General features: G+C 72.3%; 52 protein-coding genes (1 of these 52 running past the window's edge). 38 read left to right on the top strand and 14 right to left on the bottom strand.

Annotation, left to right across the window (positions count from 1 at the left end; genetic code table 11):
• The first annotated feature begins 93 nt into the window (after nucleotides 1–93).
• Nucleotides 94–1,542, top strand: coding sequence for a polysaccharide deacetylase family protein (locus KUM03_RS03205; RefSeq protein WP_308406243.1), 1,449 nt, complete (start codon nucleotides 94–96; stop codon nucleotides 1,540–1,542).
• Nucleotides 1,543–1,632: 90 nt separating this feature from the next.
• Here the strand turns inward: KUM03_RS03205 and KUM03_RS03200 are convergent, their stop codons facing one another.
• Both KUM03_RS03200 and KUM03_RS03195 read right to left on the bottom strand, forming a co-directional pair.
• Nucleotides 1,633–1,839 carry a hypothetical protein gene (locus KUM03_RS03200; protein WP_217245471.1) on the bottom strand — a complete coding sequence of 69 codons (207 nt, stop codon included), beginning with the start codon at nucleotides 1,837–1,839 and terminating at the stop codon, nucleotides 1,633–1,635.
• A 4-nt stretch (nucleotides 1,840–1,843) separates the two neighbouring features.
• On the bottom strand, nucleotides 1,844–2,926 hold the full coding sequence (locus tag KUM03_RS03195; RefSeq protein WP_217245470.1) for a glycosyltransferase family 2 protein: 1,083 nt from the start codon (nucleotides 2,924–2,926) through the stop codon (nucleotides 1,844–1,846).
• Nucleotides 2,927–3,431: 505 nt separating this feature from the next.
• On the opposite strand from KUM03_RS03195, the gene KUM03_RS03190 reads away from it, so the two are divergent.
• Nucleotides 3,432–4,802 carry a cellulose binding domain-containing protein gene (locus KUM03_RS03190; RefSeq protein WP_217245469.1) on the top strand — a complete coding sequence of 457 codons (1,371 nt, stop codon included), beginning with the start codon at nucleotides 3,432–3,434 and terminating at the stop codon, nucleotides 4,800–4,802.
• 28 nt (nucleotides 4,803–4,830) lie between these two features.
• Here the strand turns inward: KUM03_RS03190 and KUM03_RS03185 are convergent, their stop codons facing one another.
• A complete protein-coding gene (locus tag KUM03_RS03185; protein ID WP_217245468.1) occupies nucleotides 4,831–5,727 on the bottom strand; it encodes a hypothetical protein in 897 nt (298 codons plus the stop codon).
• 285 nt (nucleotides 5,728–6,012) lie between these two features.
• Between KUM03_RS03185 and KUM03_RS03180 the strand changes: the two genes are divergently transcribed.
• From KUM03_RS03180 to glmM, 4 genes are all read left to right on the top strand, one after another.
• The gene (locus tag KUM03_RS03180; RefSeq protein ID WP_217245467.1) at nucleotides 6,013–7,218 is read left to right on the top strand and encodes a glycosyltransferase family 87 protein; all 1,206 of its coding nucleotides are present in this window, start codon (nucleotides 6,013–6,015) and stop codon (nucleotides 7,216–7,218) included.
• A gap of 207 nt (nucleotides 7,219–7,425) precedes the next feature.
• Nucleotides 7,426–7,869 carry a 50S ribosomal protein L13 gene (gene rplM, locus KUM03_RS03175; protein WP_043380986.1) on the top strand — a complete coding sequence of 148 codons (444 nt, stop codon included), beginning with the start codon at nucleotides 7,426–7,428 and terminating at the stop codon, nucleotides 7,867–7,869.
• 42 nt (nucleotides 7,870–7,911) lie between these two features.
• The gene (rpsI, locus tag KUM03_RS03170; RefSeq protein ID WP_217245466.1) at nucleotides 7,912–8,424 is read left to right on the top strand and encodes a 30S ribosomal protein S9; all 513 of its coding nucleotides are present in this window, start codon (nucleotides 7,912–7,914) and stop codon (nucleotides 8,422–8,424) included.
• Between the two features lie 214 nt (nucleotides 8,425–8,638).
• Nucleotides 8,639–9,997: a phosphoglucosamine mutase gene (glmM, locus tag KUM03_RS03165; protein ID WP_217245465.1), complete on the top strand. Its 1,359-nt coding sequence runs from the start codon at nucleotides 8,639–8,641 to the stop codon at nucleotides 9,995–9,997.
• A gap of 85 nt (nucleotides 9,998–10,082) precedes the next feature.
• Here glmM and KUM03_RS03160 read toward each other — a convergent pair whose 3' ends face one another.
• A complete protein-coding gene (locus KUM03_RS03160; protein ID WP_217245464.1) occupies nucleotides 10,083–11,024 on the bottom strand; it encodes a DUF389 domain-containing protein in 942 nt (313 codons plus the stop codon).
• 29 nt (nucleotides 11,025–11,053) lie between these two features.
• Nucleotides 11,054–12,022: a type I pantothenate kinase gene (coaA, locus tag KUM03_RS03155; RefSeq protein WP_217245729.1), complete on the bottom strand. Its 969-nt coding sequence runs from the start codon at nucleotides 12,020–12,022 to the stop codon at nucleotides 11,054–11,056.
• Nucleotides 12,023–12,293: 271 nt separating this feature from the next.
• Here coaA and KUM03_RS03150 point away from each other — a divergent pair, with 271 nt between their 5' ends.
• From KUM03_RS03150 to KUM03_RS03140, 3 genes are all read left to right on the top strand, one after another.
• Nucleotides 12,294–13,106 (top strand): hypothetical protein, encoded by an 813-nt coding sequence (locus KUM03_RS03150; RefSeq protein ID WP_217245463.1) that lies wholly within the window; start codon nucleotides 12,294–12,296, stop codon nucleotides 13,104–13,106.
• A 99-nt stretch (nucleotides 13,107–13,205) separates the two neighbouring features.
• On the top strand, nucleotides 13,206–15,053 hold the full coding sequence (gene glmS, locus KUM03_RS03145; RefSeq protein ID WP_217245462.1) for a glutamine--fructose-6-phosphate transaminase (isomerizing): 1,848 nt from the start codon (nucleotides 13,206–13,208) through the stop codon (nucleotides 15,051–15,053).
• A 234-nt stretch (nucleotides 15,054–15,287) separates the two neighbouring features.
• Entirely contained in the window at nucleotides 15,288–16,424 is a 1,137-nt protein-coding gene (locus KUM03_RS03140; RefSeq protein WP_217245461.1) for an acyltransferase, read from the top strand.
• A gap of 46 nt (nucleotides 16,425–16,470) precedes the next feature.
• Here the strand turns inward: KUM03_RS03140 and KUM03_RS03135 are convergent, their stop codons facing one another.
• Nucleotides 16,471–17,931: an NAD(P)H-hydrate dehydratase gene (locus KUM03_RS03135; RefSeq protein WP_217245460.1), complete on the bottom strand. Its 1,461-nt coding sequence runs from the start codon at nucleotides 17,929–17,931 to the stop codon at nucleotides 16,471–16,473.
• Nucleotides 17,932–18,001: 70 nt separating this feature from the next.
• Between KUM03_RS03135 and KUM03_RS03130 the strand changes: the two genes are divergently transcribed.
• Nucleotides 18,002–18,631, top strand: a complete 630-nt coding sequence (locus KUM03_RS03130; protein WP_254398754.1) for a helix-turn-helix domain-containing protein — start codon at nucleotides 18,002–18,004, stop codon at nucleotides 18,629–18,631.
• A 30-nt stretch (nucleotides 18,632–18,661) separates the two neighbouring features.
• Here the strand turns inward: KUM03_RS03130 and KUM03_RS03125 are convergent, their stop codons facing one another.
• Nucleotides 18,662–19,033 (bottom strand): holo-ACP synthase, encoded by a 372-nt coding sequence (locus KUM03_RS03125; RefSeq protein ID WP_217245459.1) that lies wholly within the window; start codon nucleotides 19,031–19,033, stop codon nucleotides 18,662–18,664.
• An 82-nt stretch (nucleotides 19,034–19,115) separates the two neighbouring features.
• On the opposite strand from KUM03_RS03125, the gene alr reads away from it, so the two are divergent.
• The 4 genes from alr (at nucleotide 19,116) to KUM03_RS03105 (ending at nucleotide 22,484) form a co-directional block, all read left to right on the top strand.
• Nucleotides 19,116–20,282: an alanine racemase gene (alr, locus tag KUM03_RS03120; protein WP_217245458.1), complete on the top strand. Its 1,167-nt coding sequence runs from the start codon at nucleotides 19,116–19,118 to the stop codon at nucleotides 20,280–20,282.
• Nucleotides 20,283–20,369: 87 nt separating this feature from the next.
• A complete protein-coding gene (locus KUM03_RS03115) occupies nucleotides 20,370–21,629 on the top strand; it encodes an alpha/beta fold hydrolase (RefSeq protein ID WP_217245457.1) in 1,260 nt (419 codons plus the stop codon).
• Nucleotides 21,595–22,137 carry a tRNA (adenosine(37)-N6)-threonylcarbamoyltransferase complex ATPase subunit type 1 TsaE gene (gene tsaE, locus KUM03_RS03110; protein WP_217245456.1) on the top strand — a complete coding sequence of 181 codons (543 nt, stop codon included), beginning with the start codon at nucleotides 21,595–21,597 and terminating at the stop codon, nucleotides 22,135–22,137. Before KUM03_RS03115 ends, tsaE begins: the two co-directional genes overlap by 35 nt.
• 185 nt (nucleotides 22,138–22,322) lie before the next feature.
• Complete coding sequence (locus KUM03_RS03105) at nucleotides 22,323–22,484, top strand: hypothetical protein (RefSeq protein WP_217245455.1); 162 nt, start codon at nucleotides 22,323–22,325, stop codon at nucleotides 22,482–22,484.
• Nucleotides 22,485–22,550: 66 nt separating this feature from the next.
• Here KUM03_RS03105 and KUM03_RS03100 read toward each other — a convergent pair whose 3' ends face one another.
• Nucleotides 22,551–23,105: a hypothetical protein gene (locus KUM03_RS03100; RefSeq protein WP_217245454.1), complete on the bottom strand. Its 555-nt coding sequence runs from the start codon at nucleotides 23,103–23,105 to the stop codon at nucleotides 22,551–22,553.
• A 211-nt stretch (nucleotides 23,106–23,316) separates the two neighbouring features.
• Between KUM03_RS03100 and tsaB the strand changes: the two genes are divergently transcribed.
• The 8 genes from tsaB to KUM03_RS03060 all read left to right on the top strand — a co-directional run bounded on the left by tsaB (nucleotide 23,317) and on the right by KUM03_RS03060 (nucleotide 30,017).
• Nucleotides 23,317–23,970: a tRNA (adenosine(37)-N6)-threonylcarbamoyltransferase complex dimerization subunit type 1 TsaB gene (gene tsaB / locus KUM03_RS03095; RefSeq protein ID WP_217245453.1), complete on the top strand. Its 654-nt coding sequence runs from the start codon at nucleotides 23,317–23,319 to the stop codon at nucleotides 23,968–23,970.
• A 47-nt stretch (nucleotides 23,971–24,017) separates the two neighbouring features.
• Complete coding sequence (gene rimI, locus KUM03_RS03090) at nucleotides 24,018–24,503, top strand: ribosomal protein S18-alanine N-acetyltransferase (RefSeq protein ID WP_217245727.1); 486 nt, start codon at nucleotides 24,018–24,020, stop codon at nucleotides 24,501–24,503.
• Nucleotides 24,496–25,611, top strand: a complete 1,116-nt coding sequence (gene tsaD / locus KUM03_RS03085) for a tRNA (adenosine(37)-N6)-threonylcarbamoyltransferase complex transferase subunit TsaD (protein ID WP_217245452.1) — start codon at nucleotides 24,496–24,498, stop codon at nucleotides 25,609–25,611. Before rimI ends, tsaD begins: the two co-directional genes overlap by 8 nt.
• Entirely contained in the window at nucleotides 25,608–25,865 is a 258-nt protein-coding gene (locus tag KUM03_RS03080; protein WP_217245451.1) for a hypothetical protein, read from the top strand. Before tsaD ends, KUM03_RS03080 begins: the two co-directional genes overlap by 4 nt.
• 130 nt (nucleotides 25,866–25,995) lie before the next feature.
• Entirely contained in the window at nucleotides 25,996–27,048 is a 1,053-nt protein-coding gene (locus KUM03_RS03075) for a LacI family DNA-binding transcriptional regulator (protein WP_217245450.1), read from the top strand.
• Between the two features lie 129 nt (nucleotides 27,049–27,177).
• A complete protein-coding gene (locus KUM03_RS03070) occupies nucleotides 27,178–28,215 on the top strand; it encodes an LCP family protein (protein WP_217245449.1) in 1,038 nt (345 codons plus the stop codon).
• 141 nt (nucleotides 28,216–28,356) lie between these two features.
• Nucleotides 28,357–28,713 (top strand): YciI family protein, encoded by a 357-nt coding sequence (locus KUM03_RS03065; protein ID WP_217245448.1) that lies wholly within the window; start codon nucleotides 28,357–28,359, stop codon nucleotides 28,711–28,713.
• A gap of 44 nt (nucleotides 28,714–28,757) precedes the next feature.
• Nucleotides 28,758–30,017, top strand: a complete 1,260-nt coding sequence (locus KUM03_RS03060) for an RNA polymerase sigma factor (RefSeq protein WP_217245447.1) — start codon at nucleotides 28,758–28,760, stop codon at nucleotides 30,015–30,017.
• On the opposite strand, the gene KUM03_RS03055 is transcribed toward KUM03_RS03060, so the two are convergent.
• Nucleotides 30,014–31,192 (bottom strand): class I SAM-dependent methyltransferase, encoded by a 1,179-nt coding sequence (locus KUM03_RS03055; RefSeq protein WP_217245446.1) that lies wholly within the window; start codon nucleotides 31,190–31,192, stop codon nucleotides 30,014–30,016. The two genes, KUM03_RS03060 and KUM03_RS03055, sit on opposite strands and share 4 nt — an antisense overlap.
• A gap of 162 nt (nucleotides 31,193–31,354) precedes the next feature.
• Between KUM03_RS03055 and KUM03_RS03050 the strand changes: the two genes are divergently transcribed.
• The 6 genes from KUM03_RS03050 to KUM03_RS03025 all read left to right on the top strand — a co-directional run bounded on the left by KUM03_RS03050 (nucleotide 31,355) and on the right by KUM03_RS03025 (nucleotide 36,339).
• A complete protein-coding gene (locus KUM03_RS03050) occupies nucleotides 31,355–32,224 on the top strand; it encodes a polysaccharide deacetylase family protein (RefSeq protein ID WP_217245445.1) in 870 nt (289 codons plus the stop codon).
• Complete coding sequence (locus KUM03_RS03045) at nucleotides 32,221–32,961, top strand: polysaccharide deacetylase family protein (RefSeq protein ID WP_217245444.1); 741 nt, start codon at nucleotides 32,221–32,223, stop codon at nucleotides 32,959–32,961. The genes KUM03_RS03050 and KUM03_RS03045 overlap by 4 nt, the downstream gene beginning before the upstream one ends.
• 286 nt (nucleotides 32,962–33,247) lie before the next feature.
• On the top strand, nucleotides 33,248–33,556 hold the full coding sequence (gene groES / locus KUM03_RS03040) for a co-chaperone GroES (RefSeq protein ID WP_019329594.1): 309 nt from the start codon (nucleotides 33,248–33,250) through the stop codon (nucleotides 33,554–33,556).
• 119 nt (nucleotides 33,557–33,675) lie between these two features.
• Nucleotides 33,676–35,301, top strand: coding sequence for a chaperonin GroEL (groL, locus tag KUM03_RS03035; protein ID WP_073724986.1), 1,626 nt, complete (start codon nucleotides 33,676–33,678; stop codon nucleotides 35,299–35,301).
• 149 nt (nucleotides 35,302–35,450) lie between these two features.
• Nucleotides 35,451–35,762 (top strand): cold-shock protein, encoded by a 312-nt coding sequence (locus KUM03_RS03030; RefSeq protein WP_217245443.1) that lies wholly within the window; start codon nucleotides 35,451–35,453, stop codon nucleotides 35,760–35,762.
• Nucleotides 35,763–35,838: 76 nt separating this feature from the next.
• Entirely contained in the window at nucleotides 35,839–36,339 is a 501-nt protein-coding gene (locus KUM03_RS03025; RefSeq protein ID WP_217245442.1) for a hypothetical protein, read from the top strand.
• A gap of 95 nt (nucleotides 36,340–36,434) precedes the next feature.
• On the opposite strand, the gene KUM03_RS03020 is transcribed toward KUM03_RS03025, so the two are convergent.
• The 3 genes from KUM03_RS03020 to KUM03_RS03010 all read right to left on the bottom strand — a co-directional run bounded on the left by KUM03_RS03020 (nucleotide 36,435) and on the right by KUM03_RS03010 (nucleotide 39,512).
• Nucleotides 36,435–37,382 (bottom strand): hypothetical protein, encoded by a 948-nt coding sequence (locus KUM03_RS03020; protein WP_308406240.1) that lies wholly within the window; start codon nucleotides 37,380–37,382, stop codon nucleotides 36,435–36,437.
• Between the two features lie 590 nt (nucleotides 37,383–37,972).
• Nucleotides 37,973–38,746: an SDR family oxidoreductase gene (locus KUM03_RS03015; protein WP_217245440.1), complete on the bottom strand. Its 774-nt coding sequence runs from the start codon at nucleotides 38,744–38,746 to the stop codon at nucleotides 37,973–37,975.
• 97 nt (nucleotides 38,747–38,843) lie between these two features.
• A complete protein-coding gene (locus KUM03_RS03010) occupies nucleotides 38,844–39,512 on the bottom strand; it encodes an MOSC domain-containing protein (protein WP_217245439.1) in 669 nt (222 codons plus the stop codon).
• A gap of 81 nt (nucleotides 39,513–39,593) precedes the next feature.
• On the opposite strand from KUM03_RS03010, the gene KUM03_RS03005 reads away from it, so the two are divergent.
• Nucleotides 39,594–40,544 (top strand): LysR family transcriptional regulator, encoded by a 951-nt coding sequence (locus KUM03_RS03005; protein ID WP_217245438.1) that lies wholly within the window; start codon nucleotides 39,594–39,596, stop codon nucleotides 40,542–40,544.
• A 50-nt stretch (nucleotides 40,545–40,594) separates the two neighbouring features.
• On the opposite strand, the gene KUM03_RS03000 is transcribed toward KUM03_RS03005, so the two are convergent.
• Nucleotides 40,595–40,933, bottom strand: coding sequence for a WhiB family transcriptional regulator (locus KUM03_RS03000; protein ID WP_217245437.1), 339 nt, complete (start codon nucleotides 40,931–40,933; stop codon nucleotides 40,595–40,597).
• A 388-nt stretch (nucleotides 40,934–41,321) separates the two neighbouring features.
• On the opposite strand from KUM03_RS03000, the gene KUM03_RS02995 reads away from it, so the two are divergent.
• The 4 genes from KUM03_RS02995 to KUM03_RS02980 all read left to right on the top strand — a co-directional run bounded on the left by KUM03_RS02995 (nucleotide 41,322) and on the right by KUM03_RS02980 (nucleotide 45,680).
• Nucleotides 41,322–41,933: a response regulator transcription factor gene (locus KUM03_RS02995; protein ID WP_003948568.1), complete on the top strand. Its 612-nt coding sequence runs from the start codon at nucleotides 41,322–41,324 to the stop codon at nucleotides 41,931–41,933.
• A 275-nt stretch (nucleotides 41,934–42,208) separates the two neighbouring features.
• Complete coding sequence (locus tag KUM03_RS02990; protein ID WP_019329587.1) at nucleotides 42,209–42,796, top strand: sigma-70 family RNA polymerase sigma factor; 588 nt, start codon at nucleotides 42,209–42,211, stop codon at nucleotides 42,794–42,796.
• A 138-nt stretch (nucleotides 42,797–42,934) separates the two neighbouring features.
• Nucleotides 42,935–44,440, top strand: a complete 1,506-nt coding sequence (gene guaB / locus KUM03_RS02985; RefSeq protein WP_217245436.1) for an IMP dehydrogenase — start codon at nucleotides 42,935–42,937, stop codon at nucleotides 44,438–44,440.
• Between the two features lie 115 nt (nucleotides 44,441–44,555).
• The gene (locus KUM03_RS02980) at nucleotides 44,556–45,680 is read left to right on the top strand and encodes a GuaB3 family IMP dehydrogenase-related protein (RefSeq protein ID WP_073724972.1); all 1,125 of its coding nucleotides are present in this window, start codon (nucleotides 44,556–44,558) and stop codon (nucleotides 45,678–45,680) included.
• A 90-nt stretch (nucleotides 45,681–45,770) separates the two neighbouring features.
• Here KUM03_RS02980 and KUM03_RS02975 read toward each other — a convergent pair whose 3' ends face one another.
• Nucleotides 45,771–46,979: a nucleotide sugar dehydrogenase gene (locus KUM03_RS02975; protein ID WP_217245435.1), complete on the bottom strand. Its 1,209-nt coding sequence runs from the start codon at nucleotides 46,977–46,979 to the stop codon at nucleotides 45,771–45,773.
• 303 nt (nucleotides 46,980–47,282) lie between these two features.
• On the opposite strand from KUM03_RS02975, the gene KUM03_RS02970 reads away from it, so the two are divergent.
• From KUM03_RS02970 to KUM03_RS02950, 5 genes are all read left to right on the top strand, one after another.
• A complete protein-coding gene (locus tag KUM03_RS02970) occupies nucleotides 47,283–48,989 on the top strand; it encodes a glycerol-3-phosphate dehydrogenase/oxidase (protein ID WP_217245434.1) in 1,707 nt (568 codons plus the stop codon).
• Between the two features lie 148 nt (nucleotides 48,990–49,137).
• Nucleotides 49,138–51,309: a serine/threonine-protein kinase gene (locus KUM03_RS02965; RefSeq protein WP_217245433.1), complete on the top strand. Its 2,172-nt coding sequence runs from the start codon at nucleotides 49,138–49,140 to the stop codon at nucleotides 51,307–51,309.
• A gap of 152 nt (nucleotides 51,310–51,461) precedes the next feature.
• Nucleotides 51,462–54,221, top strand: coding sequence for a protein kinase (locus KUM03_RS02960; protein WP_217245432.1), 2,760 nt, complete (start codon nucleotides 51,462–51,464; stop codon nucleotides 54,219–54,221).
• 155 nt (nucleotides 54,222–54,376) lie between these two features.
• A complete protein-coding gene (locus KUM03_RS02955; RefSeq protein ID WP_217245726.1) occupies nucleotides 54,377–56,104 on the top strand; it encodes a serine/threonine-protein kinase in 1,728 nt (575 codons plus the stop codon).
• Between the two features lie 133 nt (nucleotides 56,105–56,237).
• Nucleotides 56,238–56,863: the 5' portion of a serine/threonine-protein kinase gene (locus KUM03_RS02950; RefSeq protein ID WP_374225250.1), read on the top strand. The gene runs 478 nt beyond the window's last position; 626 of the gene's 1,104 nt are visible here — the first part of the coding sequence; its start codon is at nucleotides 56,238–56,240; its stop codon lies off the right edge, out of view.

The raw sequence follows: 56,863 nt of genomic DNA, 5'->3' as shown, positions 1-56,863 counted from the left end.
TGTCGCGCGCGGCCGGGTCCGATCCGAGCTGGGGGCACTATGAGCAGAGCGAGAAAGCATTCGGCGACCGCCGACAGAGATTCCAGAGCGAAGGTGGGCCGGCGTTCGGCCCTCGGCCTGCTGGGGCTCGGCGGCCTGCTGACGGCCGGCGGCGTGGCCGCGGGCGTGGCGGGCAGGGACCTGATCCTGCCCGCGTCGGCGGAGAGCGCCACCGGGGCCGTCGATCTCGGTGTGGGCGGGAGTGTCAAGAATCTGACCCCGCCGACGTACGCCCCGACCGGGCGCCGCCCGCTGTACCGGCGGGCGACCTGGAGCGAGCAGTTCCAGGAAGGGCACGAGTGGTCGGCCGGCGGTGAGGGCACCGCGTCCTCCGACTCCGACGCCGAGGTCTTCACCCGGGGTGACCGCTCGTGCCGGGTCACCACGCGCGGCGACGGTGTCCAGTCCTTCGTACGCCGTACCGGCATGGAATCGTTGAGCCTCAAGGGGAAGATGCTCCGTCTCGTCTTCCAGGTGGAGGACGTGGCCCATCTGGAGCGGATGGAGTTCTACCTGGGCAGCCGGAACCTGGCGGACAACTTCAGCTGGGTCTTCCACTACCACGCGGCCAAGGGCACCAACTACGTCCAGTCGGGGGAGTGGGTCACCGTCCACCTGCAGTGGGCGGACGTCACCGGGGCGGCCGGCGACTACGAGCTGTCGTCGCGCGGTGAGCCGTCGGACCGGTCCGGCTTCACCGACATGTCGTTCGCTGTGTACGACGACGCGAAGGGGCCGGTCACCTACCGCCTCCAGGCCGTCGAGGTGGTGCCGGACACCACGGACGTCTTCCCCAAGGGCGTCGTGTCGATCACCTTCGACGACTCGCACGGGTCGGTGCACGATTTCGGCCGCCCGGTCATGGACCGGTACCAGATGCCCGGCACGCTCTACAACATCGCCGACGCGATCGACACCGAGCCTTTCATGAGCATCGGACAGATGCGCTCCCTGCAGGACTCGTCCGGCTGGGAGATGGCCGGACACGCCTACTCGCTCAAGGCCCATGAGGCGAGCTACCCGAAACTCTCCGCGGAGGAGGTCGACGACGACTTCCGCAAACTGCGCGAGTGGCTGGTCGGCCGAGGTTTCACCAGTGAGCACTTCGCCTATCCGCACGGGGCGTTCGGCAAGACCCGCGACGGTGTGCCCGTCGACCTGTTGGCCGCCCGGCACTTCACCACCGCGCGTTCCATCATCTCCGAGACGACCGAGAGCTTCGCCCCGGCGATGCCGTACCGGCTCAAGGCGCTGACCGGGATCAACGACGGGCAGAAGATCGGCGGTGAGACGCTCGCCGACGTGATCGAGAAGGGCGGCGCGCTGGACCGCTGTGCGCGCAGCGGCGACTGGCTGATCCTGTGTCTGCACCGGATCGTCCAGGGCGTTCCCACGCAGAACACGGAGCTGAGCACCGAGGGCCTCGAACGCCTGATGCGCGAGATCGACAAGCGGGGCATCGAGGTGCTGACGGTGCAGGAGGCGATGGCGCACTACACGTGACACGGCTCCGGGCCGTCCGCAGGACGACGCCGGGGGCGCCGCACAGGATCTGTGCGGCGCCCCCGGCGTTCGTACGTGTGCGGCGTGCGGTCAGGAGCGGCGCGCCCGCCTGCCGCCGCCGGCCGCCCGGCGGTCGTGCCGGCTCCGCTTGACGGAGAGTATCCAGCCCAGGATGGTGAGGGTGACGGCCAGGCACGTGAAGCCGAGGACGACGATCTCGACCTGGGTGACCTTCGTGACGGTGTAGGCGATGCCCGCGAGGACCGCGCAGGCCCCGAGGCCTCTGAGGGTGTTCATTCTTCTACTTCCAGGCGGACACACGCGTCACGTAGGACTTGAGGATGGATGACACGAGCCAGTAGGCCCGTACGACGGTGTAGACCAGCTCGGGGATGAGCAGGGCCTCGACGAGCATCGCCTTCCAGCCCAGAGTCCGTACCCGCAGCGCGGGATAGATGATCCAGAAGGCGAGCAGGGCCCACAGCAGCGGGTGCGTGCTCAGGCTGTACTGGGCCGCGGCGAGGAGCTGGCGGGCGCCCCAGATGAAGATGTACGAGAAGCCGAACAGGCCCAGGATCATCGTGATGATGGAGTGCCAGGTGAACTTGGTCCAGCCACGGCGGCGCAGTGCGTCCACGGTGCCCCGGCTCCACCGCTCGCGCTGCTGGATCAGCTCGCGCAGGGTGGGCATGAGGTCGGTGTAGGCGATGCACAGCTGATTGGCCGTGACCTTCCAGCCGGACTCCTTGAGCGCCAGCGTGGTCTCGTAGTCCTCGACGAGGTTGCGGTGGTCCTCCCAGAACACCTCGCCGCGCCAGTCGATCAGACCCTGCAGCGCCTCGGCGCGGTAGAAGGAGCCGGCGCCCGACATGGTGTGGACGTCCTTGCGGAAGCGCGAGTTGGCCGCCCGGCCGTACTCGATGATCTGCATGCCGAGCAGGAACCGCTGCCAGGGGCTCCGCCACAGGTCGGTACGGCCGAAGCAGGCCGCGCTGACGCCGCCGATCTCGGGATCGGACGAGATGACGTTGCGGGCGCGCTCGATGAACCGGGAGTGCAGTTCGGTGTCGGCGTCCATGACGAGGATGTGGCCCACGCGGCCGTTGAGGCGGCCACCGACGGCCTGCCTGAGCCAGCTCAGGCCGTAGTTGAGGGCGCCGGCCTTCTTGTGGGGGTTGTCCGGGAAGTTCAGCACGACGGTCGGCGGCGTGCTCTCGTCCTCGGCGAACTGGAGCGCGTAGTCCTCGGTGCGGTCGGTGGAGTTGTTGACCACCACGACGATCAGGTCGGGCCGGCGGGTCTGCTGGGACAGAGACTCAAGAGAGGTGAAGACTCCGACTTCCTCGTTCCTCGCGGGAACCAGGACGACGGTCTCGTAGACCATCGTGGTCGTGGTGGGGGCGGCGCGGACGTCCCCACCGCGGCCTCTTCGGTGACGGCTCCGGGCCGCCGACTGTGACTCAGTCCGGTCGTGGCCCGTGTCGATGACGGACAAGGCGATCCCCCCACCCTGTTTTCTTTTGAGGTGACACACCCACTCCGTGTGGGCAGTGCGAAGGCGCTTGTGAAGATACCGCAAGCATGTCCGACTCCTGAGTGGTTGAGCAGGTCACTACTTGTGGGGGTATCCGGCGCAAATTGGACACGGCGTTAGTCCCCCGTTATCCGTCATCGGTTTGTGAACCCAAGCAATTCAGGCAATCACGGCAGGGGTTGTGCTATTTCGGAGTGATGAAGGTCACTCGCGTGACGAGTTGGGGTTGGTTGTGAGGGCCGGGTGAGCATGTGCCTAAGATTCGCTGGACAGCCGCCCGTGGAATCTGGGGTATTCCGTGTCCCATCGCAGCAAATCATCTGGTAAAGGGCGCAACGCCCTTATCATTATGTTTGTGGTGGTCCTTCTGGCCGCCGCCGGTGCGGCCGCCTACCGGTGGTGGCCGTCGGACGAGAAGTCCACAGCTCTGACCGTCCGCTACCGCACCGAAGGTTCGGCGGTGACGGACGCCGCCACACCGTGGCTTGAAGTCATCAACACGTCCGGCAAGGCGGTCGACCTCGCCGACGTCACCGTCCGGTACCACTACACCGCCGACGACGGCGCCCAGTTCGCGGCCAACTGCGTGCAGACCTCCCTCGACTGCTCCAAGGTCACCCTGCACACGGCCGACGCGCAGAAGGCCGGTCCGAAGGCCAACCGCTATCTGGAGATCGGCTTCACGGGGGAGGCGGGCACCCTGAAGCCCGGTGGGACGACCCAGGCGATCGGGCTCCAGCTGTACCGCGTCGACGACAAGAAGCTGGACCAGTCGGACGACTACTCGTTCGACGCGGAGAAGACGTCGTACCAGGAGTCCGAGCGGGTCACGGCCTACCTGGACGGGGCCCAGGTGTGGGGCGAGGGACCGCGGGGGGAGACCACGGGGTCGGGGAAGCGCGCGAACGCGGGAGCCCCCGCCGAAGCGGTGCGGCCGCCCGATGGCCTCCTCTTCGACGACTTCGCCTACACGGGCCCCGAGGACCCGGCGCTCGCCGCCAACGGCTGGGAGGTGCGCGACGGCGCGGGCGGCCCGGGCGTCGAGGACTCGTGGTCGGCGAAGGGCGTCACGTTCCCCGCCGGCGAGAACGGTGACGGCGGGCAGGCGCTGCGGCTGGAGGCCCGTACCGACGGCACCGAGAAGGGCACGGTGCAGTCCGAATTCCACACCGCGCGCCCGGTGTTCCGCGAAGGCACGTTCGTCGCCCGCGTGTACTTCACCGACGAACCGGTGACCGGCGAGGACGGTGATCACGCTTCCCAGTCCGTCTTCGCCATCTCGCCGGACCACAGGTCGGAGAAGTACAGCGAACTCGACTTCGAGTACATGGCGAACGGCGGCTGGGGCCGCTACGGTCCGATCCTCGACACCACCAGCTGGCGCAGCAGCGACCTGGGCGACCGGGTCACCAAGCCCCACCAGCTGAAGCTCGGCGGCTGGCACACCCTGGCCATGACCGCGGCCGACGGCAAGGTCACCTACTCGGTGGACGGCGAAACGCTGTTCACGAGCGGGAAGAAGTACCTCCCGCGCGAGCCGATGAGCATCAACTTCAGCAACTGGTTCATCGACCTCCCCTTCAAGGGGGAGCGTTCCTGGGAGATGAAGGTCGACTGGGTCTACCTCATGTCCGGCCAGGTCGTGGCCCCGGACGACGCGGCGAAGGCCGCGGCCGACTACGCCGCCGCGGGCACGCGGCACGTGAACACGCTCGCGGGGGAGTGACCGGCAGGGGTGACCGGCAGGGCGGCGGTCAGCCCGCCTGGGCCGCCGCCGACGCCTGGGCCTCGCCGCGGCGGCGGATCTGGCGGAAGGCGAACTCGGCCAGGTCGTCGCCGGCCTTGAACACCTCGGTGGTCTTCTCCGTCACGTCCTTGCCGTCGGTGAAGCCGGCGACGGTGAAGTAGGCGTAGCGGCCGTAGGAGTTGGTGGTGGAGCGGCAGACGGCGCCGGTGCAGAAGGACTTCACGCCGCCGCCGGACAGGGAGCGGATGATGCTCTTCTGGTCGGCCTGACCCTTGGCCTTGAGGGCCTGCGCCTCGGTGTCGAAGACGGCCACGCCGACCGTCACCGCCACGTCGCCCTGGGTGTAGGTGACGCGCATCATGCGGGTGCAGTCGTTGTCGGTGAGGACCTTCGGCAGCGTCTTCTGGGCCGCGGAGCCGCAGGTGCGGGTGTCCGCCGTCGGGCCCTTCTTGTAGACCGTCCCGCTCATGGTGAGCTGGGTGCCGGGGAAGAGCGCGTCGGGGCTGAGCGGGGCCTTGTCCTTCTTGACGCTGGAGATGAAGTCCTTGGGGTCCAGCGGCGGCGGGGCGCTGGTCGGCGCGAACGAGGGGGCGGTGGCCGACGCGCTGGGTATGTCCGCCGTCGCGGGCAGCTGCGAGGAGGGGGCGTCCGACGCCTGCCCGGAGCCGTTCGCCGAGACCACGGCCACGGCGACGGCACTGGCGATCGCCACGGTGGCCAGGGCGCCGCCGCCGATGAAGAGCAGCCGGCGGCGCTTGGCGCGGGCCTCGGAGGCCTCGGCGAGGGCGGCCCAGTCAGGGGTGTTGTCGCCCTGGCCACTGTTCCAGGGCTGCTGGGACGGCTGCTGCGATTGCGGTTTCCAGGGATCCCACTGCGACTGAGGTCCCCCCTGCCCAAAGCTCATGGGCGGCATCTTAGGCCCTGTCGTCAGTCTCCCGTCGTCCGTCCGAAGGGCGGGCTCAGCGGTGTCTGGTGCGTGCAGCTGCAAGGCGGAGGAGGGAGTCGACGCGATGGGGGTCCCCCCGCTCGAGCGGAGTCGAGAGTGGGGGAGTCGGCGACTGACGACAACGCCGCAGATGTGCGTGCCAGGCACCGCTGAGCAGACGGGAGACTGACGACAGGGCCTGTGACGGGCCGTGCGGCGTGCTGGTGCGGCTGTGGAGGCCCCGCAGGACCTAGCGTTCCGTCCATGCGGACGGGCAAAAGCGACATCTCCGGGTGGTTGGTGCGACCGGCGGGCGGGCCGCTGTGGGCGGTGCTCCTGGCGGTGCTGGCGGCGTGCGCGGGGCACGCGGCGCGGGTGACCTCGGACGGGGGGATGGACAACGCGATCGTCGTGCGGGCCGCCCGCACCTGGCTGGCCGGCGGCTCCCCGTACGACGATCCGCACTTCCTCTACCTCCCGAGCGCGATCCTGGCCGCCGCACCGCAGGCGATGCTGCCCGGCGCGGTACTGCGGTGGCTGGTGCCGTGCGCGGTGACCGCCCTGCTGGCGGCGGGCTGGGCGTGCGCGCTGCGGCTGCACCGGGTGCCGCTCGGCAGCAGGCTCGCGGTGCTCGGGCTCACCGGGCTCGCGGCGGGCTTCGCGCCGTTCGGGCACCTGGTGCGGCTCGGCAACTGGACGGTGACGGCGGCCGTGGCCCTGCCGCTCGCACTGCTCCTGGCGAGCCGGGGGCGGTGGACGGCGGCGGGGGTGGTGATCGGGGTGGCGGTGGCGCTCAAGCCGCTGCTCGCGCCCGTCGTCCTGCTCTTCGTGTTCGCCGGGCGGTGGCGGGCGCTGGCGACGGCCGTGGCCCTGCCCGCGCTCGCCTCCGGCGCGGCGGCGCTGCTGATGCCCGACCCGGCCGGCTTCTTCACCCGCACCCTGCCCTTCCTCCTGCACGGCGACGACGGCTTCGTCCGGCTCTACGAGGCGTCCCCGGCGGCCGTGCTGCCCCGGCTCGGGGTGCCGGAGACGCTCGCCCAGGCGCTGGCGGTGGCGGCGGCCGGGACGGGGGTGCTGTGCGCGTACGTCCGCTGGCGCCGCGCCGATCCCGGGCCGCTGCGGCTCGCGGAGACCGGCGCGGGCCTGATGCTCGCGGCCTTCCTCGTCTCCCGGCCCTCCTACGACCACTACCTCCTGGTCGTCCTGCCGCTGCTGCTCGCCGGACTGCCGTACGCCGGCTCGGCGGCCCGCGTGGTCTGGTTCTGGATCTCCCTGGTGCCGCAGGTGCCCGGGGTGACCTGGCCCTGGCTGGAGTCGGAGAAGCGGCGGGCCTTCCGGGACGCGTTCACGCTGTGTGTGCTGGCGGTGACGGTCGCCCGGCAGGCGAACGCGGGGCGGGCGGCCGACGGCGACGAGGTACGCGCCGGGACCGGGGAGAGGAGCGCACCGGCCGCCGCGGCTCCGTTTTGACCAGGCTGTGCCACCCCGGGTACTCTGCACAGTCGTATGTGTATTGGCTTGCTCATTCTCACGTGAGGGGCCCTTACACCGGTCCACCGGGACCGATGACCAGCGACCAGCACGCGGTTTGCGTCACCGCGGTGCGGTCAGGGCTGTCGTGATCGTCTTCGGTGACCATGTCAGGACCACTCACTGAAGAAGCGAAGGCTACGAACCGTGCGTACGTACAGCCCCAAGCCCGGCGATGTGACGCGCCAGTGGCACGTCATCGACGCTCAGGACGTCGTCCTGGGCCGTCTCGCCACCACTGCCGCCACCCTGCTGCGCGGCAAGCACAAGCCGATCTACGCGCCGCACGTCGACGCTGGTGACTTCGTCATCATCATCAACGCCGACAAGGTGCACCTCTCCGGCAACAAGCGGACCCAGAAGATGGCGTACCGCCACTCCGGCTACCCGGGCGGTCTGCGCTCGGTGCGCTACGACGAGCTGCTGGACAAGAACCCGGAGAAGGCCGTCGAGAAGGCCATCAAGGGCATGCTCCCCAAGAACTCCCTGGGCCGTCAGATGCTCTCGAAGCTGAAGGTCTACAAGGGTGACCAGCACCCGCACGGCGCGCAGCAGCCGCAGCCGTTCGAGATCACCCAGGTCGCGCAGTAATTCCGGCCACCCCCTAAGACTGAAGAGAATCTGAGGAGCATCGTGGCCGAGACCACTGCCGAGCAGCCGCTCGAAGAGATCGACATCGACAGCTACACCACCGAGTCCGAGGTCCCCGTCGAGGGCGAGTACACCTCGGAGTCCATGGCCTCCGCCTTCGGCGAGCCCCAGTCGGCCGCCGGCCTGGGCCGTCGCAAGAACGCCATCGCCCGTGTCCGGATCGTCCCGGGCACCGGCAAGTGGAAGATCAACGGCCGCACCCTTGAGGACTACTTCCCCAACAAGGTGCACCAGCAGGAGGTCAACGAGCCCTTCAAGGTGCTCGAGCTGGACGACCGTTACGACGTCGTCGCCCGCATCGCCGGTGGCGGTGTCTCCGGTCAGGCCGGTGCGCTCCGTCTCGGTGTCGCCCGCGCCCTGAACGAGGCCGACGTCGACAACAACCGCGGCCCGCTGAAGAAGGCCGGCTTCCTCAAGCGCGACGACCGTGCGGTCGAGCGCAAGAAGGCCGGTCTGAAGAAGGCCCGCAAGGCCCCGCAGTACAGCAAGCGCTAAGCCGCGCCTGTCTGTACTCCGAACGCCCCGGCGGCACGCCACTGTGCTGCCGGGGCATTCGTTTATCCCTGCCGTTGGGCGTATAACGGCACAAGACGTTCTAAGGCTCATGTGATCGGATGCCCGGGCGGTGTGTGCGCCCGGGACGACGGGGGCCCGCTGCGTGGGCCGCACCGGCAGCGCTCCCGTCCGTGACGTTTCCTCAGGAGGACAAGTGGGACGACTCTTCGGCACGGACGGCGTGCGCGGCGTCGCCAACGCGGATCTGACGGCCGAGCTGGCGCTCGGTCTCTCCGTCGCCGCGGCGCACGTACTGGCCGAGGCGGGCACCTTCGCCGGACACCGGCCGACCGCCGTGGTCGGACGGGACCCGCGCGCCTCCGGGGAGTTCCTGGAGGCCGCCGTGGTCGCGGGCCTGGCCAGCGCCGGCGTGGACGTGCTGCGTGTCGGCGTGCTGCCGACGCCCGCGGTCGCCCACCTCACCGGCGCGCTCGGCGCCGACCTCGGCGTGATGCTCTCCGCGAGCCACAACGCCATGCCCGACAACGGCATCAAGTTCTTCGCCCGCGGCGGCCACAAGCTCGCCGACGAGCTGGAGGACCGTATCGAGTCCGTCTACGCCGACCACCGCACCGGCGCCCCCTGGGACCGCCCGACCGGCGCCGGCGTCGGCCGGGTGCGGGACTACGACCAGGGGCTCGACCAGTACGTCGCCCACCTCGTCGGCGTCCTGCCCAACCGCCTCGACGGGCTGAAGATCGTCCTTGACGAGGCGCACGGCGCCGCCCACCGGGTCTCGCCCGAGGCGTTCGCGCGGGCCGGTGCCGAGGTCGTCACCATCGGTGCCGTGCCGGACGGCCTCAACATCAACGACGGCTGCGGCTCCACCCACCTCGGCCTGCTCAAGGCCGCCGTCGTCGAGCACGGCGCCGACCTGGGCATCGCCCACGACGGCGACGCCGACCGCTGCCTGGCCGTGGACCACACCGGCGCGGAGGTGGACGGCGACCAGATCCTCGCCGTGCTGGCGCTGGCGATGCGGGAGCGGGACGCGCTGCGCTCCGACACCGTCGTCGCGACCGTCATGTCCAACCTGGGCTTCAAGCTGGCCATGGAGCGCGAGGGCATCCGGTTCGCGCAGACCGGCGTCGGCGACCGGTACGTCCTGGAGGAGATGAAGGAGCACGGCTACGCCCTCGGCGGCGAGCAGTCCGGACACGTCATCATCCTCGACCACGCCACGACGGGTGACGGCACGCTGACCGGCCTGATGCTGGCGGCGCGGGTGGCGCAGACCGGGCGTACGCTGCGGGACCTCGCGGCCGTCATGGAGCGGCTGCCGCAGGTGCTGATCAATGTGCCGGACGTGGACAAGTCGCGGGTGACGAGCTCTGCCGAGCTGGCCACGGCGGTTTCCGAGGCCGAGCGGGAGCTGGGGAGCACCGGGCGGGTGCTGCTGCGTCCCTCCGGGACCGAGCCGCTGGTGCGGGTGATGGTCGAGGCGGCGGACATCGAGCAGGCTCGGGCTGTGGCGGGGCGGCTGGCGGATTCTGTTAAGTCGGCGCTGGGGTAATTCTCCCGGACCGGGTTCGGGGTGGGGGTTCTGTGTGCTGCGGGCTGCGGCCGCGTCGTGGCTTGTCGCGCAGTTCCCCGCGCCCCTAGGTGGGTTTCGTCATCCGGCGTCGTTGGGTCGCCCACAGGGCCTTCTGGGCGAGGAGGGTCAGGGTGCCGGCCAGGATGATGGCGGCCAGGTTGAGCAGTAGCTGCTCGGTCGAGCGCCAGGCCTGGTGGGTGTCCTCGTAGAAGAGGGCTACGGCCGCGTTCGCGGCGGCCGGGACCGTGGTGACGGAGATGGCGACGCCCACTAGGGCGCCGGACTTCGCCGACGTCAGCGACAGCGTGCCCGCGATGCCGGCGAGGACCGCCACCACGAAGGAGAACCAGTCGGGGGCGTACACGAACCCGGTGTTGGGGCGCTCCGCGTCCAACTTGGCCTCGCTGAACAGGTCCACGGCGTCCATGAAGAGGCTGAAGCCCACCGTCACCGCCATCGCCACCGCGAACCCCACCAGCAGCGCGATCAGTGACCGCAGCGCCAGCCGCGGCGCGCGCTGCACGATCGCCGTGCAGATGCCGGCCAGCGGGCCGAACTCCGGGCCGACGGCCATCGCGCCCACGATCAGGATCGCGTTGTCGAGCACCACACCGCAGGCCGCGATCATCGTGGCGAGCGTGATGAAGGCGATGTAGGTGATGGAGAGGGTCGACTCCTCGTGCGTCGCCTCCTCCAACTGCTCCCACAGCACCGCGTCGGCGGGCTCGCCCGGCGCGTCCCGCTCCGCCCGCTCGGCACGCTCGGACAACGACAGGTCGATGTTCTCGGCGGTGATGGCGCCGCAGCTGTCGATGCCCAGGGAGCGGAGCCGGTTGATGAGCTCGTCGCCGGCCTCGCGGGCCACGTCGCACATGACCACGTCGCCCACCGGATCGCGGGCGGCGCCCGGCAGGACGACCAGGTGCGTGGTGCCGACCGTCCGGTCGATCAGGTGGACGACCTCGTCGGTGCGGTCGGCCGGGGTGATCAGGCGCAGATGCAGCATCCGGTATTTCTACCGTGGGACGGGCGCCGTCACAGTTTGCGCAGGCTCAGCCGCTGCACCTTGTGGTCGGGCCCCTTGCGCAGGATGAGGGTGGCCCGGCCGCGGGTGGGCGCCACGTTCTCCACCAGGTTGGGCTTGTTGATGGTGCGCCAGGTGGTGCGGGCGTAGTCGAGGGCCTCCTCCTCCGACACCTGGGTGTACTTGCGGAAGTACGAGGACGGGTTCTGGAAGGCGGTCTCGCGCAGCTTGCGGAAGCGGCTGAGGTACCAGCGCTCGATGTCCTCGGTGCGGGCGTCGACGTACACGCTGAAGTCGAAGTAGTCGGCCAGACCGACCCTGGTGCGGCCGTCCTTGCCGGGCAGCGCGGGCTGGAGGACGTTCAGGCCCTCGACGATCAGGATGTCCGGGCGGCGGACGGCGAGCTTCTGATCGGGGACGATGTCGTAGATGAGGTGGGAGTAGACGGGCGCGGTCACCTCCGCCTTGCCCGCCTTGATGTCCGCGACGAAACGGGTCAGGGCCCGGCGGTCGTAGGACTCGGGGAAACCTTTCCGCGACATCAGGCCCCGGGCCTCCAGCTCCTTGGTGGGCAGCAGGAAGCCGTCGGTGGTGACCAGCTCCACGCGCGGGTGCTCGGGCCAGCGGGAGAGCAGCGCCTGGAGCAGGCGGGCGACGGTGGACTTGCCCACCGCGACCGAGCCGGCGACCCCTATGACGAACGGGGTGCCGGACTGGGAGCCCTGTTCGCCGAGGAAGGTGTTCAGCGCGCCGCGCAGGCCGTCGGTGGCGCCGACGTAGAGGTTGAGGAGCCGGGACAGCGGGAGGTAGATGTCGCGGACCTCGTCGAGGTCGATGACGTCACCGAGGCCGCGCAGCTTCTCGACCTCCTCGGCGGTCAGCGGCAGCGGCGTCTTGTCGCGCAGCGCGCTCCACTCGGGGCGGGTGAGGTCGACGTAGGGAGTCGCCTCCGGGCGTTGCCGGTGGGCGCTCCGGGGCATCGAGGAGACCGGAGAGATCACAGTCCATTGTTAACGGAGTTCGAACAGGGCGGCAGGTGGGGTGTGTCACGTCGGCCGCTCCGCCGCCGATGGACTGCTCCGCCGAAGTTACGGGCGGGTACGGATGGCTGGTTATCGATCATAGGTGCGATTGCCGTGTGTATGGTGCACAACTTCGAGCGGAATCCGTCTGCCTGTCCCGGCAGACCTCGACGTAATCCGACACGATCCGACGCGTGATCCGACATCACCCCGATGAAAGAGTGCCGACGTGAGAACGACCGCTGTCCGCCGCACCGCCCTCGCGGCCTCGGCCGCCGCCCTTGCCCTGCTCGTCACCGCCTGCGGCGGGTCGTCCGACGAAGGTGGCGACGACGGCAAGGCCACGTCGGACCAGTCCGCTCCGGCGGGTGACGGCAAGGCGGAGTCGGAGCAGGCCGCCCCGGCGGGCGACGCGCTGAGCGCCGCGGAACTGGAGAAGATCGCTCTCGCCCAGGCCGATGTCAAGAGCGGCAAAGTCGCCACCGAGATCCCGGCCGACGACGATGTCGCCAGGGACAAGGTCTCCACGGACGACAAGGCCTGTCTGCCGCTCGCCCTCGCCGTCGCCGCCGTGGCCCAGGGGGAGCCGGGTGCCGAGGTGAAGCGCTCCTGGGAGGGGCAGACGGACACGCTCTCCGAGGGCTCGGGCCCGGACGGTCAGGACATGACCGAGATCCAGGTGAACATGATCAGGCTGAACGTCGCCTCCTACGCGGGCGGCGACGCCGAGCAGGCGCTGACGGAGCTGAAGGCGGCCACCGAGAAGTGCGCCGGCGGCTTCACCGCGACCGTGGACGGCGAGAAGATGCGGGTCGCCGAGGTCACCACGACCGCCGCCCCCGAGGGCGGGGACGAAGGCGTCGCCGCCACCATCGGTATCGACGTCGGCAAGGAGGCCGCCGCGCCCATGAAGATCGTCGTGGTCCGCAAGGGCGCCACGCTCGCCACCTTCAGCGCCACCAACCTCTCCTCCATGATGAACGGCGCGGACTTCGAGGTCCCCATGGACGTCGTGGACGCGCAGGTCGCCAAGCTCGGCTGACGCCGGGTCGGGCGGTGGCGTTCGTACCCCGGTGGGAATTTCCGATTTCGGGCACGGGAAGGCCGGTTCGCGATCGAATCTGATCGTAGGCTGCCCGTCATGTGCGGAATCATGGGATACGTGGGATCTCAGTCGGCGATCGACGTCGTGATGGCCGGGCTGAAGCGACTCGAGTACCGGGGATACGACTCGGCGGGTGTGGCCGTGCTCGCGGACGGCGGCCTCGCCACCGCCAAGCGCGCCGGGAAGCTCGTCAACCTGGACAAGGAACTGGCCGAGCGGCCACTGCCGAGCGCCGTGACCGGCATCGGCCACACCCGCTGGGCCACGCACGGCGCGCCGACCGACGCCAACGCCCATCCGCACCTCGACAACGCGGGCCGGGTGGCCGTCGTCCACAACGGCATCATCGAGAACTTCGCACCGCTGCGGGCCGAGCTGGAGGAGCGCGGCCACGCGCTGGCCTCCGAGACCGACACCGAGGTCGTCGCCCACCTGCTCGCCGAGGAGTTCTCCGGCTGCGCCGACCTCGCCGAGGCGATGCGGCTGGTGTGCCGGCGTCTGGAGGGCGCGTTCACGCTGGTCGCGGTGCACGCGGACCAGCCGGACGTGGTCGTCGGCGCACGCCGCAACTCGCCGCTCGTGGTGGGCGTGGGGGAGGGCGAGGCCTTCCTCGCCTCGGACGTGGCGGCCTTCATCGCGCACACCCGGGACGCCGTCGAGCTGGGCCAGGACCAGGTGGTGGAGCTGCGCCCGGGCGGCGTGACGGTCACCGGCTTCGACGGCAGCCCGGCCGACGTCCGCTCCTACCACGTCGACTGGGACGCCTCGGCCGCCGAGAAGGGCGGCTACGCCTCCTTCATGCTCAAGGAGATCGCCGAGCAGCCGCAGGCGATCGCCGACACCCTCCTGGGCCGCATCGACGGCTCCGGCAGCCTGAGCCTGGACGAGGTGCGCATCCCCGCGGACGTGCTCCGGGAGGTCGGCAAGGTCGTCGTCGTCGCGTGCGGTACGGCCTTCCACGCCGGGCTGATCGCCAAGTACGCCATCGAACACTGGACGCGGATCCCCTGCGAGGTGGAGCTGGCCAGCGAGTTCCGCTACCGGGACCCGATCCTCGACCAGCAGACGCTGGTCGTCGCGATCTCCCAGTCCGGCGAGACCATGGACACCCTCATGGCCCTGCGCCACGCACGCGAACAGGGCGCCAAGGTCCTGGCCATCTGCAACACCAACGGCTCGACGATCCCCCGCGAGTCCGACGCCGTCCTCTACACGCACGCCGGCCCCGAGGTCGCCGTCGCCTCCACCAAGGCCTTCCTCACCCAGCTGGTGGCCTGCTACCTCGTCGCCCTGTACCTCGGGCAGGTACGGGGCACGAAGTACGGCGACGAGATCCGCGACGTCGTCCGCGACCTCTCCCGGATCTCCGTCGCCGTCGAGCAGGTCCTGGAGACGATGACGCCCGTGCGGGAACTGGCCCGCTCCCTCGCCCACAAGAACACGGTGCTGTTCCTGGGCCGGCACGTGGGCCACCCGGTCGCCCTCGAAGGCGCCCTCAAGCTCAAGGAGCTGGCGTACATGCACGCCGAGGGCTTCGCGGCGGGCGAGCTGAAGCACGGGCCGATCGCGCTGATCGAGGAGGACCTGCCGGTCGTCGTGGTCGTGCCGTCCCCGCGCGGGCGCTCGGTCCTCCACGACAAGATCGTGTCCAACATCCAGGAGATCCGCGCCCGCGGCGCCCGCACCATCGTCATCGCCGAGGAGGGCGACGAGGCGGTCGTCCCCTACGCCGACCACCTGGTCCGCATCCCGGCCACCCCGACCCTGCTCCAGCCACTGGTGGCCACGGTGCCGCTCCAGGTCTTCGCCTGCGAGCTGGCGACGGCACGGGGCAACGAGGTGGACCAGCCGCGGAACCTGGCGAAGTCGGTGACGGTGGAGTGAGCGGCGGAGCCCGGCGCGAGTGTGCGACGAAGGTCACCGGGTGCACCTCTGGGCGCATCAGGAGCTGATCGCTAGAGTGCGGGGGTTTGCGGCTGTTCCCGTGGTGAACCTTGTTTCCCCCGTCCGGCCGCTTTGGCACGCGGACACGACTGGCGGACCTTCATGACCACAGCCCCACCGGCACCCGCGAACCGGACCGTGATCTGGTCCGGACGCACAGACGGGGCCAAAGCGTTGCCCACGCGTCTGGCCTCGCTGACCAGCCTGCGCTTCTTCGCCGCTTTCGCGGTCTTCGTCCACCACTACAACGGTGTGAGCCCCGGCGGCGGTGTGTGGCGAGTGCCGGAACTCTTCCCGTACTCGAAGATCGGCGCACACGGGGTGACGTTCTTCTTCGTCCTCTCCGGTTTCCTGCTCACCTGGAGCCACAAACCGGGCAATGGCAAGAAGGTTTTCTACTGGCGGCGCTTCGGCCGTATCTACCCCGCCCACCTGGTGGCCGCCGTCGCTGCCGTCGCCGTCTTCTACGGCATGGGTGACGACCGCACGGACGCCGTCAGCTTCGTCGCCTCCCTGCTGCTGGTGCAGGCGTGGCTGCCGGACGCGGTGCCCACGCTGCCCGGCAACCCCGTCACCTGGACGCTGAGTGTCGAGCTCCTCTTCTACGCGCTCTTCCCACTGGTCATCGGGCGTCTGCGCGCGCTGCGCACCAGAAGCCTGGCCGTGTTGACGCTGGCCGGCCTGGCCGGGATGTGGGCGGTGCACATGGCGGCCGACCACTACCTGAACGGCCATGACGCCTCCTGGGTGATGCGGCACCCGGTGGTCTACCTGCCCCAGTTCCTCATCGGCGTGACCTTCGCCATCGCCCTCCGGCGCGGTTACCGGGTCCCCGTGCGGCCCACCGCGGTGGTCGTGGTGTTCTTCGTGTACGCCGTCGTCTACACGCGCGCTTCCGACTGGGCGAGCCCCTTCGTCGCGCACCAGATGGAGGGCACCGTCCGCCCCGTCGTGGCGATCCTGTCCGTGCTGCTGCTCGCCGCGTGCGTGCAGAACGAGGGCGCAGGACGCTCCCGGCTGCTGACCAACCGGTCACTGATCGCGCTCGGGGCCAGTTCCTACGCCTTCTACCTCGTCCACCAGACCGTCAACCAGTTCATCCGCGAGTACTGGCCGCATCGCATGGAGCCGAGCAGCGAGGCGATCGTCTTCCTCCTCGGGACCTTTCTGATCTCCCAGGCGCTCGCCTGGCTCCTGTACCGGTGGGTCGAGGAACCGGCCCAGCAGTGGTGGACGAAACGGGGCCCGAAGTCCCGTCCCGCGGCGGCGGCGAAGAGCCCGGCGGCGACCGTCGTCCAGGGCAAGCCCTAGGTGCGAACCGAGAGCGGGCCTCCGGAGGCCCGCTCACGAGGCCCGCTCACGGGTTCCGCACCACCTCCCGCACACGCCGCCACGCCCCCGGAATCGCCCCCGCCACCTCATGCGCCCCCACCGGCGCCCCCTCCGCCGCGAACCGCCCCGCCAGCCCGTGCAGATACGCCCCCACGCTCCCCGCGTCCCGCGCCGACAGCCCCGCCGCCAGCAGTGACCCCGCCAGCCCGGACAGCACGTCCCCGCTACCGGCCGTGGCGAGCCACGACGTCCCCGTCGAGTTGACCCGCACCGGCCCGCCCCCCGCCCCGGCCACCACCGTCGTCGAGCCCTTCAGCAGCACCGTCGCCCCGTACCGCCCCGCCAGCTCCCGCGCCGAGGCCAGCCGCGCCCCCTCGACCTCCTCGCGGCCCACCCCGAGCAGCGCCGCCGCCTCCCCGGCGTGCGGCGTCATCAGCGTCGGCGCCGTGCGCGCCCGCACCGCCCCGGCGTCCGCCAGCCGCAGCCCGTCCGCGTCGACCAGCACCGGCACCTCGGCCGCCAGCACCTCGGCCACGGTCCCGGCGTCGTCACCGGCCCCCGGACCGACGACCCACGCCTGCACCCGACCCGCCCGCTTCGGCCCCTGGTCCGACACGAGCGTCTCCGGATACCGCGCGATCACCGCGTCCCCGGCCGGACCCACGTACCGCACCGCCCCCGCCCCGCCCCGCAGCGCCCCCGCGACGGCGAGCACGGCCGCGCCGGGATAGCGCGCCGACCCGGCGGCGATGCCCACGACCCCCCGCCGGTACTTGTCGCTCTCCACTCCCGGCACCGGCAGCAGCCGCGCCACCTCCGCGTGCTGCAACGCCTCCAGCTCGGCCGCGTCGTCCGGCAGCGGCAGCCCGATGTCCACCAGCCGCACCGACCCCGCGTACTCCCGCGCCGGATCGACCAGCAGCCCCGGCTTGTGCGCGCCGAACGTCACCGTCAGGTCGGCCCGCACGGCCGCCCCGTGCACCTGCCCGGTGTCCGCGTCGACCCCGCTCGGCAGGTCCACCGCGACGACGGAGGCCCGCGACCGCGCCGCCGCGTCCGCGAGCGGCACCGCCTCCTCGCGCAGCCCGCCCTTGCCGCCGATCCCGACGATGCCGTCGACGACCAGGTCCGCCCGCTCGATCAGGTCCCGGGCACCGGCGCTCTCCGCGACCCGGCCGCCCGCCCGGCGCAGCGCCGCCAGCCCCCCGCCGTGCGCCCGCTGTGGGGAGAGCAGCACCGCCGTCACCCCCGCCCCGCGCCGGGCCAGCCGCGCCCCGGCGTACAGGGCGTCGCCGCCGTTGTCCCCGCTGCCGACCAGCAGCACCACCCGGCCGCCGTAGACCCGGCCGGCCACCCGGCCCAGCACCTGGGCGCAGGCGACGGCCAGTCCGGCCGCCGCCCGTTGCATCAACGCCCCCTCGGGGAGCCGCGCCATCAGCTCCCGTTCGGCGTTCCTGACCGTCTCCACGCTGTACGCAGTCCGCATGGCGTCGAGTCTTCCCCGTACACCGTGATCACGCACGGCCCCGCCGCCCACGATGGGGGACAGTTGTTCCATGGGTGGCACGGGTGGCATGAGCGAGATCGGCGACGAGGAGACGGCACAGGTGATGACCTCGCTGGGGGCCCGCCTGCGCGCCATCCGGCAGGCCCGCGGCCTCACGCTGGCCCAGCTCGGCGCCGCCACCGGCATCTCCGTGTCCACCCTGTCCCGGCTGGAGTCGGGGCAGCGCGAGCCGGGGCTGCGGCACCTGCTGCCGCTGGCCAGAGCGCACCGGCTGCCCCTGGACGAACTGGTCGGCTCCCGCACCGGCGACCCCCGCGTCCACCCCCGCCCCTTCACCCGGCACGGCCAGACCTGGGTCCCCCTCACCCGCAACCCCAACGACGGGCTGCACGCGTACAAGCAGATCCTGCCCGCCCCCGCGACCGCCCGCACCGAGTGGACCCCGCGCCCCGAACAGGGCTCCCACGAGGGCCACGAATGGATCTACGTCCTCTCCGGGCGCCTGCTCCTCGCTCTCGGTGACCACGACCTCGTCCTGACGGCCGGTGAGACGGCGGAGTTCGACACCCGGGTCCCGCACGGGATCGCCAACGCGGGGGACCGGCCCGTCGAATGGATCGCCCTGTACGGAGCACAGGGCGAGCGCATGCACATCCGCGTCCAGCCGACGGGGAACTGACCCCACCGGGCCCGGCTCACCCCTCCGTGATCACCCTTCCGCGATCACCACCGCCGACGCCACCCCCGCGTCATGGCTGAGCGACACGTGCCACGATGCCACCCCCAGCTCCGCCGCCCGCGCCGCCACCGTCCCCGTCACCCGCAGGCGCGGCTGCCCGCTGTCCTCGATGTACACCTCCGCGTCCGTCCAGTGCAGCCCGCCCGGCGCGCCCAGTGCCTTCGCCAGCGCCTCCTTCGCCGCGAACCGGGCGGCCAGCGAGGCGACACCCCGGCGCTCCCCGCCGGGCAGCAGCAGCTCGCTCTCCCGGAAGAGCCGCCGCGCCAAGGCCGGCGTACGTTCCAACGACGCGCCGAACCGCTCGATCTCGGCCACGTCGATACCGACCCCGATGATGCTCATGCCGGGCACCCTAACCACTGACGGAAGGCCCGCGGTGCGGGGCGGAAGCGGGCGCCGGGTGCTCTGAGAGACTGGGGCCACGATGAGTGAGACAGCTGCTCGGCGGGACGCGGGGACGCGGGCCCGGGCCGAGATCGACCTGGCCGCCCTGCGGGCCAACGTCCGCGCACTGCGCGAACGGGCCCCCGGGGCGGCTCTCATGGCCGTGGTCAAGGCCGACGCCTACGGTCACGGCGCGATCCCGTGCGCCCGCGCGGCCGTCGCGGCGGGCGCGACCTGGCTCGGCACCGCCACCCCGCAGGAGGCCCTCGCCCTGCGCGCGGACCCGGCACTGCCCGACGACGTGCGGATCATGTGCTGGCTGTGGACGCCGGGCGGGCCCTGGCGGGAGGCCGTCGAGGCCGGACTCGACGTGTCCGTCAGCGGGATGTGGGCCTTGGAGGAGGTCGTCGCGGCGGCACGGCGGGCCGCGGTGCCCGCGCGGGTGCAGCTCAAGGCCGACACCGGGCTCGGCCGAGGCGGCTGCCAGCCGGGCGGGGACTGGGAGGAACTGGTCCGGGAAGCGCTGCGGGCCGAGAGCGAGGGGCTGCTGCGCGTCACCGGCCTCTGGTCGCACTTCGCCTGCGCCGACGAGCCCGGCCACCCCTCCATCGCCGCGCAGCTCACCCGCTTCCGGGAGATGACGGCGTACGCGGAGCGGCAGGGCGTACGTCCGGACGTGCGGCACATCGCCAACTCGCCGGCCACGCTCACCCTCCCCGAGACCCACTTCGACCTCGTACGCCCCGGCATCGCGATGTACGGCGTCTCGCCGAGCCCCGAGATCGGCACCCCCGCCGACTTCGGCCTGCGCCCGGTGATGACGCTGTCCGCCTCACTGGCCCTGGTCAAGCAGGTCCCCGGCGGCCACGGCGTCAGCTACGGGCACCACTACACCACCCCCGGCGAGACCACCCTGGGCCTCGTCCCCCTCGGCTACGCGGACGGCGTCCCGCGCCACGCCTCGTCCGCCGGTCCGGTCCTGGTCGGCGGCAAGTGGCGCACGGTCGCGGGGCGGATCGCGATGGACCAGTTCGTCGTCGACCTGGGCGGGGAGCGGCCGGAGCCGGGCGCCGAGGCGGTGCTCTTCGGCCCCGGCGACCGCGGCGAGCCCACCGCCGAGGACTGGGCGCAGGCGGCCGGCACCATCGCGTACGAGATCGTCACCCGGATCGGAGCACGCGTTCCGCGCGTCTACGTGAACGAGTGACGCGCACGGCGTGCGCGTGCAGGTGAGTCAACGACCAGCGGGTATCCGCACAGCAGTCCGCGGGCCCGGCGAAGAGGAGCGGTGTACGTGAGCGAGAGCAACGCGGAGGCCGTCGCGTCGGCCGTCGCCTCCGCCACGGAGGCCGCCACCGAGGCCGCCGCCGGCGGCTGGCGCCGGGCGACCGGCATCGCCGGCGTCGCGATAGGCGTGGTCGCGGCGGGTGCCGCGGCCGGCGTGGCGATAGAGCGGCTGACCGTCGGCCGCGGCATGCGCCACAAGGCCCGGGTCGCCCTCGACTCGGCGGGACCGTACGGCGGACTGCGCGGCACCCCCGGCAGGGCGTACGCCGACGACGGCACCGAGCTGTACTACGAGGTCGACGACGTCGAGCCGGAGACGGAGTCCGCGCTCACCCGGCGCCGGCGGCGGCTGTTCGGCCGCAGGGCCCCCGCCCCCGTGACCGTCGTCTTCAGCCACGGCTACTGCCTCAACCAGGATTCCTGGCACTTCCAGCGGGCGGCCCTCAGGGGCGTCGTTCGCACCGTCCACTGGGACCAGCGCAGCCACGGCCGGTCCGGGCGGGGCGTCGCCCAGGTGCGCGACGACCGGCCGGTCACCATCGACGAGCTGGGCCGCGACCTGAAGACCGTGATCGACGCGGCCGTCCCCGAGGGCCCGATCGTGCTGGTCGGGCACTCCATGGGCGGCATGACCGTGATGGCGCTGGCCGACGCGTACCCCGACCTGATCCGCGAGCGGGTCGTCGGCGTCGCCCTCGTCGGCACCTCCTCCGGGCGGCTCGGCGAGGTGAACTTCGGGCTGCCCGTGGCCGGGGTCAACGCGGTGCGGCGGGTGCTGCCGGGTGTGCTGAAGGCGCTGGGGCAGCGGGCCGAACTGGTGGAGAAGGGGCGGCGGGCGACGGCGGACCTGTTCGCCGGGATCATCAAGCGGTACTCGTTCGCGTCCCGGGACGTCGACCCGGCCGTGGCGCGGTTCGCGGAGCGGATGATCGAGTCGACGCCGATCGACGTGGTCGCCGAGTACTACCCGGCCTTCAACGACCACGACAAGACCGACGCCCTCGCCCGTTTCGCGGAGCTGCCGGTGCTCGTGCTGGCCGGTGTGCGGGACCTGGTGACGCCCAGCGAGCACAGCGAGGCGATCGCCGGCCTGCTGCCGGACGCGGAGCTGGTGCTCGTGCCCGACGCGGGCCACCTGGTGATGCTGGAACATCCGGAGCTGGTCACCGACCGGCTCGCCGACCTGCTCGCCCGCGCGGGGGCCGTCCCGGCAGCCGCTACCGTAAATGGCTATGGAAGCACCAGCAGCACACCAGGGCCCGGCTGAACCCTCCGGGTCCTCGGACTCCGCCCCCGCCGTCGAGATCACCGTCACCTCCCCGGAGCAGATGCGGGAACTGGGCCGCAGGCTCGCCAAGGTGCTGCGCGCCGGTGACCTGCTGATGCTCAGCGGGGAGCTGGGCGCGGGCAAGACGACGCTGACCCGGGGACTCGGCGAGGGCATGGGCGTGCGCGGCGCCGTCACCTCCCCGACCTTCGTGATCGCCCGCGTCCACCCCTCGCTCGGCGACGGCCCGCCGCTCGTCCACGTCGACGCCTACCGGCTCTCCGGCGGCCTGGACGAGATGGAGGACCTCGACCTGGACGTCTCGCTGCCCGACTCGGTGATCGTCGTGGAGTGGGGCGAGGGCAAGGTCGAGGAGCTGACCGACGACCGGCTCCAGCTCCGGATCCACCGGGCCGAGGGCGACACCACCGACGAGGTGCGGCACGTGACCCTGGCCGGGATCGGTGAACGCTGGACCTCGGCCGACCTGAGTGTGCTGGCGGTCTGAGCCGCCGGTCCCGCGCCCGCCGCGGGACGTCCCGGCAAGACGCCGATGTTCCGACAAGACAGCCGATGTTCCGACAAGACGTCGGCAAGATATTGCGTTCCGGGTCTTGCGCGTGGTCACATGGTACCCAGCTCGTAGTTAGGCATGCCTAACTACGTCCCGCCCCCGACCATCAGGAGGCGTCCGTGTCAGAGACCAAGCCGCAGCCGGGGCCCGCGCCCACCGGTGTGTCCATGTACGACCTGCTCGCGTCCTGCGCCGCCGCCGCGGCGGTCTCGACGCCGCCGTGCGCACCCGAGCCGGAGGCCCGCCGGACGCCCGTCCCGGGGCACCGGGAAGCGGCCTGACCCACCAGGCGTCCGTCCCGGAGCACCGCGAGGCCGCCTGACACCGCGGTCGCCCAGGCGGAGGGCTCAGCGGACGACGACGACCTGCTGCCCGATCGTCGCGAACTGCCACATCGCGTCGCCGTCCGCGCGGGCCTCCCGGATGCCGCCGGTGCGCTCGTCCGGGTCGGGTTTCGCCGTCGAACCGTCCACGGCCGCGCTGAACCCGATGACCACGCCGTCGACGCTCGTGAAGCGCACGACGTGTTCGACCGGGATGCCGTCCGAGCCGGTGACACGGTTGGACCGCGACGTGACCGCGTAGGTGCCCGGCGCCGGGTCGACCGTGCTGGGCGTGACCTCGAAGGTGCGCCGGACCCGGTTGTCCGCGCCGACCAGCCACACGCGGTCGTCGTCCACCGAGTACACCACCCGTTCACCCCTTCCGGTCCCCGCGGGCAGCGCTTCCGGGTGCCGTCGGTCGCGGGGCGCCTTGGAGGCGCCGGGGGCGGGTGCGCTGCTCGCGTGCGCCCGGCGGAGGTCGTGCGGGGCGGCGACCGAGGCCTGGTGGGCGAGGAAGCCGATCGTCGCGAGCGCCGCCGCCGTGAGCCCGGCGACGAAACCGGCGCTGCTGCTTGCCACTGGCGACCACCTCGTCGTCGTACGTCGTGCGTTGGTGCGTCCGTCTCCGGCGAAGGTAGCAGTACGTGACCGTATGACCGCGTTGCGCGACACGGGGGGAGGTCGGTCGGCGTCGGCCCGCCGCCGCGACCCGGGCGCGCGCCCTCGCCGTCCGCCGGGCACCGCCCACCGGGCGTCCGACACGGGCCCCGCGGCGCCGTAGGCTGTTTGCGTGCTCTTGCTCGCTCTGGATACCGCCACGCCCGCCGTGACCGTCGCGCTGCACGACGGTACGGACGTCATCGCCTCGTCGAGCCAGGTCGACGCCCGCCGCCACGGTGAGCTGCTGCTGCCCGCCGTCGACCGGGTGCTCGCCGAGGCCGGGCTCCGCCTCGACGCCGTCACCGGCATCGTCGCCGGCACCGGCCCCGGCCCGTACACCGGGCTGCGCGTCGGCCTGATGACGGCGGAGACTTTCGGGCTCGCCCTCGGCGTCCCCGTGCACGGCGTGTGCACGCTGGACGGTCTCGCCCGGGCCGCCGACCTGGAGGGCCCCTTCGTGGTGGCGACCGACGCCCGCCGCAAGGAGGTCTACTGGGCCCGGTACGCCGACTCCCGCACCCGCCTCACCGACCCGGCGGTCGACCGTCCCGCCGACATCGCGGAGCAGGTCGCCGGTCTCCCGGCCGTCGGCGCGGGCGCGCTGCTGTACCCGGACACCTTCCCGAAGGCCCACGAGCCCGAGCACGTGTCCGCCGCCGCGCTCGCCTCCCTGGCCGCCGACAGGCTCGCGGCGGGCGAGGAACTGCCCGCGCCCCGGCCGCTCTACCTGCGCCGGCCCGACGCCCAGGTCCCCAAGAACTACAAGGTGGTCACCCCCAAGTGACCGAGTCAGTCACCGCCGCCGGGTCCTCCACCGCCGCATTGCGCGAGATGCGCTGGTGGGACATCGACCCCGTCCTGCGGATGGAACGGGAGCTGTTCCCGGAGGACGCCTGGTCCCGCGGCATGTTCTGGTCCGAGCTGGCCCACGCGCGCGGGCCCGGCGCGACCCGGCGGTACCTGGTCGCCGAGACGGACGGGCAGGTCGTCGGCTACGCGGGCCTGGTCACCTCCGGCGAGCAGGCCGACGTGCAGACCATCGCCGTCGCCCGCGACCAGTGGGGCACCGGTCTCGGCGCGCGGCTCCTGACCGAACTGCTGCGGGCGGCGACCGCCTTCGAGTGCACCGAGGTGCTGCTGGAGTGCCGGGTCGACAACACCCGCGCCCAGCGCCTCTACGAGCGCTTCGGCTTCGAGCCCATCGGCTTCAGACGCGGCTACTACCAGCCGGGGAACGTGGACGCCCTGGTGATGCGCCTGACCGACCCTTCCACCTCCCTGCCGGGAACCGAACGAGGAACCGACAACCATGCCTGACGAACCTCTGGTCCTGGGGATCGAGACCTCCTGCGACGAGACCGGTGTCGGTGTCGTCCGGGGCACCACCCTGCTGGCCGACGCCGTCGCGTCCAGCGTCGACGAGCACGCCCGCTTCGGCGGCGTCGTCCCCGAGGTGGCGAGCCGCGCCCACCTGGAGGCGATGGTCCCCACCATCGACCGCGCCCTGAAGGAAGCGGGGGTCAGCGCCCGCGACCTCGACGGCATCGCCGTCACCGCCGGACCCGGCCTCGCCGGCGCCCTGCTGGTCGGCGTCTCGGCCGCCAAGGCGTACGCCTACGCCCTCGGCAAGCCCCTGTACGGCGTCAACCACCTGGCCTCGCACATCTGCGTCGACCAGCTGGAGCACGGCCCGCTGCCCGAGCCGACGATGGCCCTGCTGGTCTCCGGCGGCCACTCGTCCCTCCTGCTCTCCTCGGACATCACCTCCGACGTCCGCCCGATGGGCGCCACCATCGACGACGCGGCCGGCGAGGCCTTCGACAAGATCGCCCGCGTGCTGAACCTGGGCTTCCCCGGCGGCCCCGTCATCGACCGCTACGCGCGCGAGGGCGCCCCCGACGCCATCGCCTTCCCGCGCGGCCTCACCGGTCCGCGCGACCCGGCGTACGACTTCTCCTTCTCCGGGCTGAAGACGGCCGTGGCCCGCTGGATCGAGGCCAAGCGGGCGGCGGGGGAGGAGGTGCCGGTGCGGGACGTGTCGGCGTCCTTCCAGGAGGCGGTCGTGGACGTGCTGACCCGCAAGGCGGTGCGGGCCTGCAAGGACCAGGGCGTCGACCACCTGATGATCGGCGGCGGTGTGGCCGCCAACTCCCGGCTGCGGGCGCTGGCCCAGGAGCGCTGCGAGGCGGCCGGTATCCGGCTGCGCGTGCCGCGCCCCAAGCTGTGCACGGACAACGGCGCGATGGTGGCCGCCCTCGGCGCCGAGATGGTCGCCCGCAACCGGGCCGCCTCCGACTGGGACCTGTCGGCCGACTCCTCGCTGCCGGTGACCGACCCGCACGTGCCGGGGCACGGGCACGGGCACCCACACGGCCACGACCACGACCACGTCCACGAGGTCAGCAAGGAGAACCTGTACTCGTGACGGTCGCGCTGATGTGGGAGGCGCGGGCGGTGCCCGGCCGGGGCGAGGAACTGCTCGCCTGGGCGCGGGCGCAGCCGCTCGCCGCCGTCCCGGTCCGCCGGGAGACCCTGCGCGCCCCGCAGGACCGGGTCCTCGTCATCACCTGGTGGGACGCCGCCTACGACGCCGAACTGCCGGAACTGCCGGAACCGGACGCCGGTCTGGTCGCGCGGACGGTGCACCGGTGGCGGTTCGAGGCGGTGGCCGACGACTGACGACTGGTCTCCTTGAATGGACCGGTCACCTTGAATGGCAGAATGTTTCGGAGCATAAGGCGAATGTTCCGATGCCCTGTCGCTGTCCGGGGACTACGTCAAGAGGGCCCGCAGGGTTACGATCGCCGCCATGACATCCCCGCAGCCCGCTGAAACCCGGACGCAAAGGCGTTCCGCGCAGACCGCGACCCTCGCCGAGATCGCGCGTGAGGCCGGCGTGTCGGCGCCGACTGTTTCGAAGGTCCTCAACGGCCGCGCCGACGTCGCGCCCTCGACCCGGTCCCGGGTGGAGGAACTGCTGCGTACCCACGGGTACCGGCGCAGGCGGGCCGAGTCGACGCGCTCGCCCCTGATCGACCTGGTTTTCCACGAACTGGAGAGCGCCTGGGCGATGGAGGTCATCCGCGGCGTGGAGAACGTGGCGCGGGACGCGGGGCTCAGCGTCGTGCTCTCCGAGAGCGCGGGGCGCCTCACCCCCGGCCGGAGCTGGGCCGACCAGGTCGCCGCCCGCCGCCCGCACGGTGTGATCCTCGTCCTGTCCGGCCTCGACGAGTCCCAGCGGGCCCTGCTCACCAGCCGCTCCATCCCGTTCGTGGTGATGGACCCGGCCGGCGACCCGGGCGCCGACGTGCCGTCCATCGGCGCCACCAACTGGCAGGGCGGACTCGCCGCCACCCGGCACCTGGTCGACCTCGGCCACACCCGCATCGGCGCGATCAGCGGACCCACCCGGATGATGTGCAGCCGCGCCCGCGTCGACGGTTACCGGGCCGCCCTGGAGACGGCGGGGCTGCCGGTCGACCCCGGCCTGATCGTCACCGGCGACTTCCACCACGAGGCCGGCTACCGCCAGGGCCTGGAACTGCTGCGCCGCCCCGACCGGCCGACCGCCGTCTTCGCCGGCAACGACCTCCAGGCGCTCGGACTGTACGAGGCCGCGCGCGAACTGGGGCTGCGCATCCCGCAGGACCTGAGCGTGGTCGGGTTCGACGACCTGCCGGTGGCGCGCTGGGTGGGACCGCCGCTGACGACCGTACGGCAGCCGCTGATGGAGATGGCCGAGGCGGCGGCCCGGCTGGTCCTGGACCTCGGACGCGACGACGGTTCGGCGGCGGCGACCCGGGTGGAACTGGCCACCAGCCTGGAGGTGCGCAGCAGTACGGCGGCGCCTGCGCGGGGGTGAGCCGCCAGTCTGAGAATTTCCGCAGAAGCCCGACCCACCTGTTCCAGTTTCAATAATTCGGACTTATGTTCCTTCCGGCGGGGCATTCGGTGGGGACGTGAACGAAACGGGCGGGGCGGGGGCTGACGCATGGCGGCGCGGGGCGGACAGGACGGGCGGGGTGGCCGCCGGAAAGGGCTGAGGGCGGCCGGCCTGGCACTGGCCGCCGCCCTGCTGCTCGGTGCCGGAGCGGCGGGCTGGGCCTACTGGCACCTCAACGACAACATCAGAAGCGTCGACATCAACGGCGCGCTGGGCGACGACCGCCCCGCGCGACCGGTCACCGTCCCCTCCGGCTCGCCCTCCGCCTCCCCGGTGCCCACCGGCGCCCTGAACGTCCTCGTCCTCGGCTCCGACTCGCGCAGCGGCGAGGAGAACCGGGAACTCGGCGGCGGCGACAGCGAGGGCGCCCGCTCCGACACGGCGATGGTCGTCCACCTCGACGCCGGCCGGACCGCCGCCACCGTCGTCAGCATCCCCCGCGACACGCTCGTCGACCGCCCCTCCTGCCCGCTGCCGTCCGGTGGGTCGACCCCCGAGGCGAGCGGCGCGATGTTCAACACCGCCTACGAACTGGGCGGCCCAGTCTGCGCCGTGAAGACCGTCGAGACGCTCACCGGCGTGCGCATGGACCACTACGTCGAGGTCGACTTCTCCGGCTTCGCCGACCTGGTCGACGCGCTCGGCGGGGTCACGGTCACCACGGACGTCGACATCGACGACGACAAGAGCCACCTGCACCTGGACGCCGGCACCCACCACCTCGACGGCACCGAGGCCCTGGGTCTCGCCCGCACCAGGTACGGCCTCGCGGGCGGCAGCGACCTCGCCCGCATAGAGCTCCAGCACAAGCTGGTCAAGGCGCTGCTGGAGCAGATCTCCACCACCGACCTGCTCACCGACCCCACCCGCCTCTACCAGGTCGCCGACGCGGTCACCGGCAGCCTCACCACCGACACCGGCCTGGACTCGCTGAGCGAGCTGGTGAACCTGGGCCGCAGCCTCGGGGACCTCGACGCGGACGACGTACGCACCCTGACGATGCCGGTGCTGCCCGCGCCCGCCGACCCCAACCGCGTGGTGGCGGACCAGCCGGAAGCCGCGGACCTGTGGGAATCGCTGCGCTGACAGAGATTTCCGGGGGAGTCCCGGGGAGTTCCGGGGAGTTCCGGGAAAATGTCGCCGCGGGTGTCGATCCACGGCCCTCCCGTTCGACGCAGGGGTGAGAGGCCGGGACCGACCCGGCACCGGAACCACCGAGGAGCCACCATGCCCCGCTACCTGTCGCTGATCCGCATCGAGGAGAACGACGCCCTCTCCGGCGGCCCCAGCCCCGAGCTGGTGCAGCGGATGGAGAAGCTGATGGAGGAGATGACCAAGGCCGGCGTGCTGCTCGACACCGCCGGGCTGACCCCGACCGCCCAGGGCACCCGAGTCCACTACGAGGGCGGGCAGCTGTCCGTCACCGACGGGCCGTTCACCGAGTCAAAGGAGGTCATCGGCGGCTACTCGCTCCTCCAGGCCAAGGACAAGGCCGAGGCGGTCGAGTGGACCAAGCGCTTCCTCAAGGTGCACGAGGAGTACTGGACGGTGACCTGCGAGGTGCGGGAGCTGATGGAGGGCTGAGCCCGGTTTGGCCCCGACGGCCCGGGGGTGTTGCATGGTGGGCTGTGGAACCACAGCCCACCGAGGCCGTCGAGACGGTCTTCCGCCTGGAGTCCCCGCGCGTCATCGCCGGCGTCGCCCGCCTGGTCCGGGACGTCGGCATCGCCGAGGAACTCACGCAGGACGCGATGGTCGCGGCCCTGGAGCAGTGGCCCCGGGACGGCGTGCCCGACAACCCGGGCGCCTGGCTCATGGCCACCGCCCGGCGCCGCGCCGTCGACCTGATCCGGCGCCGCGAGAACTATGCCCGCAAGCTGGCGGAGATCGGCCGCGACCTGCCCAACGCCTCCCCGCCGCCCGAGGAGCCCGCCGACCCGGACGACATCGACGACGACCTGCTGCGCCTGGTCTTCACCGCCTGCCACCCGGTGCTGTCCGCCGAGGCCCGCATCGCCCTCACCCTGCGCCTGCTCGGCGGCCTCACCACCCCCGAGATCGCCCGCGCCTTCCTCGTCCCGGAACCGACGGTGGCGCAGCGCATCGTGCGCGCCAAACGCACCCTGGCCCGCAAGAACGTCGCCTTCGAGGTGCCGTACGGCCCGGACCGCGCGGCCCGCCTCGGCTCGGTCCTGGAGGTCATCTACCTGATCTTCAACGAGGGCTACGCCGCCACCGCCGGCGACGACTGGCTCCGCCCGGCCCTGTGCGAGGACGCCCTGCGCCTGGCCCGCGTGCTCTCCGCGCTGATGCCCAAGGAGCCCGAGGTCCACGGCCTGACCGCGCTGCTGGAGTTCCAGGCCTCCCGCACCGCCGCCCGCACCGGTCCCGACGGTACGCCCGTCCTCCTGAAGGACCAGAACCGCCGCCGCTGGAACCGCATGCTCATCGCCCGCGGCGTCACCGCCCTCGACCACGCCCACGCGACCAGGGACGCCGGTCTCCCCGGCCCGTACACCCTCCAGGCCGCGATCGCCGCCTGCCACGCGACGGCGTACACCTACGAGGAGACCGACTGGCCGCGCATCGCCACGCTCTACGGCCTGCTCGCGGCCCGTGCCCCGTCACCGGTCGTCGAACTCAACCGCGCGGTCGCCGTGTCGATGGCCGAGGGCCCGGCCCCGGCCCTCGCCCTCGTCGACGCTCTCGCCGCCGAACCGGCCCTGCGCGACTACCACCTGCTCCCCAGCGTCCGCGGCGACCTCCTGCTCCGCCTGGGCCGCAGGTCCGAGGCCCGCACGGAGTTCGACCGCGCCGCGTCCCTCGCCCGCAACGAACGCGAACGCGCGCTCCTGTCGCGCCGGGCACGGGAGACGGACACCGCTTAGCGGACGGGGTGCCCGATCAGCATCGTCGGCGCCCCCGCCACCCGGGTCATGAACACGGTCGCCGAGTTCGGCCCCTGCGGTTTGACCTTCCGCCGCAGCTCCTCCGGCTCGACCGCCGAGCCGCGCTTCTTCACCGTCAGGGTGCCGACCTCGCGCTCCCTCAGCAGTGCCTTCAGTTTCTTGACGTTGAACGGCATCCGTTCGGTGATCTCGTACGCCGTGGCGTAGGACGTCGGCCGCAGTTCGTCCGAGGTGACGTACGCGATCGTCGCGTCCAGCAGCCCGCCGCCGACCTGCTCGGCGACCTCGGCGACCAGATGGGCGCGGATGACGGCGCCGTCCGGCTCGTACAGGTACCGGCCGGGCGTGCGCACCTCCGGGTCGGGCAGGCCGGTGCCGAGCAGGGTGCGGGGCCCCGGCAGCAGCGTGGCCCGCACCGCCCCCGGCGCGGTGCCGAACCACAGCACCGCCTCCTTCACGTCCCCGCCGTCGGAGATCCACTCGGCCTCGGCGTCCTCGGGCACCGCCTCGTGCGGGATGCCCGGCGCGACCTTCAGCGCGGCGGCGAGCGGAGCCTTGCGGGCAGCCTCGACGGCCCAGGACAGCGGCGGCGAGTAGGCCTCCGGATCGAAGATCCGGCCACGCTTCGAGGAACGCCGCGCGGGATCGACGAACACGGCGTCGTACGGGGCGGTGTCCACCTCCGTCACATCGGCCTCGCGCACCTCGATCAGGTCGCCCAGCCCCAGCGCCTCCGCGTTGGCGCGGGCCGCCGCGGCCGTGGCCGGGTCCCGGTCGACCGCCAGCACCCGGATGCCCGCGCGCGCCAGCGCCACCGCGTCGCCACCGATCCCGCAGCACAGGTCGGCGACGGACCGTACCCCGACCGCGCGGAGGCACTCCGCCCGGTACGCTGCCACGCTCGCCCGCGTCGACTGCTCGACCCCGTTGGGTGTGAAGAACATCCGCCCGGCGTCCTCCGCGCCGAACTTCGCCACCGCCCGCTGCCGCAGCCGCGCCTGTCCGAGCGCCGCCGACACCAGCTCCGCGGGGTGCGCGCGCCGCAACCGGGTCGCGACCGCCAGCTCCTGTGCCGGGTCGGTGTCGCGCACCTCGTCGAGGAGGGCGCGGCCCTCGGGGGTGAGCAGGGCGAGGAGGGCGTCGAGGTCGTTCACCGGAACATTGTGGGCCAGTCGGTGGATGGTGTGCGTCCGGTGCGGTGTCGGGCCGGGTCAGGGGTCCGGGGACTGCGAGGATCCCGCACCATGCGAGCAGTCGTACAAAATGACAAGAGCCGGGTGTTCAGGGCGTATCGGGCGCCGTCCGCGAGGCTCCGGATGCGCGCCGGCGCGGCGGCCCTCGCCGTCGCCGCCCTCGCCTCCGGCTGTGCGCAGGACGCCTCCGAGGTACGCGGCGCCTCCGGCCAGCAGCCCCTCCAGGCGCCCCCGGCCCGCGCGCTGGACGCCTACGCGTCCAAGCTGAGCGCGGCGCACGCCGCCCGGGTCGCCGCCGCCAAGCGCTGGAAGCTGAAGAAGGTCCCGCTGACCGCCCCGCCGCCCCCCGCGAAGAAGCCGGAGATCAAGGCCCGCAAGGGCTTCGAGGTGGACGGGCAGGAGAACCTCCCGCCGGTCTTCACCTCGATCCCCACCAAGGAGAAGATCGTCTTCCTCACCATCGACGACGGCGCCGAGAAGGACCCGGCGTTCCTGCGGATGATGAGCGAGCTGAAGATCCCGTACACCGCCTTCCTCAGCGACTACCTGGTCAAGGAGGACTACGGCTACTTCAAGAAGATGCAGGACCGCGGCGTCACCCTCAACAACCACACCCTGAACCACCCCTACCTGCCCGCCCTGTCCTACGCCGAGCAGAAGCGCGAGATCTGCGGCATGCAGGACGTGATCGAGAAGCGCTACGGCAAGCGCCCCACCCTCTTCCGCCCGCCCTACGGCAACTACAACCGCGACACCCTGCGTGCCGCCAAGGCCTGCGGCATCGAGTACGCCCCCATCTGGAACGAGGAGGTCTTCGCCGACCACTGGGACTACCGCGAGTGGGACCGGAAGATCCACCCCGGCGACATCGTTCTCACCCACTTCCGGGGCGAGGGCGACTGGGACGGCACCATGCGCGACATGGTCCGCGAGTTCCTCGACAAGGTCACCGCCGAGGGATACGCCGTGGCCCGGCTGGAGGACTACCTGTGAGGCGCGGGCGGCTGCGGCCGGCCGGGGCCGCCCTGGCCGCCCTGCTGCTCACCGGCTGCGCCCAGTTCGCCGGCCCCGCGCAGCCCCCGGCGGGCGCGGAGCCCCCGGCGGGCGCGGAGCCAGGCGCCCAGGGCGGCGACCGGGGACAGCGCCTGCCGCCCGTCGTGGACCACGTCCGCACCACCGACCCGGTCGTCTTCCTGACCTTCGACGACAGCGCCGAGCGCGACCCGCACTTCGCCGACACGGTCCGCGAACACCGGCTCCCGGTCACGCTCTTCCTCACCGACACCGTCGCCGGACCCGCGTACGGCCACTTCGCCCGGTTGCGCTCGGTCGGCGCGAGCCTGCAGAACCACACTCTCGACCACCGCTCCCTGCGCGGCCTGCCCTACGCCGGCCAGCGCGCGGAGATCTGCGGCCAGCAGACCAAGCTCCGCTCCCGCTTCGGCGTCCGCCCCCACCTGTTCCGCCCGCCCTACGGCAGGTACGACACCACGACCCTGCGCGCCGCCGCCGACTGCGGCATCACGGCCGTCGTCCTGTGGCGGGTGGCCCTGAACGCCGACGGCGACCTCACGTACACCCGCGGCGAACACCGTCTGCACCCCGGCGACGTCGTGGCCGTCACCCCGGACCACCCGACGGGCACGGGCCTGAGCGCCCGCACGGAGGCCCTGCTGGAGACGATCGAGGAGCAGGGGCTGAGGGTGGCGGATCTGGGGGACTACCTCTGAGGGGGATGTTCGGCGTGGGGTGGCATCTCTTGCACCGGCCGGCATTTCCAGCCCGTCCGGCGCTCGAGGACGAGGCCGTCCAGGCCGATTTCCCCGCCGACGCGCCGCCGGCATTGGCACTCCGCTTGACCGAGTGCTAACCGCAGTCATAGTCTCGGCTCTGGCACTCCCCCTAGGAGAGTGCCAACACAGCGACGGGCAGGTCCGGCACCCGCGACGACGGATCGACCTGGTCGCCACCTCAGACAGTTAACCCCGTGAGATCTCCGAAGGGGGAGGTCGGATCGTGACGACCGCCAGCTCCAAGGTTGCCATCAAGCCGCTCGAGGACCGCATCGTGGTCCAGCCGCTCGACGCCGAGCAGACCACGGCTTCGGGCCTGGTCATTCCGGACACCGCCAAGGAGAAGCCCCAGGAGGGCGTCGTCCTGGCCGTGGGCCCGGGCCGCTTCGAGGACGGCAACCGTCTTCCGCTCGACGTCAGCGTCGGCGACGTCGTGCTCTACAGCAAGTACGGCGGCACCGAGGTGAAGTACAACGGCGAGGAGTACCTCGTCCTCTCGGCTCGCGACGTGCTCGCGATCGTCGAGAAGTAATTCACCGAAGCACCCAGCAGTTCAGCTGCGCCCCTGGCTCCCGCGACCATAAAAAAGCCGGGCGCCCGGGGCGCAGTGCCGTATAACCCCAAGATTTCCGGAAGAGGGCTCACGCTCCCATGGCGAAGATCCTGAAGTTCGACGAGGACGCCCGTCGCGCCCTCGAGCGCGGCGTCAACAAGCTCGCCGACACGGTGAAGGTGACGATCGGTCCCAAGGGCCGCAACGTCGTCATCGACAAGAAGTTCGGCGCCCCGACCATCACCAACGACGGCGTCACCATCGCCCGTGAGGTCGAGATCGAGGACGCCTACGAGAACCTCGGCGCCCAGCTGGTGAAGGAGGTGGCGACCAAGACCAACGACATCGCGGGTGACGGCACCACCACCGCCACCGTCCTGGCCCAGGCGCTGGTCCGCGAGGGCCTGAAGAACGTCGCCGCCGGTGCTTCCCCGGCGCTGCTGAAGAAGGGCATCGACGCGGCCGTCGCCGCCGTGTCCGAGGACCTCCTCGCCACCGCCCGCCCGATCGACGAGAAGTCCGACATCGCCGCCGTGGCCGCGCTGTCCGCCCAGGACCAGCAGGTCGGCGAGCTGATCGCCGAGGCGATGGACAAGGTCGGCAAGGACGGTGTCATCACCGTCGAGGAGTCCAACACCTTCGGTCTGGAGCTGGACTTCACCGAGGGCATGGCCTTCGACAAGGGTTACCTGTCGCCGTACTTCGTGACGGACCAGGAGCGCATGGAGGCCGTCCTGGAGGACCCGTACGTCCTCATCAACCAGGGCAAGATCTCCTCCATCACCGACCTGCTGCCGCTGCTGGAGAAGGTCATCCAGACCAACTCCTCCAAGCCGCTGCTGATCATCGCCGAGGACGTCGAGGGCGAGGCCCTGTCGACCCTGGTCGTCAACAAGATCCGCGGCACCTTCAACGCGGTGGCCGTCAAGGCCCCCGGCTTCGGCGACCGCCGCAAGGCGATGCTGCAGGACATGGCCGTTCTCACCGGCGCCACCGTCATCTCCGAGGAGGTCGGCCTCAAGCTCGACCAGGTCGGCCTCGAGGTGCTCGGCACCGCCCGCCGCATCACCGTCACCAAGGACGACACCACGATCGTCGACGGTGCCGGCAAGCGCGACGAGGTCGAGGGCCGCGTCAACCAGATCAAGGCCGAGATCGAGTCCACCGACTCCGACTGGGACCGCGAGAAGCTCCAGGAGCGCCTCGCGAAGCTGGCCGGCGGCGTGTGCGTGATCAAGGTCGGCGCCGCCACCGAGGTGGAGCTGAAGGAGCGCAAGCACCGTCTGGAGGACGCCATCTCCGCGACCCGCGCCGCGGTCGAGGAGGGCATCGTCTCCGGTGGCGGCTCCGCGCTGGTCCACGCCGTCAAGGTCCTCGAGGGCAACCTCGGCAAGACCGGCGACGAGGCCACCGGTGTCGCGGTCGTCCGCAAGGCCGCCGTCGAGCCGCTGCGCTGGATCGCCGAGAACGCCGGCCTGGAGGGCTACGTCATCACCTCCAAGGTCGCCGAGCTCGACAAGGGCCAGGGCTTCAACGCCGCCACCGGCGAGTACGGCGACCTGGTCAAGGCCGGCGTCATCGACCCGGTCAAGGTCACCCGCTCCGCCCTGGAGAACGCCGCCTCCATCGCCTCCCTCCTCCTGACGACCGAGACCCTGGTCGTCGAGAAGAAGGAAGAGGAAGAGCCGGCCGCCGCGGGCCACGGCCACGGCCACGCCCACTGAGCGACACGCTCGTAGAAGAGCCCGGCGCCCACCAGGGTGCCGGGCTTCTTCGTTGGTGCGTCTGTTAGCGTCATGATCGATTCGGTTGAACGCTGCTGACCACAGCGTGTGCCGAACGGTGATGCGCCAGTGAGCAAGGGGGAAGAAGAATGCCCGAGAACCCGCCCGGCGACGTGTTCACCGGCCGTGTGCTGGAGTGGCACAGCGAAGAGGGCTGGGGCGTACTCGCGTCCGATGCCCTTACGGAACGGGTGTGGGCGCACTTCTCGGTCGTCGAGGCCGAGGGTTTCCGCGAACTGACCGCAGGCCAGTGCGTCGTGTTCACGGCCGAACCGGCCGAGCAGGACGAGTACCACTGGCGCGCCGTGTGCGTCTGGCCGAAGACCGCCACGCACCGCCGTCCGGACGAGGAGAGCGGGCCGGGCTATTCGTCGGGCCTGGACATCGACTTCGATTCCTGACCGCGCGTCGGCCACCGCCGAATCGGTCCTTTCATCCGCGCCCGGCGGGCGGGTGGTTTCTGCCGCCGTTCTCGCCGTGGGTGCCGTGCCGGCCGAAGCGGGGGTCACCCAGGCCAAGCACACCTTCAAGATGTCCGCCCCGTCCTACAAGCGGACGGACTCCAACGGAACGTTCACCGGACAGGTGAACATGGCCGGCACCGTCGGCAAGTCCGCCCACATGGCGTGGTCCTTCCGTACCTCACCGAAGGTCCGAGCCATTGCCACGGGGAGGATGACGTGCACGGCAGGGCACATGCAGCTGCCGTACCACGACAAGCACACCAACGTGGCCGTCGACTACTTCTGGCACTCGTCCGTCCCCGGCAACCGGCGCAACAAGAACTACACGCTCTACGGGAACTGCACCTTCCGAGTGAAGGTGGGCGGTAAGACGGGGACCGCCAATCTCGGCTTCCGGTTCAACTACTCGCTGTTCGACGGAATCAGCAAGTCCGCCGGGGCACGGGACGAGGTATCCGCCGCCGCGGAGAGCACTGCTTACGCGAGCGATCTCGACATCGCCTACGACTCCTGACGCGTGGGCCGGTTCTCCGCATGTGCAGGGGCGCGGAGAACCGGCTGACGGCTGCCACGGCCGCTGCACAGAGGCGCCGCGTCACCGAGGAACCGTCACAGCAGCCCGCTCAGCGGCAGTACGCGCTCGGCGAGCCGCCCGCGCAGCCGGCCCCCGGCCGTGTCGGCCTCCTCCGCCAGCCAGCCTGCGGCGGCCAGCAGCCCGACGTGCTCGGCGACGTCCTCGGGCCGCAGGCCGCAGAAGGAGGCGACCACGTCCAGAGCGAGCCCGTCACCCTCCTCGCCGCCACCTCCGAGGCGCCCGTCGGGACGGCTGTGGGCGGCGGTGTACACGGCGAGGAGCCGCGTGGCGGGCCCGGCCTTCTTCTTCCGCAGCTTCCGGTCGCCCACCACCTTCTGTGCCCACCCCGACAGCCGCGCCCGGGTGACCTTGCCGAAGAAGAACGGGCGGGGCTGGGAGGGAATCAGCGTGGGCACCGTGACCTGGGTGGGCTCCTCGGGCCGGGACATCAGCGCGTCGTCGGCGGTGACGTCCTCCGGCAGCAGCAGCCAGCCCACGTCGACCAGCTCCTGGAGCACCCGCTCGGCGTCCGACGACAGCCAGCCGCTGAGATCCTGCCCCGTGACGTTCCCGGTACCGGCGCGAGCGGCCCGCAGGGTGAGCATCAGCACCGCGAGCCGCGCCTCGGCGTCGGGGAGCGGGGAGTCGGCGCGGACGTGCTCCAGCACATTGCGGGCGTGGACACCCTGACCCCGGGTCAGCAACCGCTCGACCGCCGGTCCGTCCCCGCCCACCGGGACACCGTGCCGGTTGGCGTCCATCTCCCGGGTGGTCCGCGCGGCCACCGCGGCCCGTTCCGCCTCCTCACGCAGGGACGCGTCACCGGTGACGTCTGCCCACAGGGCGAAGGCGCGGGCCTTGCGGTCGTGGAGTTCGGCGAGGACGGCGAGGTCCGGTTGCGGCCGCCGCTGGTACGCCCGGAACGCGTCCCCCAGTTCGGTCAGCTCCACGCGCAGCGCCTCGGGCTGGAGGTCGTCCGGCACGATCCGCTGTGCGACCGTCGCACCCCGCCCCGCTTTCCGGGGCCTGGACGGGACACCCTCGGGCCGCGGACGTGGGGCGGGGCGGGCGTGCGGTACGGAGGCGGTGCCGGTGGCGGGGCGACCCGGGGCCGGGGCGACCGCCGGTGCCGGCGCCCCGCTCCCACCGCCGGGAGCGTCGGAGAACAGCACCGTCCCACCCCCGGTCATGGGTCCCCGGCCCGTTTTCACCCTGTCCGTACGCCCCCTGCCCGTGCCGTCGACGAACACTTCGCCCCGGTCACCAGTGCCCGCGTTCACGCGATGCCGCCCTCTCCCTCGCCATACCTGCGACCTCCCGCCCGCTGCGGGCGCAGCCATCCGACGCTAAGACGCACGGGCGCCTCGCCGAGCAAGGACCGGGATAGACCACACGTTCGGGTGATGGTCTGTCCCGCGTGAGCGGTATCGTGGCCAGCCGCATCACACGCCCTGACCGGCCTCGCCGTCACGGTGCAACCGGTGCCCGAGGCGTTGGGCGGACAGTCAGCTTGTGTGCAGGGCCAACCCGTGCCGAGCGCCCTGGCCGCCCGTTCGAGCTGAGATGGAGCGGCCTACCGCGGCCCGTACTTCCGCCCCGTCCGCGACGTGATCCCGCCCAGCACCCCCCGCGGCACCAGCTTCGCCGCGCCCATCAGGGCCTTGTAGCGGGGGTCGGGGATCGACAGGGACTTCCCGCGAGCCAGATCGCCCAGTGCCGCCGCGACGACCTTGTCCGCGTCGAGCCACATCCAGCCCGGGATGTTGTCCGTGCCCATGCCCGCCCGCGCGTGGAACTCCGTGCGCACGAAGCCGGGGCACAGGGCCATCAGGCGCACCCCGCTGCCCGCCAGGTCCTTCGCCACGCCCTGCGTGAACTGCACGACCCACGCCTTGGAGGCGCCGTAGGTGCCGCGCGGGACGAAGGCGGCGACCGAGGCCACGTTGACGACGCCGCCGCGGCCCCGCTCCCGCATCGCCTCCGTCGCCGCCGAGGTGAGCCGCAGCACCGCCTCGCAGTGCACCTTGAGCATGGTCAGCTCGTCGCCCATGGAGACGTCGAGGAAGCGGCCCTTGTTGCCGAAACCGGCATTGTTGACCAGCAGGTCGACGGGGTTCCTGCGCTCGCCCAGCCGGGCGGCCACCGCGTCGATGCCGGCGTCCGTCGCCAGGTCGGCCGTCAGCACCTCCGCCTCGATGCCGTGCCGGTCGTGCAGCTCGGTGGCCTGTTCGCGCAGCCGCTCGGTGTCGCGGGCCACCAGCACCAGGTCGTGCCCGTCGGCCGCCAGCCGTCGCGCGAACGCGGCGCCGATACCCGCCGTCGATCCCGTAATCAATGCCGTTGTCATGGCGCAAGGTTATGGGGCCGGACCGGACGCGTCCGCTTCGCTCACATCGTGATGTCCGATCGTGAGGAACCGGTGACCAGTACCTGGTGAGAGGGGATCAGGAGGAGCGCCCCGCCACGTACTTCCGCGCCGTCGCCAGCGCCTCCGGGTGCAGCGCCCCGCCCGCCGCGAGCAGCCGGGGCAGCAGCTCCCGCTCGGTCGTCACCGCCCGGAACTGCAGGGCCACGGTCACCTCGTGGCCGGGCCGGTGGACGACCTCGACCGGGTCGCCCTCCCGTATCTCCCCGGGCTCGATCACCCGCAGGTACGCGCCCGGCGCCCCCTTCTCCGTGAAGCGCCTCACCCACCGCTCCTCGCCCAGGTGGCCCTGGAAGGTGCGGCAGGGGATGCGGCCGGAGGTGACCTCCAGGACCAGGTCGGGGCCGACGCGCCAGCGCTCGCCGATCCGGGCGCCACAGACGTCCACGCCCGTCGTGGTGAGATTCTCGCCGAAGGAGCCGTTCGGCAACGGGCGGCCCAGCTCGCGCTCCCAGTCGTCCAGGTCCTCGCGCGCCACCGCGTAGACCGCCTGGTCGGTGCCGCCGTGGTACCGGGTGTCGCAGACCGTGTCCCCGGCCAGCCCGCTCGCCCCGACGCCCTTCGGTCCGGGCGCGGTCACCCGTACGGCCCCGTCCGCCGGCCGCTTGTCGATGCCGGTGACGCCCTCGGGCTGGTCCGTGTACGGCACGGCCTTCGCGCGGCCCAGATTGACAGAGAGAAGCTTCATGGCCGAACGGTAGGACAGCCGTCATCAAAGCGTCGACGCATTATTCGCCGTTCGGTCAAAGGGTCGCTTATTCTCGGTGGTGTGATCGAGGCTCGTCATCTCCGCGTGCTGCGCGCCGTGGCATCGACCGGTTCCTTCTCCGCCGCCGGGCGCGAGCTGGGCTGCACCCAGCCCGCCGTCAGCCAGCAGATGAAGGCCCTGGAGGCTTCCGTCGGCACCCCGCTGCTCGTCCGCACCGGCCGCGAGATGCGGCTGACCCAGGCCGGAGAGGCGCTGGTGCGGCACGCCGCCGGGATCATCGCCGGGCTGACCGCCGCCGAGGAGGAGGTCGCCGCCATCGCCGGGCTGCGCGCCGGACGGGTCCGCCTGGTCTCCTTCCCCAGCGGCAGCTCCACCCTCGTACCGACGGCGCTGGCCGCACTGCGCGCCGCGCACCCCGGCACCCGGGTCTCCCTGGAGGAGGCCGAGCCGCCGAGGTCCGTCGAGCTGCTGCGCGAGGGCGACTGCGACGTGGCGCTGGCCTTCCGCTACGAGGGGGCGGCGGGCGCGGAGGAGTGGGACGACCTGGTCGTACGGCCGCTGCTGACCGACCGGCTGGTGGCGCTGGTGCCGGAGGGCCACCGGCTCGCGCGGACCGGAGCCGCCGGTTCGGAACCCACCGGCTCGGAACCCACCGGCTCGGTGGCCATCGGGGAGCTGGCCCGGGAGCCCTGGATCGCGGGCTGCCCGCGCTGCCGGGGCCAACTGGTCGAGGTCTGCGAGGGGGCCGGTTTCACGCCCCGCATCGACTTCGCCACCGACGACTACCCGGCGGTCGTCGGACTGGTCGGGGCCGGTCTGGGCGTGGCCGTGCTGCCCCAGCTCGCCGTCGAGTCCGTACGGCCCCGGGGTGCGCGCACGGTGACGCTGGAGCCGGCGGTGCGGCGGGAGATCGTCGCGCTCACCCTGCCCGACCTGGCGCAGGTGCCCGCGGTGACGGCGACGCTCGACGAACTGGCGCGGGCGGGGGCACGCCAGTCGGCGGCGCGCTGAGAGCGGCACGCACCTCGCCTGCGCGCCCGCCCTCGTAGAGAAACGTTCCTTCAGTGGTGCGCGGCCGCCTCCCCGCCGACCGACGCCGATGCCGTCGCCGCCACCAGGCGGTGACGGGCCCGACCCATGAGCTCCTCGCGCTCGTCCTCCGTCAGTCCGCCCCACACGCCGTACGGCTCGCGCACCGCCAGCGCGTGCGCCGCGCACTCGGCGCGGACCGGGCACCTCATGCAGACCTCCTTGGCCGAGTTCTCGCGAGCACTCCGCGCCGCTCCCCGTTCGCCCTCCGGGTGGAAGAAGAGCGAGCTGTCCACCCCGCGGCACGCAGCCAGGAGCTGCCAGTCCCACAGGTCCGCGTTCGGTCCTGGAAGGCGGGAGAAATCTGCCATTGCGTGACCCCTTGTAGCCGATATGGGTAGATGCGGGATACAGCGTCCGCAACCGTACAACTACGATCTAAGGAGATGAAAATATGACTCATTGCGAATCTAGCCGCAGACACCAGCGAAGTGGAAGAAAAGCGGCTAAATGGGGCATGGGATGTGATGAAACGGGGCGGGTCCGACGCGCATGTCTGCTGCGTGGCCGCCCCCTCACGTAGAGTGCCGAAGACGACACACAGCCCCGTAACTCTTTCGAGTGACCGTCGTTGAGAGTGCGGAGGCGGTTGAAGGAACAAGTGCTCGGGCGGGCGTCCGGGACGGTCGACCGCACAGGTGACGATTTCGTACCAGCCTGGAGGCTCAACGTGACGCGCATCAGCTGCGGAGGACGGCCATGACTTCCGTCCTCGTCTGCGACGACTCCCCGCTTGCCCGAGAGGCGCTCCGCCGCGCGGTCGCGACCGTGCCCGGCGTCGAGCGCGTGACGACGGCCGCCAACGGCGAGGAAGTCCTCCGCCGCTGGGGTGCCGACCGCTCGGACCTGATTCTGATGGACGTGCGCATGCCCGGCCTGGGCGGCGTCGAGACCGTCCGGCGGCTGCTGTCCGCCGACCCCGGCGCGCGCATCATCATGCTCACCGTCGCCGAGGACCTGGACGGCGTGGCCCTCGCGGTCGCCGCCGGTGCCCGCGGCTACCTGCACAAGGACGCCTCGCGCGCCGAGCTGCGCGCCACGGTCACGCAGGCCCTCGCCGACCCGACCTGGCGGCTCGCACCGCGGCGGCTGCGCTCGGCCGAGATGGGCGCCGCGCCCACCCTCACCGCGCGTGAGATCCAGGTGCTGGAGGGCATGAGCCACGGCCGCTCCAACGCGGAGATCGGCCGCGAGCTGTTCCTCTCCGAGGACACCGTCAAGACCCACGCCCGGCGGCTCTTCAAGAAGCTCGGCGCCTCGGACCGGGCACACGCGGTGGCGCTCGGTTTCCGGTGGGGCCTGGTCCGCTAAGGCCGTGCGACGGAGTCCGAGAGGGCCCGTCGGGGGAGCGGCGATCCCCGCTTATCGCGAGGTGAGCGGGGGTGACAAGGCGACCCGCCGGGTGCCCGCTGCTCGTTTCGGCGCGGATGACGCATCCTTGAGGTGTGGAGTTCCTCGGGGACGAGTCGGTCGAGCGGAAGGGGAGGGCGCAGGGGATGAGTGCCGGCGCACCTGCTCATAACGCTTCGGTGCACAACAACGGGCACGAAGCCACGGATCGGACGGCCGCAAGGCACCATGGACCGATGCGTGACGACGAGGCGGCCCCTGATCAAGGGACGGTCGGCGGGCTCGTGCACCGCGCCGTCGACGGGGACGAGCAGGCCACGCACGACCTGCTCGCCCATGTCCACCCCTTGGCGCTGCGCTACTGCCGCACGCGGCTGTCCCGCCTGCCCGGCGACGCCCGGCACTTCGTCGAGGACCTCGCCCAGGAGGTCTGCGTCGCGGTGCTGCTTGCCCTGCCCCGCTACAAGGACACCGGTCGCCCCTTCGAGGCGTTCGTCTTCGCCATCGCCGCCCACAAGGTCGCCGACCTCCAGCGCGCCGCGATGCGGCACCCGGGCTCGACGGCCGTCCCGTCCGACGAGATGCCCGAACGCCCCGACGACTCCCTCGGCCCCGAGGAGCGCGCGCTGCTCAACAGCGACGCCGCCTGGGCCAAGAAACTGCTGGCCAACCTGCCGGAGAACCAGCGCGAGCTGCTCCTGCTCCGCATCGCGGTGGGGCTCACGGCCGAGGAGACGGGCCAGATGTTGGGAATGTCACCCGGCGCCGTCCGGGTCGCCCAGCACCGGGCGCTGAGCCGACTGCGGGCCCTGGCGGAGCAGTAGCGCCGGGGATGAACGGGCGGCGCGTTCTGGTCGTAGGAAGATATGAACGCCGGTGGGATGCTTGATCGTGGAATGAGACACCTCCGCTTCCCGTTAGCATGGACATCCGCACCGAGCAAGGCCATTGGGGAAGGTGTCATGACTGCCAACGTCGACGGAGTGCCCGACAAATTCGCGACACTCGGGCTGACCTACGACGACGTGCTGCTGCTGCCGGGTGCATCCGAGGTGCTCCCCAACGCGGTCGACACCTCGTCCCGCATCTCCCGCAACGTCCGGGTGAACATCCCGCTGCTCTCGGCGGCGATGGACAAGGTGACCGAGTCCCGCATGGCCATCGCCATGGCCCGGCAGGGCGGCGTCGGCGTGCTCCACCGCAACCTGTCGGTCGAGGACCAGGTCAACCAGGTCGACCTGGTCAAGCGCTCCGAGTCCGGCATGGTGACCGACCCGATCACGGTCCACCCCGAGGCCACGCTGGCCGAGGCCGACGCCCTGTGCGCCAAGTTCCGCATCAGCGGCGTCCCGGTCACCGACCCGGCCGGCAAGCTGCTCGGCATCGTCACCAACCGCGACATGGCCTTCGAGTCCGACCGCACCCGCGAGGTGCGCGAGGTCATGACGCCGATGCCGCTGGTCACCGGCAAGGTCGGCATCTCCGGCGTGGACGCCATGGAGCTGCTGCGCCGCCACAAGATCGAGAAGCTTCCGCTGGTCGACGACGCCGGTGTCCTCAAGGGCCTGATCACGGTCAAGGACTTCGTCAAGGCCGAGCAGTACCCCCACGCCGCCAAGGACGCGGAGGGCCGGCTGCTGGTCGGCGCCGCCGTCGGCGCCAGCCCCGAAGCCCTGGAGCGCGCCCAGGCCCTGGCCGCGGCCGGCGTGGACTTCCTGGTCGTCGACACCTCGCACGGCCACAACAGCAACGCCCTGAGCTGGATGGCGAAGATCAAGTCCAGCGTCGGCGTGGACGTGATCGGCGGCAACGTCGCCACCCGCGACGGCGCCCAGGCCCTGATCGACGCGGGCGTCGACGGCATCAAGGTCGGTGTCGGCCCCGGCTCCATCTGCACCACCCGCGTCGTCGCCGGCATCGGCGTCCCGCAGGTCACCGCCATCTACGAGGCGTCCCTGGCGGCCCGCGCCGCGGGCGTCCCGCTGATCGGTGACGGCGGCCTGCAGTACTCGGGCGACATCGGCAAGGCGCTGGCCGCCGGCGCCGACACGGTGATGCTGGGCAGCCTCCTCGCGGGCTGCGAGGAGTCGCCGGGCGAGCTGCAGTTCATCAACGGCAAGCAGTTCAAGTCGTACCGCGGCATGGGCTCGCTGGGCGCCATGCAGTCCCGCGGCCAGGGCAGGTCGTTCTCGAAGGACCGGTACTTCCAGGCCGAGGTCGCCTCCGACGACAAGCTCGTGCCCGAGGGCATCGAGGGCCAGGTGCCCTACCGCGGCCCGCTGGCCAACGTGCTGCACCAGCTCGTCGGCGGCCTGCGCCAGACCATGGGGTACGTGGGCGCCGCCACCATCGAGGAGATGGAGTCGAAGGGCCGCTTCGTGCGGATCACCTCCGCGGGCCTCAAGGAGAGCCACCCGCACGACATCCAGATGACGGTCGAGGCACCGAACTACAGCCGCAGCAAGTAAGCGGCAGCCTTCCGAGGGCGGTCCCGGACCATCCGGGGCCGCCCTCTGCGGTGCCCCGCCGTGCCCGTCGGGGATACTGGAAGGCGCTGCAACGCATCAGGGAAAGGCCACAGACGTGACTGAGATCGAGATCGGGCGCGGCAAGCGCGGCCGCCGGGCGTACGCCTTCGACGACATCGCCGTCGTCCCCAGCCGCCGTACGCGGGACCCGAAGGAGGTCTCGATCGCCTGGCAGATCGACGCCTACCGCTTCGAGCTGCCGTTCCTGGCCGCTCCCATGGACTCGGTCGTCTCCCCGGCCACCGCCATCCGCATCGGCGAGCTCGGCGGCCTCGGCGTCCTCAACCTGGAAGGGCTCTGGACCCGGCACGAGGACCCGCAGCCGCTGCTCGACGAGATCGCCGGCCTCGACCCGGAGACCGCGACCCGCCGCCTCCAGGAGATCTACGCCGCTCCGATCAAGGAGGAGCTGATCGGGCAGCGCATCAAGGAGGTGCGCGACTCCGGTGTCGTCACCGCCGCCGCGCTCTCCCCGCAGCGCACCGCCCAGTTCTCCAAGGCCGTCGTGGACGCGGGCGTCGACATCTTCGTCATCCGCGGCACCACCGTCTCGGCGGAGCACGTCTCCGGTTCGCACGAGCCGCTGAACCTGAAGCAGTTCATCTACGAGCTGGACGTCCCGGTGATCGTCGGCGGCTGCGCCACCTACACCGCCGCCCTGCACCTGATGCGCACCGGCGCGGCGGGCGTCCTCGTCGGCTTCGGCGGCGGCGCCGCCCACACCACGCGCAACGTGCTGGGCATCCAGGTCCCCATGGCGACGGCGGTCGCCGACGTGGCCGCCGCACGCCGCGACTACATGGACGAGTCCGGCGGCCGGTACGTGCACGTCATCGCCGACGGCGGCGTCGGCTGGTCCGGCGACCTGCCCAAGGCCATCGCCTGCGGCGCCGACTCCGTGATGATGGGCTCCCCGCTGGCCCGCGCCACCGACGCGCCGGGCAAGGGCAACCACTGGGGCATGGAGGCCGTCAACGAGGAGCTGCCCCGCGGCAAGAAGGTCGACCTCGGCACGGTCGGCACCATCGAGGAGATCCTCACCGGCCCGTCCCACACCCCCGACGGCTCGATGAACTTCTTCGGCGCCCTGCGCCGCGCGATGGCCACCACCGGCTACAGCGAGCTGAAGGAGTTCCAGCGCGTCGAGGTGACGGTGGCGGACTCGCAGCACCGGCGGTAGTCACCCGTACGCAGTACCGAGGGGGCCCGGAGCAATCGCTCCGGGCCCCCTCGGCGTGTGTCCGGGCCCCTCGGCGCGTCCGGGCGCCGGTCAGAGCCGGTGCGCCGCCCCCGTGGGCGTCGCCCCCCGCGTGTCCAACAGAAGCTGGGCCTTCACCGACAGGCCCTGGAGGTCGTACGTCCGGTGCTGCTGGAGGAGGATCGTCAGGTCGGCGTCGGCGGCGGCCTCGTAGAGGGAGTCGGCGCGGGGGACGGGGCGGTCGGCGACGTTCCAGGACGGGATGTGCGGGTCGTGGTAGCTGACGGCGGCGCCCATCGACATCAGGCGGGTCGCGATCTCCTCGGCCGGGGCGGCCTGCTGGTCGGCGAGGTCGGCCTTGTAGGTGACGCCGAGGAGGAGGACGCGGGCGCCGCGCGCGGACTTGCCGTGCTCGTTGAGGAGGGCGGCGGCGCGCTGGACGACGTAGCGGGGCATCTGGCCGTTGACCTGCTGGGCCAGTTCCACCATGCGCAGGCTGTGCGGGGCCCGGCCGGTCAGGTCCTGGGGGACGGAGTGGCCGCCGACGCCGGGGCCGGGGCGGAAGGCGTGGAAACCGAACGGCTTGGTCTCCGCGCAGCGCAGCACGTCCCACAGGTCGACGCCGAGGTCGTCGCAGAGGACGGCCATCTCGTTGACGAGGGCGATGTTGACGTGCCGGAAGTTGGTCTCCAGGAGCTGCACCGTCTCCGCCTCGCGCGGGCCGCGCGCGCGGACCACCTTGTCGGTGAGGCGGCCGTAGAAGGTGGCGGCGGACTCGGTGCAGGCGGGGGTGAGGCCGCCGATGACCTTCGGGGTGTTGGCCGGGGTGTGCTCGCGGTTGCCGGGGTCGACGCGGCTGGGGGAGTAGGCGAGGTGGAAGTCGCGGCCGGCGCGCAGTCCGGAGCCCTGCTCCAGGAGCGGCCGCAGGAAGTCCTCCGTCGTCCCCGGCCGCACCGGCGACTCCAGGATGACCGTGGTGTGCGGGCGCATGTGCGCGGCGAGGGTGCGGGCGGCGGCCTCCACCTGGGTGAGGTCCAGGCCGCCGTCCGGGGAGGGCGGGGTGGGCGCGCAGATGACGGCGGTGCGGACCCGGCCCAGCTCGGCCGGTGTGGCGGGAGTGCGGAAGCCCGTCGCGAGCATCCGGCGGACCTCGGCGGGCGTGAGCGGGTCGGCCTCGGGGCCGGTGCGGTAGCCGAGGGTGGGGATGCCTGCGGTGACGGCGGCCTGGGCCAGGGGCAGGCCGTACGGGCCGAGTCCGATGACGGCGAGGTCTGCGGGCATGGCGTAAGCCGTCCTTCCCAGTAGCCGAAGCGGGACAGGTGCGCAAGCCCGGTGGACAGGATGGGCGAGCACAACGTCAGACTAGGAGTAAATATGACCGATTTGCGGGATTGGTCGGCCTGGTTTCGGTGAGTGTCGACGGGGACCCGCGGGGAGGTTGTCCACAGGCTGGGGCCACGCGACGGCCGATGTCGGGCGAGCGGGTCAGAATCTGGGCATGGTGGGTACCAGGAACCGGGCCTCGCCCGACGGGTGTGTTCACCCGGCGGGCGCGGCCGACGCGACCGACAGCGGGAGGCAGCAGTGAGGACAGCGACCCTGGGGCCGGCGCAGCGCGCCGAGTCGCTCGCGGCCATGGCCGAGCGCGAGCTGGACGTACTGGTGGTGGGCGCGGGCGTGGTCGGCGCGGGCACCGCCCTCGACGCGGTGACGCGCGGCCTGTCCACCGGCCTGGTCGAGGCCCGGGACTGGGCGTCGGGCACCTCCAGCCGCTCCAGCAAGCTGATCCACGGCGGCCTGCGCTACCTGGAGATGCTCGACTTCGCCCTCGTACGGGAGGCGCTGAAGGAGCGCGGGCTGCTGCTGGAGCGGCTCGCACCGCACCTCGTGAAGCCCGTGCCGTTCCTGTACCCGTTGCAGCACAAGGGCTGGGAGCGGCTCTACGCCGGCTCGGGCGTCGCCCTCTACGACGCGATGTCCATGGCCCGCGGACACGGCCGGGGCCTGCCGACGCACCGCCACCTGAGCCGCCGTCACGCCCTGCGCGTGGCACCCGCCTTGAAGAAGGACGCGCTGGTCGGCGCGCTCCAGTACTACGACGCCCAGATGGACGACGCCCGGTTCGTGACGACCCTGGTGCGCACCGCGGCGGCGTACGGCGCCCAGGTCGCCAACCGCGCGCGCGTCACCTCCTTCGTCCGCGAGGGCGAGCGCGTGGTCGGCGCGCGCGTGCAGGACGTCGAGGCGGGCGGCGAGTACGAGATCCGCGCCAAGCAGGTCGTCAACGCGACCGGGGTGTGGACCGACGACACCCAGTCGATGGTGGGCGAGCGCGGCCAGTTCCACGTCCGGGCCTCCAAGGGCATCCACCTGGTCGTCCCCAAGGACCGCATCCACTCCACCACCGGGCTCATCCTGCGCACCGAGAGGTCCGTGCTGTTCGTCATCCCCTGGGGACGGCACTGGATCATCGGCACCACCGACACCGACTGGGACCTCGACAAGGCGCACCCGGCCGCGTCCAGCGCGGACATCGACTACCTCCTGGAGCACGTCAACTCGGTGCTCCACGTGCCGCTCACGCGCGACGACGTCGAGGGCGTCTACGCCGGACTCCGCCCACTGCTGGCCGGCGAGTCCGACGCCACCAGCAAGCTCTCGCGCGAGCACACCGTCGCGCACCCGGTGCCCGGCCTGGTCGTCGTGGCCGGCGGCAAGTACACGACGTACCGGGTGATGGCCAAGGACGCCGTCGACGAGACGGTGCACGGGCTCGACATGCGGGTCGCCGACTGCGTCACCGAGGACACGCCGCTGCTCGGCGCCGAGGGGTACCGGGCCATGTGGAACGCGCGGGCCCGGATCGCCGCGCGCATCGGACTGCACGTCGTCCGCGTCGAGCACCTGCTGAACCGGTACGGCGCCCTGACGGAGGAGGTGCTGGAGCTGATCGCCGCCGACCCCTCCCTCGGCGAACCGCTGCACGCCGCCGACGACTACCTGCGCGCCGAGGTCGTCTACGCCGCCTCGCACGAGTGCGCGCGCCACCTGGACGACGTACTGACCCGGCGCACCCGCATCTCCATCGAGACCTTCGACCGGGGCACCCGCAGCGCCCGCGAGGCCGCCGAGCTGATGGCGCCGGTGCTCGGCTGGGACAAGGACCAGGTCGAACGGGAGGTCCAGCACTACGAGAAGCGGGTCGAGGCCGAGCGGGAGTCGCAGCGCCAGCCCGACGACCTGACGGCCGACGCGGCCCGGCTGGGCGCCCCCGACATCGTGCCGAGGTAGGGGCCGCCGGGGCGGGTGTGACGCAGGGTCACCCCGCCGTGCTCCCCGCCCGCTCGCCCGGTCGGCGCCAGGGGCACCCTGGGCGTCGAGCACTTGTCGGGTGAGGGACAATGAAGGCTCTGTCAGGGCGGGTTGCATGAGGGGACGCATGTCGGAGGCGGAGCGGGCGGGGACACCCCGTACGGACAAGAGCGCACGTCTCCTCGCCGGGCGGTACCGGCTGGGAGACGTGCTCGGCCGCGGCGGCATGGGGACGGTGTGGCGGGCGGAGGACGAGACCCTCGGACGCACCGTCGCCGTCAAGGAGCTGCGGTTCCCGGGGAACATCGACGAGGAGGAGAAGCGGCGCCTGATCACGCGCACCCTGCGTGAGGCCAAGGCGATCGCGCGGATCCGCAACAACAGCGCCGTCACGGTCTACGACGTCGTCGAGGAGGACGACCGCCCGTGGATCGTGATGGAACTCGTCGAGGGCAAGTCGCTCGCCGAGGCCATCCGTGAGGACGGCCTGCTGGAGCCGAGGCGCGCCGCCGAGGTGGGTCTCGCCATCCTCGACGTGCTGCGCTCGGCGCACCGCGAGGGCATCCTGCACCGCGACGTGAAGCCGTCCAACGTGCTGATCGCCGAGGACGGCCGGGTCGTGCTCACCGACTTCGGCATCGCCCAGGTCGAGGGCGACCCGTCCATCACCTCCACCGGCATGCTCGTCGGCGCCCCCTCCTACATCTCCCCGGAGCGCGCCCGCGGCCACAAGCCCGGCCCGGCCGCCGACCTGTGGTCGCTCGGCGGACTGCTGTACGCGGCGGTCGAGGGCGCCCCGCCCTACGACAAGGGCTCCGCCATCGCCACGCTCACCGCGGTGATGACGGAGAACCTGGAGGAGCCGAAGAACGCCGGCCCGCTGCGGGACGTCATCTACGGGCTGCTCAACAAGGACCCCGCGCAGCGGCTCGACGACGCGGGCGCCCGCGCGCTGCTCAACAAGGTCATCCACGCCCCCGACCCGGCGGACGAGCCGGCCGACGCCACCAAGGTCGTGCCGCTGCCCGCCCAGCCGGACGAGCGGTCCCGCAGGGGCGGCTCCCAGGGCGCCGGGGGCAAGCGCGGCGAGGAGGCCGGGGAGCGGCTGCGCGGCGCGCTGCGTTCCGTGCGCAAGGCCGCCGCCGGGGCGGGTGCGGCCGGTGCCGCGGCCGCCTCCCGCGCCAAGCAGGGCGGTGCCGGCCGGGACGCCTCGGGTGCCGCCGGTCCGGCCACCGCGTCGGGCGCCACCGGTTCGGCCACCGCGTCGGCGTCCGCCGGGACGGCCGCGAGCACGTCGGCGCGGGCCGGTGGGCCGGGCGCCGGGGTCCGTGGCGGGTCGGGTGCCGGTGCGGGCTCGGTTTCCGGTACGGGATCGGGTGCCGGTACGGCTGCGGCGTCCGGTGCTCACCCGCGTGCCGGCGCTGGTGCCGGTTCCGGTTCCGGTTCCGGGGCGGCGAACGCGCCCGCCGGCACCCGCAGCTCCGGCTGGCCCGTCGTGCCGCCCCCGGACCTGCCGCCCCGGCCCGCGCCCCGGGCGCCGCTCACCGACGTGGTGCCGCGCCGGACGCTGGTCGTCATCGCGGTGGTCGTGGCGCTCGCCGTGCTCGGCACCGTACTGGCCCTCACGCTCGGCGGCGACGACGACAAGGGCGCCCAGGGCGGAAACGGCGACAAGCCCGTCGCCACCGCGGGCGCGAGCGGCGACACCCGGCAGGACGACGAGGGCGGGGCCCGCACCGACGGCTCCGCGTCGGAGGAGGCGACGGACGGTGGCTCGGCGGGCGCGCCGGACTCCGGCGCGAGCGCGTCCGGCGACACCGGGGCGGACGGCGCCGGTCCGGGCGACGAGGGCAAGGCCGACGATGAGGGCGCGGCGGCCACCCACCAGGGCGCCCAGGGTTACTCCATCGGGCTGCCCGAGGGCTGGAAGTACCAGGCCAAGGGCTCGGCGGGGGATCGTTTCACCGGCCCGAACGGGCAGAAGCTGCTCGTCGCCTGGACGTCCACGCCCAAGGACGACCCGGTCGCCGACTGGAAGAACCAGGAGCGGTACATGGTCCGCTCCCAGTACGAGAAGATCCGCATAGAGAAGGTGGGCTACCGCGGCTGGAACGCGGCCGACTGGGAGTTCACCTACACGGACGACGGCACGAAGTACCGCACCGTGGACCGGGGTTTCGTCGTCAACGACCACCAGGGCTACGCGCTGATGTACACCGCGAAGGCCGACGACTGGGACAGCGACCTGCGCCGCAACACCTGGCGGACGCTGACGAAGTCCTTCGAACCCAAGTCCTGAACCGGGCGGTCCGGGTTTGAACGGTCCGATATCTGGCATCCCCTCTTTGCGGGTTGCCTCCGGCACGTATCGTGAGTGCTTGCGGACCGTACGCAGCCGGAACGGCCCGCCGGGCGAACGGAATTGACCGACGGGCTGCCGGGGGTGGCGACGTGGACGACTATGCGGGACGGGTGCTCGCCGACCGCTACCGCCTGCCGCTGCCGCCGTCCGACGAGTACGAACTCACCGAGACCCGGGCTTTCGACACCTACAGCGGACAGGAAGTCCTGGTCAGGCAGGTGCCGTTGCCCGAGGTCGTCGAGGCCGAGGTGCTCGACGCGGACGGCCTGCCCGACGGGTTCACGGCCCGCGACGGCGGCTTCCGGCACACCGGCGGCCGGTCGGCGGCCGCGCGCGGCGGTTCCCGCAAGCCCGCGGACCCGGTGGTACGCCGGGCCGTCGAGGCGGCGCAGGCCGCGGCGGCCGTACCCGACCACCCGCGCCTCGACCAGGTCTTCGACGTGTTCGCCGAGGGCGGTTCCCTGTGGATCGTCAGCGAGCTGGTGGCCGCGAGGCCGCTGGCCGCCCTGCTCGCCGAGCAGTCGCTGACGCCCTACCGGGCGGCCGAGGTGGCCTCCGACATCCTTCTGGCGCTGCGGGTGCTGCACACGTACGGCTGGGTGCACCGCAACATCACCGCGCGCACCGTGCTCGTCTGCGACGACGGGCGCGTGATGCTGACCGGCCTGGCGGTCGGGGCGGCGGAGGAGGCGCTGTGCGGGTACGACCCGGTGCCGGCCCCCGACGACGAGGAGGGCGGCGGCGCCGCCGTCGCTCCTGACGGGACCTTCGGGCGGGGCGGTGGGGGCGCGGAGACCGGGGCGCGGGGTGCCGGGGGCGGCGGTGGCGGAGGCCGGGGTGCCGGTTCCGGTGGTGCCGGGGCTGCCGTATCCGGCGGTTTCGTGCCCGGTGTCGGTCCGGAGGGTGCGCGGTCCGGGATCTCCGGGCCCGGCGGCAGCGATCCCGAGGCCGCCCGGCGGGCCGCCATCGAGGCCCGGGACGTGGGCGGGCTGCCCGTCCCCCAGGGCCCCGGGGGCACCGCCTCAGGGATCGCCCCCGCGCCGCTGGAGACCAGCGGGGACGTCCGCGCCGCGCGCGCCGGAGCCATCGCCGCCTACCGCGCCGGCGCCCGTGCCGCCGCCCGCGTCCAGGAGGGGAGGAACGGCCGCGCGGCCCTGCCCGGCGCCCGCCCGGCCCCCGACGACGGCCCCGGCGGCCCTCCCCACGCCGTCGGCACCGGCACCGGCACGGAATCCGGCACCGAGCGGGGATGGCCCGCGTACGCGCCGGACCGGCCCCCGCACCTTGTCGACCACGACGCGGAGCCCGGCGCCCACACCCCCGGCCCTCACCTTGCCGTCCCCCGGCCCGCCGACGCGGCCGGACAGGACGCCCCGCCCACCGCCCCGCCGGGACAGATCGCCGACCCCTACGGCGTACGCACGACGGCCTCCTGGCACGGCGCCACCCCCCGCGCCACCGGCGAACCGCCCGCCGCCGCCCCGGCGGCCGGGCCCGCCCTGCCCGCCGCCCCGCAGCAGGAGGCGGTGCCCACCGTGCCCACCGGGCACGGTCAATGGGACGCCCCGGCCGCCCACACCCCCGCCCCGCGCGGCCCGGCCACCGCGCTCGCCGCCGAACGGGCCCGGCAGACCCGGATGGCCGTGGTCGGACCGGTGACCGAGCGCTGGGCCCCGGAGCAGGCCGGGCCCGTGCACGAGAACTGGCAGCTGGCCGCGCCCATCGGCCCCGCCACCGACCTGTGGGCCCTGGGCGCCCTGCTCTTCCGTGCCGTACAGGGGCACGCGCCGTACCCGGAGGAGTCCACCGCCGAACTGGTGCAGATCGTCTGCGCGGAGCCGCCGGCGTTCGCCGAGGAGTGCGGGCCGCTGCGTCCGGTCGTGGAGTCGCTGCTGCGTCAGGACCCCACCGAGCGCCTCGACTTCGAAGATCTGCGCGGCTGGCTGCGCTCCCTCGTCAGGTCGGCGCCCGAGCCGGAGGCCGGCCTGCACGTCGTCTCCGCCCCGCCCGCCGAGACCAGCCGCCTGCCCATCGTGCGCCGCCGGGGCGAACTGGTGCGCAAGCGGCGCGCCGGCCTGCCCGCACACCACGGACGGCACAAACGCGACCGGCGGGAGAAGGCCCGCTCCCCGCGCAGCCTCGGCCGCACCCTGCTCCTGCTGATACTGCTCGCCCTGGCCGGAGCGATCGCGTACGCCATGTTCTTCATGCCCAAGAGCGGCACGGACGGCGCCGGTGATCGCACGGGCGCCGCCGGAGAGGCGAGCCAGGCGCCGCCGGAGCGGTCCCCGGACGGCGGCACCGAGCCCCGCCCGGAGCAGACGTCACCGGAGAACGACCCCGCCCCCTCCCGGTCGGCGTCCGGTGCCACCGAGACGCAGGGCGACACCCCCGCCTCAGCCGACGGGTTCACCCTGCGCGAGGACGACGAGGGCTTCCGCGTCGCCGTCGCCGAGAACTGGGAGCGCACGCCCCGCAACGGCAGCGGGCAGGTCGTCTACAGCAAGGGCGACTTCGAGCTGATCGTCGTACCGGGCCGGGACCGCGCCGCCGAGTACGGCGACGACCCGATGGCCTACCAGCGCGACTCCGAGCCGGAGTTGGCGTCGTACCGCGCCTCCAGCTGGGCCACCTCCAGCGGACTGAAGACCATCGAGGTCGGCGGACGGACCATGGCCGAGGGTCAGTTCACCTGGACCGGCGCGGACGGCGAGCTGTACGTGCGCAACCTCGCGATGCTCGTCGACGGGCGCTACCACGTGGTCCAGGTCCGCGGCCCGGTGTCGGAGCGGGACGAGGTGAGCCGGCTGTTCGAACAGGCGTCGGCCACCTACCAGTACACCGGCTGACCGCCCAGAGACCGCGTCCGGCACGGTGGTTGATCCGCACCGCGGAAAGCGACAACCGTCACAGAGCGGTTTCCATACCACCCCACCCGTTCCCCGCGGGGTGAGCGGTCCTTAGTCTGACCTTGACCAGATCATTGCGGGGCAACGTGAATCAGATGCAGGGCCGGCTCGTCGCGGGCCGTTACCGGCTCAGCGACGCCATCGGCAGCGGCGGCATGGGCCGGGTGTGGCGCGCACACGACGAGGTACTGCACCGGGTCGTCGCCATCAAGGAGCTGACCGCCGCGCTCTACGTCTCCGAGAGCGACCAGGCGATACTGCTGGCGCGCACCCGGGGAGAGGCGCGGGCGGCCGCGCGGATCAACCACTCGGCCGTCGTCACCGTGCACGACGTACTCGAACACGACGGCCGGCCGTGGATCGTGATGGAGCTGGTCGAGGGCCGCTCACTGGCCGACGCGGTCAAGGAGGAGGAGCGGGTCGAGCCGCGGGAGGCGGCCCGGATCGGGCTGTGGGTCCTGCGGGCCCTGCGCGCCGCGCACACCGCGGGCGTGCTGCACCGCGACGTCAAGCCCGGCAACGTGCTGCTCGGCGAGGACGGCCGCGTACTGCTCACCGACTTCGGCATCGCCCAGATAGAGGGCGACTCCACCATCACCCGGACCGGAGAGGTCGTCGGCTCCGTCGACTACCTGGCCCCCGAGCGCGTCCGCGGCCACGACCCCGGCCCCGCCTCCGACCTGTGGGCACTGGGCGCGACCCTGTACACGGCGGTGGAGGGCAGATCGCCGTTCCGTCGCACGTCACCGCTCAGCACCATGCAGGCGGTCGTCGAGGAGGAGGCCACCGAGCCCCGGTACGCCGGTCCGCTCGCGCCCGTCATCGACGCCCTGCTGCGCAAGGACCCGGCCACGCGCCCCGACGCGACCGAGGCGGAGCAGATGCTCGCGGAGGCGGCGGAGGGGCGGCGGCCGAAGTCCGCCCAGGCGTACGTGCCGACGCGGTACGCGGGCCCGTCCCGGCAGGACGGCACGGTCCACCCGGGGGCCGCGGGGCCCACGGGTGGGGCGACTGCGACGCCGTACCGGACGGCCACCGGCCCGACGGCGGTCGGTCCGACACCCGTGGGCCCCGCCGCGACCGGCCCCGCGCCGGCCGGCCACACGGCGGCGGGACACCCGTACGGACACCCGTACCCGCCGGCGGCCGCCACCGCGCCACGCCCCCGTCGCCGCCTGCGTACGTTCGCCCTGGTCGTCGCCGTGGCCGCGCTGATCGGCGCGGGTACCGCCGTGGTGCTGCAACAGCGGGACGACGCGGGCTCGTCGGCCGGCCCGGACACCGCCCGCTCGCCCTCCGCCTCCCCGTCCGCCACGGAGGGCAAGGGTCCCGGAGGCTCCGTTCCGGCCGACTGGGTGCGCCGCGACGACCCGCTGGGTTTCAGCCTGTCCCTGCCCGAGGACTGGCAGCGCACGGACTTCGGCGGCGACAGCGGCGAACTCCGGCAGATCGACTACACCCCCGACGGCGGCGAACACGTCCTGCGCATATCCGTCGACCGCGCTCCCGACTACAACGACCCGTACGCGCACCAGCTGGACCTGGAGGTGCAGCTCCAGCGGCTGGTCGACTACCGGCGCGTCGTCCTGGAACGGACCGGCTACCGCGACCGCGACAGCGCCCGCTGGGAGTACACCTGGACCGCGCTGGCGAAGGACACCCCCTTCCCCGGGCCGCGCCGCGCGGTGTCGCAGACGTACATGTCCCGGGACGGCGTCGAGTACGCCCTCAACATGTCGGGCCCCGCCGACGACTGGGAGACCACACGGGAGCGGTTCCGCACGGTGCTGCAGAGCTGGCAGGAGAAGACCAGGACCACCTGACCGCCCACGCACCGTGCGACGGGCGGACGGTGGCCGGAAGTCGTCGCAACGGCGTTCGTACGTCAGTCGGTTGTCGGCCACCCTGGTGACGGCGGCCCGGAGCCGATGCGTCCGGTGGGGCATGATGGGGCGCATGGTGACCGAGGGGGCGGGCGGGCGTGTCATCGCGGGCCGTTACCGGCTCCACGAGCGGCTCGGCCGCGGCGGCATGGGCATCGTGTGGCGGGCCACCGACCAGCTGCTCGGCCGCGAGGTGGCCGTGAAGGCGCTCCCCCTCGACGAGACGCTCTCCGCGGCCGAGGCCCGGCGGCGCCGCGAGCGCACCCTGCGCGAGGCCCGCGCGGTCGCCCAGCTCAGCCATCCGCACGTCATCGTCGTGCACGACGTCGTCGAGGACGACGAACGCGCGTACATGGTCATGGAACTGGTCGACGGCGGTTCGCTCGCCGACCGGGTGATCGGCCGGGGCCCGGTCGACGCCGCCGAGGCCGCCCGTATCGGCATCGCCCTGCTCGGCGCCCTGCACACCGCGCACTCGGCCGGCATCCTGCACCGGGACGTGAAGCCGTCCAACGTGCTGGTGTCCGAGGACGGCCGGGTCGTGCTCACCGACTTCGGCGTCGCCCAGGTCGCCGGTGCCACCACGCTCACCGAGACCGGCTCCTTCGTCGGTTCCCCCGAGTACACCGCCCCGGAGCGGATGTCGGGCGCCGGGACGGGCCCGGAGTCCGACCTGTGGTCGGTGGGCGTGCTGCTGTG

The organism is Streptomyces sp. AC602_WCS936, from assembly GCF_019049125.1.
Lineage (GTDB): Bacteria > Actinomycetota > Actinomycetes > Streptomycetales > Streptomycetaceae > Streptomyces.
This window is presented reverse-complemented; position numbering and strand designations above follow the sequence as displayed.

What these genes read in the sequence shown, in the direction of transcription:
- KUM03_RS03200 (WP_217245471.1), bottom strand. Translation starts at nt 1,839, where the DNA reads ATGAACACCCTCAGAGGCCTCGGGGCCTGCGCGGTCCTCGCGGGCATC.
- KUM03_RS03195 (WP_217245470.1), bottom strand. Translation starts at nt 2,926, where the DNA reads ATGGTCTACGAGACCGTCGTCCTGGTTCCCGCGAGGAACGAGGAAGTC.
- KUM03_RS03185 (WP_217245468.1), bottom strand. Translation starts at nt 5,727, where the DNA reads ATGAGCTTTGGGCAGGGGGGACCTCAGTCGCAGTGGGATCCCTGGAAA.
- KUM03_RS03180 (WP_217245467.1), top strand. Translation starts at nt 6,013, where the DNA reads ATGCGGACGGGCAAAAGCGACATCTCCGGGTGGTTGGTGCGACCGGCG.
- KUM03_RS03160 (WP_217245464.1), bottom strand. Translation starts at nt 11,024, where the DNA reads ATGCTGCATCTGCGCCTGATCACCCCGGCCGACCGCACCGACGAGGTC.
- coaA (WP_217245729.1), bottom strand. Translation starts at nt 12,022, where the DNA reads ATGCCCCGGAGCGCCCACCGGCAACGCCCGGAGGCGACTCCCTACGTC.
- glmS (WP_217245462.1), top strand. Translation starts at nt 13,206, where the DNA reads ATGTGCGGAATCATGGGATACGTGGGATCTCAGTCGGCGATCGACGTC.
- KUM03_RS03135 (WP_217245460.1), bottom strand. Translation starts at nt 17,931, where the DNA reads ATGCGGACTGCGTACAGCGTGGAGACGGTCAGGAACGCCGAACGGGAG.
- KUM03_RS03130 (WP_254398754.1), top strand. Translation starts at nt 18,002, where the DNA reads ATGGGTGGCACGGGTGGCATGAGCGAGATCGGCGACGAGGAGACGGCA.
- KUM03_RS03125 (WP_217245459.1), bottom strand. Translation starts at nt 19,033, where the DNA reads ATGAGCATCATCGGGGTCGGTATCGACGTGGCCGAGATCGAGCGGTTC.
- alr (WP_217245458.1), top strand. Translation starts at nt 19,116, where the DNA reads ATGAGTGAGACAGCTGCTCGGCGGGACGCGGGGACGCGGGCCCGGGCC.
- tsaE (WP_217245456.1), top strand. Translation starts at nt 21,595, where the DNA reads ATGGAAGCACCAGCAGCACACCAGGGCCCGGCTGAACCCTCCGGGTCC.
- rimI (WP_217245727.1), top strand. Translation starts at nt 24,018, where the DNA reads ATGCGCTGGTGGGACATCGACCCCGTCCTGCGGATGGAACGGGAGCTG.
- tsaD (WP_217245452.1), top strand. Translation starts at nt 24,496, where the DNA reads ATGCCTGACGAACCTCTGGTCCTGGGGATCGAGACCTCCTGCGACGAG.
- KUM03_RS03075 (WP_217245450.1), top strand. Translation starts at nt 25,996, where the DNA reads ATGACATCCCCGCAGCCCGCTGAAACCCGGACGCAAAGGCGTTCCGCG.
- KUM03_RS03070 (WP_217245449.1), top strand. Translation starts at nt 27,178, where the DNA reads ATGGCGGCGCGGGGCGGACAGGACGGGCGGGGTGGCCGCCGGAAAGGG.
- KUM03_RS03065 (WP_217245448.1), top strand. Translation starts at nt 28,357, where the DNA reads ATGCCCCGCTACCTGTCGCTGATCCGCATCGAGGAGAACGACGCCCTC.
- KUM03_RS03050 (WP_217245445.1), top strand. Translation starts at nt 31,355, where the DNA reads ATGCGCGCCGGCGCGGCGGCCCTCGCCGTCGCCGCCCTCGCCTCCGGC.
- groL (WP_073724986.1), top strand. Translation starts at nt 33,676, where the DNA reads ATGGCGAAGATCCTGAAGTTCGACGAGGACGCCCGTCGCGCCCTCGAG.
- KUM03_RS03030 (WP_217245443.1), top strand. Translation starts at nt 35,451, where the DNA reads ATGCCCGAGAACCCGCCCGGCGACGTGTTCACCGGCCGTGTGCTGGAG.
- KUM03_RS03015 (WP_217245440.1), bottom strand. Translation starts at nt 38,746, where the DNA reads ATGACAACGGCATTGATTACGGGATCGACGGCGGGTATCGGCGCCGCG.
- KUM03_RS03010 (WP_217245439.1), bottom strand. Translation starts at nt 39,512, where the DNA reads ATGAAGCTTCTCTCTGTCAATCTGGGCCGCGCGAAGGCCGTGCCGTAC.
- KUM03_RS03000 (WP_217245437.1), bottom strand. Translation starts at nt 40,933, where the DNA reads ATGGCAGATTTCTCCCGCCTTCCAGGACCGAACGCGGACCTGTGGGAC.
- KUM03_RS02995 (WP_003948568.1), top strand. Translation starts at nt 41,322, where the DNA reads ATGACTTCCGTCCTCGTCTGCGACGACTCCCCGCTTGCCCGAGAGGCG.
- KUM03_RS02990 (WP_019329587.1), top strand. Translation starts at nt 42,209, where the DNA reads ATGCGTGACGACGAGGCGGCCCCTGATCAAGGGACGGTCGGCGGGCTC.
- guaB (WP_217245436.1), top strand. Translation starts at nt 42,935, where the DNA reads ATGACTGCCAACGTCGACGGAGTGCCCGACAAATTCGCGACACTCGGG.
- KUM03_RS02975 (WP_217245435.1), bottom strand. Translation starts at nt 46,979, where the DNA reads ATGCCCGCAGACCTCGCCGTCATCGGACTCGGCCCGTACGGCCTGCCC.
- KUM03_RS02965 (WP_217245433.1), top strand. Translation starts at nt 49,138, where the DNA reads ATGTCGGAGGCGGAGCGGGCGGGGACACCCCGTACGGACAAGAGCGCA.
- KUM03_RS02955 (WP_217245726.1), top strand. Translation starts at nt 54,377, where the DNA reads ATGCAGGGCCGGCTCGTCGCGGGCCGTTACCGGCTCAGCGACGCCATC.